At 46.2% G+C, this 50,170-nt stretch carries 46 protein-coding genes; 31 read left to right on the forward strand and 15 right to left on the reverse strand.

Going from position 1 to position 50,170, the window contains the following annotated elements; genetic code table 11:
- Positions 1–516: 516 nt before the first annotated feature.
- The 5 genes from ACWB0I_RS05810 to ACWB0I_RS05830 all read right to left on the reverse strand — a co-directional run bounded on the left by ACWB0I_RS05810 (position 517) and on the right by ACWB0I_RS05830 (position 6,448).
- Entirely contained in the window at positions 517–2,490 is a 1,974-nt protein-coding gene (locus ACWB0I_RS05810; protein WP_479387099.1) for an amidohydrolase family protein, read from the reverse strand.
- A gap of 253 nt (positions 2,491–2,743) precedes the next feature.
- The gene (locus tag ACWB0I_RS05815) at positions 2,744–2,965 is read right to left on the reverse strand and encodes a DUF362 domain-containing protein (RefSeq protein WP_479387100.1); all 222 of its coding nucleotides are present in this window, start codon (positions 2,963–2,965) and stop codon (positions 2,744–2,746) included.
- A gap of 4 nt (positions 2,966–2,969) precedes the next feature.
- Positions 2,970–3,593, reverse strand: coding sequence for a hypothetical protein (locus tag ACWB0I_RS05820; RefSeq protein ID WP_479387101.1), 624 nt, complete (start codon positions 3,591–3,593; stop codon positions 2,970–2,972).
- 379 nt (positions 3,594–3,972) lie between these two features.
- Positions 3,973–4,761 carry a choice-of-anchor V domain-containing protein gene (locus ACWB0I_RS05825; RefSeq protein WP_479387144.1) on the reverse strand — a complete coding sequence of 263 codons (789 nt, stop codon included), beginning with the start codon at positions 4,759–4,761 and terminating at the stop codon, positions 3,973–3,975.
- Between the two features lie 67 nt (positions 4,762–4,828).
- On the reverse strand, positions 4,829–6,448 hold the full coding sequence (locus ACWB0I_RS05830) for an AMP-binding protein (RefSeq protein WP_479387102.1): 1,620 nt from the start codon (positions 6,446–6,448) through the stop codon (positions 4,829–4,831).
- A 175-nt stretch (positions 6,449–6,623) separates the two neighbouring features.
- Here ACWB0I_RS05830 and ACWB0I_RS05835 point away from each other — a divergent pair, with 175 nt between their 5' ends.
- The 11 genes from ACWB0I_RS05835 to ACWB0I_RS05885 all read left to right on the forward strand — a co-directional run bounded on the left by ACWB0I_RS05835 (position 6,624) and on the right by ACWB0I_RS05885 (position 18,625).
- Positions 6,624–7,448 carry a DUF4097 family beta strand repeat-containing protein gene (locus ACWB0I_RS05835; RefSeq protein ID WP_479387103.1) on the forward strand — a complete coding sequence of 275 codons (825 nt, stop codon included), beginning with the start codon at positions 6,624–6,626 and terminating at the stop codon, positions 7,446–7,448.
- A 378-nt stretch (positions 7,449–7,826) separates the two neighbouring features.
- Positions 7,827–9,203, forward strand: coding sequence for an MmgE/PrpD family protein (locus ACWB0I_RS05840; RefSeq protein WP_479387104.1), 1,377 nt, complete (start codon positions 7,827–7,829; stop codon positions 9,201–9,203).
- Between the two features lie 1,436 nt (positions 9,204–10,639).
- Positions 10,640–11,908, forward strand: a complete 1,269-nt coding sequence (locus tag ACWB0I_RS05845) for an OmpP1/FadL family transporter (protein ID WP_479387105.1) — start codon at positions 10,640–10,642, stop codon at positions 11,906–11,908.
- A 22-nt stretch (positions 11,909–11,930) separates the two neighbouring features.
- A complete protein-coding gene (locus ACWB0I_RS05850; RefSeq protein ID WP_479387106.1) occupies positions 11,931–13,334 on the forward strand; it encodes an SGNH/GDSL hydrolase family protein in 1,404 nt (467 codons plus the stop codon).
- Positions 13,335–13,511: 177 nt separating this feature from the next.
- A complete protein-coding gene (locus ACWB0I_RS05855; protein ID WP_479387107.1) occupies positions 13,512–13,988 on the forward strand; it encodes a CotH kinase family protein in 477 nt (158 codons plus the stop codon).
- Positions 13,985–14,455: a T9SS type A sorting domain-containing protein gene (locus tag ACWB0I_RS05860; RefSeq protein WP_479387108.1), complete on the forward strand. Its 471-nt coding sequence runs from the start codon at positions 13,985–13,987 to the stop codon at positions 14,453–14,455. Before ACWB0I_RS05855 ends, ACWB0I_RS05860 begins: the two co-directional genes overlap by 4 nt.
- A gap of 112 nt (positions 14,456–14,567) precedes the next feature.
- On the forward strand, positions 14,568–14,966 hold the full coding sequence (locus ACWB0I_RS05865) for a co-chaperone GroES (protein ID WP_479387109.1): 399 nt from the start codon (positions 14,568–14,570) through the stop codon (positions 14,964–14,966).
- 142 nt (positions 14,967–15,108) lie between these two features.
- Positions 15,109–16,302, forward strand: coding sequence for a metallophosphoesterase (locus ACWB0I_RS05870; protein ID WP_479387110.1), 1,194 nt, complete (start codon positions 15,109–15,111; stop codon positions 16,300–16,302).
- A 63-nt stretch (positions 16,303–16,365) separates the two neighbouring features.
- Complete coding sequence (locus tag ACWB0I_RS05875; RefSeq protein ID WP_479387111.1) at positions 16,366–16,971, forward strand: nitroreductase family protein; 606 nt, start codon at positions 16,366–16,368, stop codon at positions 16,969–16,971.
- Complete coding sequence (locus ACWB0I_RS05880) at positions 16,961–17,992, forward strand: potassium channel family protein (protein ID WP_479387112.1); 1,032 nt, start codon at positions 16,961–16,963, stop codon at positions 17,990–17,992. Before ACWB0I_RS05875 ends, ACWB0I_RS05880 begins: the two co-directional genes overlap by 11 nt.
- An 87-nt stretch (positions 17,993–18,079) precedes the next feature.
- Positions 18,080–18,625: a hypothetical protein gene (locus ACWB0I_RS05885; protein WP_479387113.1), complete on the forward strand. Its 546-nt coding sequence runs from the start codon at positions 18,080–18,082 to the stop codon at positions 18,623–18,625.
- Between the two features lie 61 nt (positions 18,626–18,686).
- On the opposite strand, the gene porU is transcribed toward ACWB0I_RS05885, so the two are convergent.
- The gene (gene porU / locus ACWB0I_RS05890) at positions 18,687–22,685 is read right to left on the reverse strand and encodes a type IX secretion system sortase PorU (protein WP_479387114.1); all 3,999 of its coding nucleotides are present in this window, start codon (positions 22,683–22,685) and stop codon (positions 18,687–18,689) included.
- A 489-nt stretch (positions 22,686–23,174) separates the two neighbouring features.
- On the opposite strand from porU, the gene ACWB0I_RS05895 reads away from it, so the two are divergent.
- The gene (locus ACWB0I_RS05895) at positions 23,175–24,323 is read left to right on the forward strand and encodes a GNAT family N-acetyltransferase (protein ID WP_479387115.1); all 1,149 of its coding nucleotides are present in this window, start codon (positions 23,175–23,177) and stop codon (positions 24,321–24,323) included.
- A 48-nt stretch (positions 24,324–24,371) separates the two neighbouring features.
- On the opposite strand, the gene ACWB0I_RS05900 is transcribed toward ACWB0I_RS05895, so the two are convergent.
- From ACWB0I_RS05900 to ACWB0I_RS05925, 6 genes are read right to left on the reverse strand one after another with little or no spacing between them, the layout of a single operon-like run.
- Complete coding sequence (locus ACWB0I_RS05900) at positions 24,372–25,157, reverse strand: SDR family oxidoreductase (RefSeq protein WP_479387116.1); 786 nt, start codon at positions 25,155–25,157, stop codon at positions 24,372–24,374.
- Between the two features lie 23 nt (positions 25,158–25,180).
- Entirely contained in the window at positions 25,181–26,128 is a 948-nt protein-coding gene (locus tag ACWB0I_RS05905; protein WP_479387117.1) for an endonuclease/exonuclease/phosphatase family protein, read from the reverse strand.
- A gap of 10 nt (positions 26,129–26,138) precedes the next feature.
- Complete coding sequence (locus ACWB0I_RS05910) at positions 26,139–26,669, reverse strand: DUF6913 domain-containing protein (RefSeq protein ID WP_479387118.1); 531 nt, start codon at positions 26,667–26,669, stop codon at positions 26,139–26,141.
- Positions 26,666–28,000 carry a replication-associated recombination protein A gene (locus ACWB0I_RS05915; protein WP_479387119.1) on the reverse strand — a complete coding sequence of 445 codons (1,335 nt, stop codon included), beginning with the start codon at positions 27,998–28,000 and terminating at the stop codon, positions 26,666–26,668. The genes ACWB0I_RS05910 and ACWB0I_RS05915 overlap by 4 nt, the downstream gene beginning before the upstream one ends.
- Positions 28,001–28,007: 7 nt before the next feature.
- Positions 28,008–29,366: a DUF4139 domain-containing protein gene (locus ACWB0I_RS05920; protein WP_479387120.1), complete on the reverse strand. Its 1,359-nt coding sequence runs from the start codon at positions 29,364–29,366 to the stop codon at positions 28,008–28,010.
- Entirely contained in the window at positions 29,338–32,028 is a 2,691-nt protein-coding gene (locus ACWB0I_RS05925) for a valine--tRNA ligase (protein ID WP_479387121.1), read from the reverse strand. The genes ACWB0I_RS05920 and ACWB0I_RS05925 overlap by 29 nt, the downstream gene beginning before the upstream one ends.
- Before the next feature lie 217 nt (positions 32,029–32,245).
- Here ACWB0I_RS05925 and ACWB0I_RS05930 point away from each other — a divergent pair, with 217 nt between their 5' ends.
- The 13 genes from ACWB0I_RS05930 (at position 32,246) to ACWB0I_RS05990 (ending at position 40,979) form a co-directional block, all read left to right on the forward strand.
- On the forward strand, positions 32,246–32,407 hold the full coding sequence (locus tag ACWB0I_RS05930; RefSeq protein ID WP_479387122.1) for a hypothetical protein: 162 nt from the start codon (positions 32,246–32,248) through the stop codon (positions 32,405–32,407).
- A 64-nt stretch (positions 32,408–32,471) separates the two neighbouring features.
- Positions 32,472–33,068: a 5'-methylthioadenosine/S-adenosylhomocysteine nucleosidase family protein gene (locus tag ACWB0I_RS05935; protein ID WP_479387123.1), complete on the forward strand. Its 597-nt coding sequence runs from the start codon at positions 32,472–32,474 to the stop codon at positions 33,066–33,068.
- Positions 33,068–33,904: a glycosyltransferase family 2 protein gene (locus tag ACWB0I_RS05940; protein ID WP_479387124.1), complete on the forward strand. Its 837-nt coding sequence runs from the start codon at positions 33,068–33,070 to the stop codon at positions 33,902–33,904. Before ACWB0I_RS05935 ends, ACWB0I_RS05940 begins: the two co-directional genes overlap by 1 nt.
- Positions 33,905–33,973: 69 nt before the next feature.
- Positions 33,974–34,387 (forward strand): J domain-containing protein, encoded by a 414-nt coding sequence (locus tag ACWB0I_RS05945; protein WP_479387125.1) that lies wholly within the window; start codon positions 33,974–33,976, stop codon positions 34,385–34,387.
- A gap of 800 nt (positions 34,388–35,187) precedes the next feature.
- Positions 35,188–35,622: an Hsp20/alpha crystallin family protein gene (locus ACWB0I_RS05950; RefSeq protein WP_479387126.1), complete on the forward strand. Its 435-nt coding sequence runs from the start codon at positions 35,188–35,190 to the stop codon at positions 35,620–35,622.
- A 22-nt stretch (positions 35,623–35,644) separates the two neighbouring features.
- Complete coding sequence (locus tag ACWB0I_RS05955) at positions 35,645–36,046, forward strand: Hsp20/alpha crystallin family protein (RefSeq protein ID WP_479387127.1); 402 nt, start codon at positions 35,645–35,647, stop codon at positions 36,044–36,046.
- A 26-nt stretch (positions 36,047–36,072) separates the two neighbouring features.
- The gene (locus tag ACWB0I_RS05960) at positions 36,073–36,582 is read left to right on the forward strand and encodes an Hsp20/alpha crystallin family protein (RefSeq protein WP_479387128.1); all 510 of its coding nucleotides are present in this window, start codon (positions 36,073–36,075) and stop codon (positions 36,580–36,582) included.
- A gap of 104 nt (positions 36,583–36,686) precedes the next feature.
- Complete coding sequence (locus ACWB0I_RS05965; protein WP_479387129.1) at positions 36,687–37,643, forward strand: DnaJ C-terminal domain-containing protein; 957 nt, start codon at positions 36,687–36,689, stop codon at positions 37,641–37,643.
- Between the two features lie 158 nt (positions 37,644–37,801).
- Entirely contained in the window at positions 37,802–38,974 is a 1,173-nt protein-coding gene (gene sat / locus ACWB0I_RS05970) for a sulfate adenylyltransferase (RefSeq protein WP_479387130.1), read from the forward strand.
- Between the two features lie 19 nt (positions 38,975–38,993).
- The gene (gene cysC, locus ACWB0I_RS05975) at positions 38,994–39,599 is read left to right on the forward strand and encodes an adenylyl-sulfate kinase (protein ID WP_479387131.1); all 606 of its coding nucleotides are present in this window, start codon (positions 38,994–38,996) and stop codon (positions 39,597–39,599) included.
- Between the two features lie 212 nt (positions 39,600–39,811).
- Positions 39,812–40,366 carry an AAA family ATPase gene (locus ACWB0I_RS05980; RefSeq protein WP_479387132.1) on the forward strand — a complete coding sequence of 185 codons (555 nt, stop codon included), beginning with the start codon at positions 39,812–39,814 and terminating at the stop codon, positions 40,364–40,366.
- A complete protein-coding gene (locus tag ACWB0I_RS05985; protein ID WP_479387133.1) occupies positions 40,339–40,770 on the forward strand; it encodes a hypothetical protein in 432 nt (143 codons plus the stop codon). Before ACWB0I_RS05980 ends, ACWB0I_RS05985 begins: the two co-directional genes overlap by 28 nt.
- 5 nt (positions 40,771–40,775) lie before the next feature.
- Positions 40,776–40,979, forward strand: coding sequence for a DUF4143 domain-containing protein (locus tag ACWB0I_RS05990; RefSeq protein ID WP_479387134.1), 204 nt, complete (start codon positions 40,776–40,778; stop codon positions 40,977–40,979).
- Positions 40,980–41,140: 161 nt separating this feature from the next.
- Here ACWB0I_RS05990 and ACWB0I_RS05995 read toward each other — a convergent pair whose 3' ends face one another.
- On the reverse strand, positions 41,141–41,398 hold the full coding sequence (locus tag ACWB0I_RS05995) for a hypothetical protein (protein ID WP_479387135.1): 258 nt from the start codon (positions 41,396–41,398) through the stop codon (positions 41,141–41,143).
- Between the two features lie 259 nt (positions 41,399–41,657).
- On the opposite strand from ACWB0I_RS05995, the gene ACWB0I_RS06000 reads away from it, so the two are divergent.
- Complete coding sequence (locus ACWB0I_RS06000; RefSeq protein ID WP_479387136.1) at positions 41,658–42,095, forward strand: Hsp20/alpha crystallin family protein; 438 nt, start codon at positions 41,658–41,660, stop codon at positions 42,093–42,095.
- Between the two features lie 119 nt (positions 42,096–42,214).
- On the opposite strand, the gene mobB is transcribed toward ACWB0I_RS06000, so the two are convergent.
- Both mobB and mobA read right to left on the reverse strand, forming a co-directional pair.
- A complete protein-coding gene (gene mobB, locus ACWB0I_RS06005; protein WP_479387137.1) occupies positions 42,215–42,709 on the reverse strand; it encodes a molybdopterin-guanine dinucleotide biosynthesis protein B in 495 nt (164 codons plus the stop codon).
- A 5-nt stretch (positions 42,710–42,714) separates the two neighbouring features.
- Positions 42,715–43,302 carry a molybdenum cofactor guanylyltransferase gene (gene mobA, locus ACWB0I_RS06010; protein ID WP_479387138.1) on the reverse strand — a complete coding sequence of 196 codons (588 nt, stop codon included), beginning with the start codon at positions 43,300–43,302 and terminating at the stop codon, positions 42,715–42,717.
- 133 nt (positions 43,303–43,435) lie between these two features.
- On the opposite strand from mobA, the gene ACWB0I_RS06015 reads away from it, so the two are divergent.
- The 5 genes from ACWB0I_RS06015 to mgtE all read left to right on the forward strand — a co-directional run bounded on the left by ACWB0I_RS06015 (position 43,436) and on the right by mgtE (position 49,893).
- Complete coding sequence (locus tag ACWB0I_RS06015) at positions 43,436–44,206, forward strand: DUF72 domain-containing protein (RefSeq protein ID WP_479387139.1); 771 nt, start codon at positions 43,436–43,438, stop codon at positions 44,204–44,206.
- 621 nt (positions 44,207–44,827) lie between these two features.
- Entirely contained in the window at positions 44,828–46,933 is a 2,106-nt protein-coding gene (gene metG, locus ACWB0I_RS06020; protein WP_479387140.1) for a methionine--tRNA ligase, read from the forward strand.
- A gap of 26 nt (positions 46,934–46,959) precedes the next feature.
- On the forward strand, positions 46,960–47,736 hold the full coding sequence (locus ACWB0I_RS06025) for a TatD family hydrolase (RefSeq protein ID WP_479387141.1): 777 nt from the start codon (positions 46,960–46,962) through the stop codon (positions 47,734–47,736).
- Between the two features lie 23 nt (positions 47,737–47,759).
- Positions 47,760–48,548: a 16S rRNA (adenine(1518)-N(6)/adenine(1519)-N(6))-dimethyltransferase RsmA gene (rsmA, locus tag ACWB0I_RS06030; protein ID WP_479387142.1), complete on the forward strand. Its 789-nt coding sequence runs from the start codon at positions 47,760–47,762 to the stop codon at positions 48,546–48,548.
- On the forward strand, positions 48,535–49,893 hold the full coding sequence (mgtE, locus tag ACWB0I_RS06035; protein ID WP_479387143.1) for a magnesium transporter: 1,359 nt from the start codon (positions 48,535–48,537) through the stop codon (positions 49,891–49,893). Before rsmA ends, mgtE begins: the two co-directional genes overlap by 14 nt.
- The last annotated feature ends 277 nt before the right edge of the window (positions 49,894–50,170 follow it).

The raw sequence follows: 50,170 nt of genomic DNA on the forward strand, positions 1-50,170 counted from the left end.
AATTAATTTGCGAAGGGGCAACTTATGCCCAGGCGGTGAGGAACCGTGCCGGCATGTCATTCTGAGAATCCCTTACATTGGCAGACCATTCGAAAGAGCAATGTAACTCGTGCTTCAGTCCGCGACTTTGTAAGGGCTAAGCATTTAAGGTGGGTTTTTATTCTAAAACCCATCCCCCCGCCCCTGTTCCCTTTAAAAAAAGGGAAGGGGGCCGGGGGGTTAGGATCTTCAGCATTAAAAATTTTCGCATCCCGCTAAGCGGGATTATAAGTTTTAAGGGAAGTATTCTAAGGCAGCAAAGCCGCAACCAAAATTAACCGTAGAGAGCACAAAGATTTCGAAAAAAAATGAAATTTATTGACATGAAAGGCTAAAACTCAGCAAAGCGGCACAATTTGCTCCCCCTTCCCTTTATTAAAAAAAGGGAAGGGGGCCGGGGGGTTAGGATCTTCAGCTTAAAAATTTTCGCATCCCGCTAAGCGGGATTATAAGTTTTAAGGGAAGTATTCTAAAAACCTATTCCAATGCCAGATCGGAATAGTCTCTGGCGATAGCCTGGGCCGTTTTTAAACCCAGCAATTTTAACAAGGCCGTGACCAGCACCGCTTTTTCTTCTGCGTCATGGCGGCTCCAGGTTCGGCTTTTTATCTCCAAAAAATCACCCATCTTGGGGATTACCAGCCTATCCAGGTTGATGTAAAATTCGGTCTCCCGGAACAACACCTTCCAGCGAAAACGTTCTTTTTCAATGACCATCTCTTTAACCGGTTTGAAATATTCCCGATAGAAACGCAAACTGTGGGTGGCTTTGGCCAGATAGCGCGAGCGGGAAAGGAGCACGGTGTGTGCAAATTCGCGTTCGTGGGCCGGGCCTAACAATGTTAAACGGTAGCGCGCTTTTTCGATTTGCCCTTTGGGATTGATGATCTCATCTTCCCGGTAGCGTAAGCGGCCCTGATCCACATTTTTAAAGTAGAAATACGTATCGTATTGCAGATAATGGCGCTGATAAACAATTTTAATTTCAGGATTTTTCAGTTTTTCAAAAATCTGGTCAAAGTGCTTCACCGGTACTTTAATCTGAACTTCAAAGCTCTCTTCCTCTGTCGCCGTTTCGATGGCAATCAATTTAGAAAGGACCGATCGTTCCCGTTCCATTAAAAAGTGGTCGATTTTATGGGCAAATTGCTGGGCTTCTTTCAGAAGGATTTCTTCATCCAAGCTTAATATGTTTCGGGCGCGCATTAAGAAGGTACCGTTTACCATCACATCCGTTACATCGAAGGTTTTGGCCGAATAAACAATCTGGGCATAGGCCATCTTAGCATCTCTGCTGTAACGCGGTGAATTGTGAATGGCGCTGGTGTCGATCAGAATCAGATCTGCTTTTTTACCCGGTTCCAGCGAGCCAATCTGCTGTTCCAGATGGATGGCTTTGGCCCCTAAGCTGGTAGCCATGGTTAACACCTGAGGCGCAGGCAAGGCGGTTGGATCCTGAGTTGTGCCTTTGGCAATAAATGAGGCCAGACGCATTTCTTCAAACATATCTAAATCGTTGTTCGAAGCCGGACCATCGGTGCCGATCCCCACATGAATGCCCATGTTCATCATCTGAGCAATTTTGGCAAACCCGGAAGCTAATTTCAGATTGGAAGAAGGGTTGTGTACCACGCCAACATTAAAATTTTTCAATGTGTGCATTTCGCCTTCATCGATGTGTACAAGATGAGCTCCGATTACCTTGGCCTGCAGCATACCGTTTTTTCGAATGTAGGGGATCACCGGAATGCCATGCTCGGCGCGCATGCTATCGACTTCCTGCCTGGTTTCGGCCAGGTGAATTTGGAGCGGGATGTCAAACTCCAGAGCCAGCTCGGTGGCTTCCTGCAATATTTCTGTGGTACAGGTGTAAGGAGCATGCGGCGCTACAGATGGCGTGATCAACGGATGTCCTTTCCAGCGTTTGATGAAATCCCGCGTGTACTCTAACGATTCCTCATAGGACTGGGCGTCCGGAGACGGAAATTTAATGATCGTCTCCCCACAAATGGCTCGTAACCCTGCTTCAGCAGCGGCCTGGGCCACCTGTTCTTCGTAATAATACATGTCGGCAAAGGTTGTAACGCCGGAACGAATGAGCTCGGCTGCGGCCAGCAAGGTGCCCAAGCGGACAAATTCCGGTGAAACGAATTCGCGTTCTACCGGCATCATGTGACCTAAAAGCCACACATCGAGGCGTAGGTCATCAGCAACGCCCCGCAACAGGGTCATGGGCACATGAGTGTGGGCATTGATCAACCCGGGCATGAGCACCTTGTTTTGGCAGTCGATGACCTCGCGGGCTGTGTATTTTTTTAGTATTTTTTGCTGATCGTCCACTTCCAGGATTTGATCGCCTTTAATGGCCAGGGCTCCCGGCTCAAATTGACGCTGAGCCGCATCCATGGTCAAAATCCTGGCGTTCTTAAAGATGAAATCAGCCTGTCGCATACGACCTCCGTTAGGTTACTAAAATAGGGTACTCTGTAAAAGGCCAATGGTTCTTTCATATTGTGGAACCCCACCGCGAAAAATTGTTCTGCGATGGCTAAAAAAATGAACGAGCCAATGCCTCAGAATTCGTAATAACCGCTGTGTGCCTTTTACAGAACACGATTTCTAAAATTGAAGTAATTTAAAGATTTAACAATCCAATTTCAAACTGGCACGGCAGGAAAAGCCAGGTGGTTTGCCAAACATCCCATTAAATATTTTGAGGTTCTTTAGAAGCGCCAATTTCGGCTTTTATTTCAATGGCTCCAAAAGGGCATTGTTCAACACATTCCAGACAATTTGTGCAAAGATGCGGGAAATATTCCGGCACAGGCATTTCAACATCCTGTTCCAGCGCTTCGCTGGAACAAACGTCCGAACAAATGCCGCAGCCCAGGCATTGATCGATCAGAACACGGATGAAGCCCGCCATGATGCTATTCATCCTGATTGTTGTAAAATTGAAGTGCACGGTAAAATCCCCAGATAAAAATCAGGATTAACAGTGGAAAAAATAGGTAAAACGTCCACTGAGCTAACTCCAGGCCATGGGGAGAAGCATTGGAGCGCAGGTACTCCCTGACAAATGTCCAGAACCAGCTTGGGTGTAATTGTAAATACTCGCTACCTGGGGCTTCCATAATTAACGAAAAACCGGTAATATGCAACATATTGGCCAAGAATAGCAACCATAAAACACTTTTGCTCTCTTTGCTGTTAGGGGCATGCGCTCCACAAAAAAGACGTTTAATCAGGGCAATGGAAAATAACAGCGTAGCCAGAGGCACAAAGGGCACGGCGATTTTAATATCAGCCATGATATCGGGATTTAAAACCAGAAAACCAACCAGCACAACGATGGCCAGTAAAAAATCAGTCAGTACTACGCTAACCATTTCCAGCCACTCAATGGAGACACGTAACGTTAAACGGTTTTTTAATTGTTGAAAATAGGGTTGGATTAATAGTAAGCCCATGGCAAACAGGCCCAATAAAATAGAGATGTTCAATAAGGTCTGTAAGGTCCAGACTTCCAGACCTTTGGCAATTTCATGCGCCATAGGTTATTTTCCTTCCAGTTTAGTTCTGTTTTAATCTAATAAAAAAATAGTTAGAATTCATGATAAAAGTTTCATTGAAATGAGAATGTATTCAGATTAAGCGCGTGGCAATTGGCAGGTGTAAGGGCAAAACATTTTCCTGATGATGGTTCCAATTAGCGCAACCTCTTGTGTACAAGCTAAAATCACTCTTGAGAAAGACATTGCAAAAAATGCTTCGCCCTTACCAAAGTCTCGAGCTGAAGCTCGAGTTACGTCTGAAGCGGGACTTAGAATGACACGTCGGCACGGGCCCTCACGCCCTGTCTGCGTCTCGCGCCGGACTTTTTCCCTTTTGTCCCTCTTCAGGGTTAATCCTACACAGCGAATGACATTTGCCCTATTTTAGCAATAGCATTTTTCGTGTGGACTGCCCCTGTCTGGTAAATAGGGTGTAAAAATAAGTTCCGGAAGGTAAGTCATTGGCTTGAAATCGAATGCTATGAGTTCCGGCCGGCATTTGCCCTTGTTTAAGCAAACGAACCAATTGACCGGTTGCATCAAATAGTTGGAGTTTAATAAAATCGGCCTTCGCCAGGTAAAAGGAGATGGTTGTAACTGGATTAAAGTGATTGGGAAAGTTCTGATCTAACCGGAAATAAGCAGGCGCTAAAGCGGGCTTATCCTCAAGCGCAGAAGCTGAGCTCACGTTGACCGTAAAGTTTGGCGCATGATTCCAGGCATCTCCTGAATTGTTTCCATTAAAATTAACACTATTTCCGGTGGCGGCCAGTGTAACAGGCCCTTCGGTTTGAGGAGCGGTAAATTCAAACTGAAAAACGACCTGGTTGTTAGACGGTGATTTGGGGGAAGTGTGGGTAAGCTCTCCATTGAAACTCTGCAAAGAATTGTCAACGGGACTAAGAGTACCAGCCTCGGAAGCAATATTGACCCCTGCTCTATTTAGAGGCCCGCCGCTTATTTTAACCTGAAAGGTGGCTACCGCTCCTGGTTGAACAGTATCTGGCCCGGATATTTGTACCACAACGTTCACCGAGGCCTGAGAGGCGTGGCAGGTACAACCTGGCGTACTGCTTAAAAGCGTTCGTCCGGTAATACCCCCCGATTTGGCCCAGATGAAGCCAAAAGTTAAAAGAACGATGGTTAAAATCGCAGGATTTTTAAAGATGTTTTTGGGATGCGTGACTCTCTCCTGGTTTGTGCATTTTAATGTTTAAACGAGGAGAAAAGCAGGATTATTTCATGGTGGTCAGATATCGTAGCTTTTGCCCAACCAGGTTTTTGGGAAATGGATGTTTTTCAATATGAATTCGGGAAATTTCCAGAGGTAAGGGGAAGTATTCAGAAAAAAAGTGCTGGATGCGGGCCGTTAAGCGAGCTTCCATGTCTGCTCCGTGGGTCAGTAAAAAATCAGGCGCAGGCAGCACTTTTAAAATGAGTTGCCCATTTTGCTGAACGATTAAAACATCTTCAATTTCAGGAAACCGACGCAGCTCTGCCTCAATCACTCTGGCATCAATCAGCTGCCCCGGGCCTGATTTGATCACGGTTGAGTCAAAACCTAAAATTTTTAACCGATGATCCTGCTGTTCTGCCAGCACGGGTAGCGCCGTAAAGCCATCATGGACTTTAGTGTGCTCTGCCCGAAGCACAAAGGGGCCCTTTACCCACAGGCGGCCAGCTTGACCGGCGCCGGCTTCGATTTTAATTTCCAGCCCTTTGATGACTTTTCCTTCAACCCAGCTAAGCGAAGAAACGGGACCGCCAATCATAAGCGCAGAGGTCGTTTCGTAGGTTCCAAAGAGAAGGGAGGCCGGAACGGATTCTTCGCTTAAAAATCGTTTTAGAGAAAGACCTGGCGGCATGAAATTGGTACAAATCAACCATTGGCTTTGTTTTAAAAATTGCCACCGATCGCCCATGATTTTTTTTCGCAGAGCGGAAAGGAATTTTTTGGATTTTTTTAGAAAGGTATTGGCCCGGGTTAAAGGAGGCAGTTGGGCACGCAACAATGTTTCGAGCAGACTGCTTTCAATGAGGACATGCGTAGGAGCGGTATCCTTGAGCAAGCTGCGTAATTCTTCTAACGATTTGGGCAATCGGGCAAAGACGACCTGGTAGTGTTTCAGACTCGGCCCTAATACTGCCAGCGAGATTGTTAAGTTGAAATAAAAGGGAAGTAAAAAGAGCAGTTTACTGCGATCGTCGAAGCCAATGCTTTGTGTGAGGGTTTGGGCGGCAGAGATCAAATTGCGATGTGAGTAACGGTAGGTCTGCCACTCTCCCTTTAAATCGGGCAGTAATAGGCGTTGAATCTCATCATCGGCTTCAATTTTGGGAGGAGTAGGTAGTTCATCGGCTTTGACCAGTTCAATCGCCGCCTTTTTTATTTTGCCGATCTGTTTTTCCATTTTTTTAGAAACCGATTCCTCCTGCAATGATTCAAATCGGAAAGATAAAATATTAATAAAAAACTTAAGATGTGGAAAACGACCCGATTTAAACAGCTTGTCATAAGTGGCACGGGCAAAGACGGCCACAATTTCGTTTTGTTTCATCAAAAATTGCAGTTCATCAGGAGGAGTGGAAGGCAGCAAAGGGATGGTGACTGCGCCGATGCGCGCCAGGGCAAAGTAAATCGTAGGCAAGTTGATGAATTGATCATCAAAAATGGCCACACAATCGCCCTTACCAATGCCATTTCTCAATAAAAACTCACTCAATAATTCAACACGGTTGTAAAAGACAGCAAAGGTAATGTAGGTCTTGTCAGGAAAAGTAAACACAACGCGCGAGGAATTTTTGGAAGGCGTACGTTCCAAAATGGCGGGTAAGGTTGAATTGTTTTCAGCCATGTTGTTCTCCGCGTTAAACGATATTAAGCATCCTTAATCAGAATTTAAAAAGAATCCGGATGCAATCAAAGAAAAAACGATTTTTTTGTACCTTCCATTTTCAACGCCAGGTAACTTTTAAATGCTTTTCACGTAGTTGGTAAATAGCCTTGTTCAATAAACTGAGGACGAAGTCATGAAATTTTTAATTTTTGTCATCGCATTACTATTACCCCTTGCGCTCTGGGCCAAAGACGAAAATCAGCAATTGCTGACATTGGAGGCCCAGGGCATTGAACGGATGGAAATCGACTGTGGCCCGGGCTTTTTAAAGGTAGAAGGCCATCCGGAAGCCACTGAAATTAAGGTGGTTGCCGAAATTGAACCGGAAACCATCCCCTGGCAAAAGGCCAGAAGTTACATTAATCTGGAACTGAAACGCGTGGGCCATAAAGCCGTATTGATCAGCGCTGTAAAAGACCGCAACTTCTGGGACTGGTTGTTCGAACGGCCAGGTCTGAAAATTAATCTGACCGTAACCCTTCCGCCATCGATTGCATTAGATATCGATGATGGTTCGGGCGACATCAAAATCACCAAAATGGACAATGATATTACCCTGGATGACGGTTCCGGAGATCTTGTGATGGAAAACATTGCCGGAGATACTAAAATTGATGATGGCTCAGGCGATTTAGAGATTGATCATCTGGTCGGTGATCTTACCGTTGACGACGGTTCCGGTGAGATTGTTATTACACAGGTACAAGGGCGGATCAATCTGGATGACAGCTCAGGAAATATCAGCCTCACGCAGGTGAAAGGGGATGTTAAAATCGATGATTCGTCTGGCAATATTGCTGTGCAGGATGTTCGCGGTACGGTTATTCTGGATGATGGCAGCGGCAATATGAATTTAAGCAGGATCGATGGCGATGTAATCATTGAGGACGATGGAAGTGGCTCCATCTTCACCAGCGATATTACGGGTAAGGTCATCGATCGCACCGAAGACGAATAATCTTGAAATCATCCCTCAAATTGCGCGTGGACGAGTGACTTCCAATTTTTAGGGAGAAAAATCACCTGAGCCCAGCGCGCGGTTTCGCTCTTTTAAAACCTTTTTGACCAGAACAGAGAAAACCTATTTTTAATCCCGTCCGGAAAAACCGGACGGGATTCCTTTTTGTTATTGGCCCGCTTCGGTTTCTTTTTCCTGCAATACTCTTTTGTCCTTTTTTGCCGTTTATTAAATTTTTTAGGGGATTAAATGACAGGGGAAAAGAGTTGCATTTTGTTTAAACAGGCGACAAAGAATCAGCCATCGTTACCCGTGTTAGTAGATTTTGCCCAAAATCAATGATGCAAAACGTTTAAGAAACAATGAAAGGAGCTTAACATGGACAAGCCATACATTACCTATCGGCTGGCGCGCTTTACCCGAGATTTAACCTACGAAGATCTGGACTCTCAAACCATTGACAATGTCAAACGATTTTTCCTGGACTCCATTGGCTGCGCGTTTGGCGGCAGTCAGACGCACGATGTAAAGATTATGCTCGATTTTTACAACGAAATTGGCGGAAAGGAGCAAAGCACGGTGTTCAATTCTCCCAGGAAACTGCCTATGATCCACCAGGTGCTGCTCAATTCATTAATGATTCGCGCTCTGGATTACAACGATATTTATTGGGAAGAAGACCCTTCCCATCCCAGTGATTTGATTCCGGCAGCCCTGACCCCGGCCGAATATTTACACAAAAGCGGTAAAGACCTGATAACAGCCATTGTCCTGGCCTATGAGTGGGAACAACGGTTGTGTGAATTTGCCCATCCCGGCCTGCGTGAAACCAAGTGGCATCATGCTACATTAACACAATTTGCTTCTCCTCTGGTGGCCGGTAAGGTACTGGGACTGGATGTGGAACAACTGGTGCATGCGATAGGTATTTCAGCCAGTCATAACCATACACTGGGCGTGGTAACGGCCGGCGAATTAACGATGATGAAAAATACCGTTGATCCCATGGCGGTTCAGGCCGGGTTGCACGCCGCCCTTCTGGCTCAGCGCGGTTATGAAGGGCCGGCCCACGTCATTGACGGCAAAGAGGGATTGGTCGATGTGTTTGTCAATAATCAATTCGAGCTGGAGATTTTGACCGATGGTCTGGGCGAATCGTTCCGCATTAATCGCTGCTCCATGAAGGCTTTTCCTACCGAGGCTTTAACCCATACGCCTATGTCTGCGGTGATCAAATTAATACGTGAAAACAACATTAAAAAGGAAGATATTGAAGAGGTGACCATCGGTACGGTTGCTCGCGCCGCAGACATTCTCTCAGACCCATCCAAATACAATCCGCAAACACGCGAGACAGCCGATCATAGCCTGCCCTATTGCATTAGCGCCTGCATTGTAGATGGTACAGTAACGCCTGCCTCTTTTACACAGGAAAAAATATTTGATCCGCAAATTCGTTCTTTATTGCCCAAAATTAAGGTCGTTGCCAGACCGGAGTTTGAAAAAACCTTTCCAGGATTAAAACAGGCCAGTGCAGAGATTCGCACCAAAAACGGCAAAACCTATTCCCTGACGTTGGACTACCCTCTGGGAGATTACCGGGAACCAATGGACGAGCAAACCTTGCTGAAAAAGTTCGATTCGCTGGTGCTGCCCATTACAGGACAAAAACGGCGCGACCAGATTGTAGCAATGATCAACCATCTGGAAGAGTTAGAAGACGTTGCCGAATTGATGGCTCTGCTGGCTGGCTAAACAATACCAGGAGCGGTGAGCCTGCGCTTTTACCACTAAAAAACCGCAAAGGGCACCCGTCTGGACGGCTGTCCAGTCGGGTGGAGCGCAGCGGAAATCCCGATTCTCGGGGACAGGTCTGTCAAGGCGCAGCCTGGCATGCAAAGCATTCACAAAGTGCGCAAAGATTGCAAAATATCTTATCATATTGGAGTAGAACTAAGCAAAGCTGCACAATTTACTCCCCTTCCCTTTATTAAAAGAAGGGATGGGGGCCGGGGGGGGTAGAATACTTTCCTTAAAAGGTCTATCCCGCTAAAGCGGGATGCGAAAATTTTTATGCTGTTTTAAAAACTCATCCCCCAGCCCCTTCTCTTTAAAAAAGAGAAGGGGTGCAATTTTTCCGTCACGATAAATTTTTTACTTACATGTTGAATAATTGGTTTTATTTTTTTCTTTACTTACTTTATGACTTCTTTATGTTCTTTGCGGTTAGTTTTGTTTGCGGCTGTGCTGCCTTAGATTTGGATTCAAACAAATGTCGACGAGATAGCAATTTAAGGAATGTTTAAAACAAACACAGAGGAAATTGAGAAGTGTAAACCGTTGAAACGGTTTCTTATTTCGTCCTTACAGGACGATCCATGTTTTTTGTATTTTTGTTTTACCCACCGCTGACGCGGTGGGCTACAAACATTTCGTCCCTACGGGACTTTAACGTGGGATGCTGAAACATGCACCTATTCGGCTGTGTTAGGCCTGCGTGCTTACGTGTTTTTTTAGGATCTTTAGCACAAAAATTTTTGCATCCCGTAGTCGCATTGGCTGGATAAAGCCAATAAAAATAATGAGAAAGAACGGAATCGTTTTTCCTTAATACACAGATTCTAAAACAGCAAAGCCGCAACCAAAAAACCTCTTTAAGAGATGACAGGACGGTTTCCTGGAACCCTTTAACTCTTACACTCATATACTCTTAACTTTACTCCTCCAACAGCGGAAGTCATTTTACGAATTAGCCCTCACCCCCTCGATCCCCCTCTCCCAGAATAATAGTCTGGGAGAGGGGGAAGACCTGTGTGGGAAATTTTCTCACCTATGTTGGAAATACCATTCATGAACAATGGGAATTCGCTATGTCATCCCAATGCTCATTCAACCGTTCAACAAATCAACAATTCAACAGCTTAACTTACTCACTCTACACAAAAATTTTCGCACCCTAAAGTGATAGATCTTTTAAGGGAAATATTCAAAGTAATAAAATTTGCAGGTCTTCTTGTTTTTAGACAATACACCTGACCGAAGGATGATCCGTAATTGATCCTTGTGATCATTGTCATTTATAAGTTGATAAAAATTAATTGCCTAATTCTTGCCAAATATATTGAATATAATTTGAGAATGTCTTATCTTAATGCTCAATTATGGTCTTTATAATTTACAAAGGAGGTGCTATGCACAAACGTTTAATGGTATTATTGTTGGTCTTGCAGCTTGGAGTTTCTCTGAGCTTTGGGTCAGGGTTTTCCATTTATGAGCAGGGTTCAAAATCCATGTCCATGGCTGGAGCTTTTGTGGCTCAGGCCAATGACGTAACCGCAATCTTTTTCAATCCGGCAGGTATCACCTCTCTGCATGGCTGGAATGTAGCCCTAGGTGGTACGATCATTCAACCACAGGCACAGTTTATTGGTCCAACGGCTAAAGATCCCAATCTTTACAATGCTGCCAAAAAAGAAACCTTCTTTCCACCTCATGTTTATGCCTCTTATTCTTTTAATGAAAAACTAAGTTTTGGTCTGGGTATTTTTGCTCCTTTTGGATTAGCTTCTGATTGGGGAAAAGACTGGCCGGGTAAATATCTAGCCACGCGTTCCTCGGTACAGGCTATTTACATTAATCCGGTTGTGGCTTACAAAGTGATGGAAAACCTGTCGGTGGCTGTTGGTCTGGAATATGCTATTGCTGATGTGGATTTGCAGAAAGTAGTTAACTATCCTGTACGTAATGTGGATGTTTACTCAACTTTAAAGGCTTCAACAACGGGCATGGGCTTCAATCTGGGATTGCAGTTTAAACCGGTAGAAAATCTTTCTATTGGCGCGGCCTTCCGCAGTAACTTGCTGTTAAAGTTCAAGGACGGAGATGCCAAGTTCGATTATCCGACAATTGATCCCACAGATCCTCAGCAACAGTTGATTCTGGGAGAACTGAAAGCGCTGTTTCCTAACACCAAAGGTAGTGCCGATTTGAAGTTACCTACCTTCACGGCTGTTGGCATCGCCTATGATTTTACAGAAAAATTGACGGCCGAATTCGATTATTTTGTAATCGGCTGGAGTTCGTATGATGTCTTAAAAGTGAAGTTTAAAGATCCGGTTGGCGGCCAGACGGAAACGGTCAGCGAAAGAAGGTACCAGAATTCAGCCAGCTATCGTTTAGGAATGGAATATCGTTTAAACGAAAAACTGGCATTGCGCGCTGGTTACATGAGAGATAACCATGCCGTTCCGGATGAACGAGTGGAACCATCTTTACCAGTGGGCGATCGTAATATTTACAATGTTGGTTTTGGCTACAAGTTTGGTCACATGTCGGTTGATTTTGCCTATATGCTGCTGCTGCAGGATGATCGCGAAATTACCAATTCCGTTGACAATTTTAATGGTAAGTATCAGAGTTTGGCCAACCTGTTTGGTTTGACTCTTGGCTATTCGTTCTAAGGAAAAGAGGAGGAGACAATAGATGAAAATTTTAAGAATTTCTCTGGTTTTGGTTCTTCTAAGCTTGTTCATTGGCTGTCAATTAGAAGAGCCCTCGATTAAACAATCCGAACCGGTTCAACTCAATCAGACCACACAGCAGCTTTTTGCCAGTTTTGTAGCTCTGGGAAACAGTTTAACGGCCGGTTACCAATCCGCAGCCTTAACCGCCAAATATCAGGAATACAGTTTTGTGAATCAAATTGCCAAACAAGCCGGCGTAAAAGATTTTCAACAACCTCTGTTGGGCTGGCCTGGCATCGGTTCTTACACAACCCAGGGAGCAGGAGTGCTTGTTTTTAACGGCTTTGATGAAGAAGGCAATCCCCAGATTGCCCCGGTACCCTATGCCGGAACAGGGTTTGATCCTTTTAATCCCTTCTTAAGCGTCGAAGTCGCTACCCTGGGACGACCGTACAACAATTTGGGCGTTCCGGCGGCTGTTTTAGCCGATCTGGACAGTGCCATTTCCTCCGTGCAGAGTTACAGCCATTCTCCCTTTTTTGACATTGTATTACGAAATCCAAACCTGGGCAATACCACCGCTTTGGATCAGGCTTTAATGCTGCAGCCCACGCTGGTTTCGCTCTGGATTGGAAATAACGATGTTTTGGGTTATGCCACCAGCGGCGGCACAAATCCCCAGGCGCCTACCGATAAAGAGGTGTTTGCTTTTTTATTTGATGGGCTGTTAGCCAAATTAACCGGAGCCGGGGCCAAGGTGGTTGTGGCCAACATTCCCGATGTAACTGCCATTCCCTTCTTTACGACCATTTCATACATGGTGCCGGTACAGGGCCAGAATGTAGCCCTGGTCATTCAGGCTTCCGATGGCGTACGTCAGGCTACGGCAGAAGATTTAATCCTGCTCACTGCGCAAAATGTTATCGGCGATGTTTCCGGTGATTACGGCCCGGCCGGCGTTCCCGTGGGATTTGATCCTACCGCTCCTTTACCCTCAGCCTTTGTGCTGGATAAGGACGAGATCGCCATTGCCAAACAGGCCATTAATGATTTTAATGAAACCATTCAGGAACTGGTTGCCAAATATGCCGGTAAAGTGGCTCTTGTAGATATGAATGCGTTTCTCAACGACGCTGCAGATGAAGATGGCTATGTGATTGCAGGTGTGGAATTGACTACTGAGTTTTTAACCGGCCGAATTTTTAGCCTGGATGGCGTCCATCCTACCAATCTGGGTTACGCCCTGGTGGCCAACCAGTTCATTATGGCAATCAATGAAACCTTCGGAACTAATGTGCCAACCATCGATGTACTGCAGTTTATGGAAGAAGAAAAACCTTTGAAATTGAATCTGGCCAAAAAAGGCGCATTACCCGACTTAACACACCTGCCGGAAATTTTTGGCGGAAAAATCGTATTTTAGTGTTTTTTGATCACGGGCAGAGATTTCCTCTCTGCCCGTTTTACAAATAGAACCCCAAAATCTCTACACCCAATCCTTCCGGTACCGATTTATTTTTTTCTTTTCCGGCTTCTTTCAATTATATTTGACTCAATAAACATATTGGGTACACAAACTGGAAGGCATTTAAATATTTTTATGAAACCTTATTGTCGTTTTCTTATTACACTCTTTCTCCTCATCTCAGCCGTTCATTTACGCACTGTTTTGGCCCAGCCCTCGTCGCCCGTCTTTGTTGATTCACAGGTGCCCCATGTTGCGCTTTACATCAATCAGGCCTATTACGGGCTGTACATCATGGTAGAGCATGTGGATGAACAATTCCTCAAAAAGTATTTTGAACATCCGGGCGGTAATCTGTGGAAATGTTTATGGCCGGCGGATCTTACCTACCGCGGAGATGATCCGCAAAACTATTTTCCTTATTATGATTACGAAAGGCCCTACAACCTGAGAACCAATCGGCCAACGATGGATTTTGAACCATTGGCCAGACTGATCCGCATGCTGGGAAAAACAGCGGATGACTATCTGACCGATTCACTGGCCTTGCTCATGGATTTAAACGATGTGCTCAAATATTTATCCACCAATTTACTGGTTGCTGAAAAATGACTAATATCTATTTGTTGATAATGCACAGCAGTCTCTGCACCTGGTTTCTTACGACTATGAACCATTTCTCTGGATTCGTTCTTTTCACTGGCCGTTACCCGGATGGCAGCAATTACTGGACCTTTCTGTTTCCCACACCCAATGCTCCCCATGCCCTTACGTCCCTTCCGGATGTTCAAAAGCCATTGCCAGAAGCATTTAAACTCGTCCTTTTCCCCAATCCTTTTAACCAGCAACTCATGATTCCTTACTATTTACCCCAAAAAGAAGATTTAAGGCTGACTATCTACACCGTTGACGGGCAAAAAATCTGGCAAAAAACATCGTCCCCTGAACAGGCCGGCTGGCATCAAACCATCTGGCGCGGCCGGAATTTTCAGAATAGGGATGTGGCTTCGGGCCTTTACTTCTTACAGGTTCGAAGCAAATCTTTGCGCAATCAGTGGAAACTCCTTTTAATTCTCTGAGTTAAGAGTGAAGGGGCCTGTAAATGGAGAAAAGAGTTGTCATTTACAAAAGGGAATAATACAAATTCATTAAAAACAGGATGTCGATTACAAATCGAATGAGGTGAAATACATGATTGAAAAGAAATTAATCGTGGTGGGCGATCGCGTGTTGATCCGACCGGATGAATCGCGTTCTAAGACTTCCCATGGGCTCTATTTACCGCAGGGTGTGCAGGAAAAGGAAAAGGTGCAGGCCGGTTTTGTGGTAAAAGTGGGTCCGGGCTATCCGCTGGCCGATCCGGCCAATCTTTCGGATGAACCATGGGAAGAACGGCAGAGTGAAACGCGTTACATTCCCTTACAGGCTGAAGAGGGCGACTACGCCATTTTCATGCGTAAGGCAGCCATCGAAGTGGAAATTGATGACCAGAAATACGTGATCGTGCCGCAATCAGCAATTTTGTTGCTGATCAGAGAGGAACTGGTGCCTCCTCCCCTGGAGGAAGACGACGACGAATCCATTGCGTAGAATGCGCCCGGGTAGCAGTTACGAAACACGGATTTTTTTAACAGGAAGCCTTTGGGCGCGCAGGCCATTAAAAAAGCAATCTGGTGAAAAGATTGACATTAAGGGCACTAATCTTTTACGGCTGGTCTGATCAGGAAGCAAAATGCAAAGACTTATTTTCTTTTTAACAATCATCGGCTTTTTTACTTTTATTACCTTTGTAGTTCGTTTTTTGATTCGAACGGCCAATCAAAAAATCTGGCAGCAGCGCTGGCTGGATCGGGCTGCTTACTATTATCCTTACCTCTTTTTGTTGTCGCTGATCTTAATTTTGGCCAGCAGTACGTTGGGCCGGCAACATATCTTCATGGAATTGTCTCTTACTTTGGGGTTTGTGTTCCTTATTTTGAGCGTGGCTCTGCTCCTTACTTCCTTTTTTGTTTTTCTCATTTATTTTACTGGCCGATTGTTAGGAAAAATGAACCCCGGTGCTAAGACGGTTTCTGCGAAAAGGCGTCAGGTGCTCAGATGGACAGCCGCCGTGGCTCCGGCTGTGCTTTTGAGTGCAACGGGCAAAGGGTTTGCCGGCGCCTTTAGCCCTGTTAAAGTTCCGGTGATTCCTTTTGCTTTTAGTTCGTTACCCGAGGCGTTCGATGGCTTTCGAATTTTACACTTAAGTGATTTACATCTTGGGTATTACTTTAATCTGAATGATCTGGAACAATTGGTCGCCCGGTTAAGGCAGCAGCATTTTGACCTGGTGCTGGTTACCGGCGATTGTGCCGATGACGTGGACCAGTTGAGCGCCGCACTACAGTTGATCGATCAAATTCCGGCGCGATTTCCCAAGTTTTTTTCGCTGGGTAATCACGAATACTTCAGAGATTTGCCGCGCACATTAAAAATACTGGATCGCAGTCCGCTCGAGCTGTTGCGCAATGCCTCGGTTGAACTGACATACCGCGGACAGAAGTTGCGTCTTATGGGCATCGACGATCCGGTGTACATGGGGCGGGATATTCATCCCTTACTGCAACAATTTTTAACCGAAGTTAGCAAGAAAAGCAATCCGCAAGCGTTCAATGTACTTATGTCGCACCGACCGCAGGCCCTGGATCTGGCTCCGCAATTTAAGGTAGACCTGGTTCTGGCCGGACACACCCATGGCGGGCAGGTGGGTTTTAACGGGCGTAGCGTTTTCGAAAACTGGGGCATTCACAAATATTTATGGGGCAAATACAAAAAGGGAACAAGTCAACTGTACACTTCCGCCGGTGTGGGACACTGGCTACCCTTTCGCCTGGGCTGCCCACCGGAAGCGCCGATCATTGTTTTACGCCGGGCAGACCAGAAATGATTTTTTTTTCCATATTCGTAAATATTGCTTAATTTTGTTCTGAACAATTACGTGAGATGGATCATGATGAACAAAGCAGCGGTAACCACACTCCCTTTACATCCCTTAATTAAAAAGCGCTGGAGTCCACGGGCTTTTTCTGAAAAAGCGGTGGAAAGAGAGAAATTGGAACGTATTCTGGAAGCAGCCCGCTGGTCGGCTTCCTGCTTTAATGAACAACCCTGGCGCTTTGTGCTGGGCATTAAAGGGCAGGGAGAGACCTATCAAAAAATATTCGACAGTCTGGCCGAAGGTAACCAGACCTGGTGTAAATCGGTCAGTGTTTTAGTCTTAATGTGTGCCAAAACTACTTTTTCTCACAACAACAAACCGAACAAATGGGCGCATTACGATCTGGGGCAGGCCGCGGCTTACATCTCCATGCAGGCTATGGCCGAAGGGCTGTTTGTCCATCAAATGGCCGGGTTTGATCCGCAAAAAGTAAAAAGTGCATTTAACATTCCTGCAGATTTCGATCCCTTTACCGTGATAGCTATTGGCTATTTGGGTGATGCTCAGGCGCTGCCAGAAAATTTGCGGAAGAGCGAACTTGGGCCGCGTACGCGCCGGCCCTTACAGCAGCTTGTTTTTCATGAAACATGGGGTAAATCGTGGCTCGATGAGCAGTAAACTAATCGAAAAAGACAATCTATATCTGAATTTTGTTTTTGTGGCCATCTCTCTGCTGCTTCTTATTTTAGTCGGCATTGCCGGCTATGCCCTTATTGAAGGCTCGAGTTTGATGGATGCTTTCTATCAAACCGTGATCACCTTTTCTACGGTTGGTTTCCATGAGGTTTTTCCCCTGAGTCCGGCCGGACGTCTGTTTACCATCTTCCTGATCTTTTTTGGGCTGGTAACCATTGCTTTGCTTTCCGGTAGCGTCACAACCTGGTTTGTGTCTTCTCAAATATTAGCAAAAAGGAAATTACAAAAAATGAAAAACAAAATAGCAGCATTAAAAGATCATGTGATCATTTGCGGGGGCGGCGAAACGGCCAAAACCGTAATCCGCGAACTGTTGCAGGCTAAAAAGCCGTTCGTGCTCATTGAACATAAACCGGAGATTGTCGCCGAATTGCGTGAGATATTTCCGGAGATCTTAATTATAGAAGGAGATGCTACCAAAGACGAAGTTCTGGAAGAGGCGCGCATCAAAACCGCTTACGGTCTGATTACTACCATGCCTGTTGATGCCGACAACCTGTTTGTGGTGGTTTCGGCCCGCAGCCTTAACCCCAATTTAATCGTCATCTCCAGAGCCGTGGATCCTCACACCGAATCCAAGCTGTACAAGGCCGGAGCCAATTACGTGATCGTGCCCAATGTAGTGGAAGGGCTGCGCATGGCTTCCGTGCTGTTAAGGCCGACTCTGGTGAGTTTTTTAGAGATCATGATGTCCAACAACGACGTGGCCCTGCGACTTGAAGAGATTGCGCTACCCGAAGATTCCAATCTCGTGGAAAAACCGTTAAGTGAAGCAAGAATTCCACAGCGCACCGGTTTAATTGTAATTGCCTTAAAACGGGCCAAAGATTCGCAGTGGATCTTTAATCCCATCTCTTCAACCATTCTGCACAAGAACGATCGCTTAATTGTGCTGGGGGATGAAGAACGGATTGAGAAATTACTCGCCCTGCTAAAGGAGTAATGGTTTTTGACTGAGAACTTTCCTGTCGCGCCAGACCAATTTTGCTTTGAGTGTACACAATGCGCCGATTGTTGCACGGGCGATCAAATGGTGCTGCTCAATTTGTTTGATCTTTACAAACTGGCCAGATTTCTGAAGCTGAAGAACACAGGAAGTCTTTTTACCGATGGCTGGCTGATATTGCAAAAAGACGAAACGCACGGCGTGTACCGACCACAAATTCGCTTTAAAACGGCGCCCTTTAAATTTTGCCCCTTTTTAATCAACGAGCTCAGCGAAGAGGGCAACCTCAGAGGGTGGTGTCAACTCCATCCAGCGCATAAGCCGCTGGTCTGTGCGCTGTCTCCCATAGGGACGCGTTTCGATCCTTCAAACCACCATTTCGATTTTTTATTGGTTTCGCCAACAACAGGCTGCCCGGGATTAAGAGCCCGGCGTTATCACTATCTAAAGGACTATGTGAGGCCCTACCAGGAGGAGCTTGAGATGTTGAAGAGCTATTTTAAGATTCTGGAATCTTGTAAAGCATTTGACTGGAGTGCTGAAGAATTTAAACACAACCTGTACAGTTTTAATGTAGAACAACCGTTTAAACAGATTTTGACGACTCTTAGCCAGCGCTATCTCAGGTAAAAAGAGAGCCATTTCGTAAAACGGTCCGGCCAGAATAATTGTCGTTACAAATCCCATCAGGTCAGCGCATGATGACCAGTTTATCAATGTGCGATTTTTCCTGGTTGCCGTCACGCAAAATGATCTTGTACAGGTAAACGCCATTGGCGATGTCATCGCCATCGCGGTCGCGGCCGTCCCATTGAATATCGTCGTTGTAACCCATGACCGAAGTGCCATGCAATTCCTGGATCAACCGTCCGGTGACAGTGTAAATCTTTACTTTTACTTCAGCGCCGGACACATTGGTCTGAAAGGTAAAACGTGTTTGATCGCGGAAGGGGTTGGGGTAGTTGACCACTTCGCTGAGTAAAATTTCGTTGGTGGCTGCCACCTTAACCTGGACAACGGTGGTGTTGAGATTGTTCAGGTTGTCAAAGGCCTGTACCTTAATGGTGTGTTCTCCCTGTTTTAATTGGGTCAAGGGATATTCGATTCTACCCTGCTGAAAAGAATTTTTTTGGTAGGCAAAGAAGCCAGAAATGTCCCGCGGTGCCTGGTCATCGATTTGCAATGAAATGTTGTGGCCAGTTTCCCCGGTAATGTTAATGCCATTTTCATCCTTGAGTTCAACAATCAGAATGGTGTTGTCCGGAATCAGATCGCCGGAGGTGAAATTTTCCTGATCTTTAAAAAAGACATCGATTTCCGGTCCTTGCTGATCATTGATGTTGCTCTGTGAACCATTAATGACCAGGTGATCGTTGTAGCCCATGGCGTTCAGGTTGGTTTGCGGAGAATAAGCGTAAATGGTCACTCGGCCGGTCGGGCGATTCATGTAACGGATGGATTTGGGAATGATAAAGCGCCCGGTGAGCTTTCCGTTAAGCACATCGACCTGGCCTTTGAACAGGCGCGGCCCGATAATGGTAATGGGAGAAAACCCGTCATCGGTGCGCACATTTTCGTAAGCGGCGTCGTTTACCAATAGTACGGCTTCGCCTTCAAAGTCGGGTTGATTGATAATCTGCGCTTTAACCGTAACTTTACTCAGGGCCTTTAGTGTGTCGGGCGTAACCGAGGTAATCTCAATTTTCTCTTTGGGGTCGGCCAGGTACATGGCCGGATCTGCAAACAGAATGTATTTTTGATCGTTAATGCTGGAGCTGCTGCCAATGGCCTTCAATTTGGCCAGACCGAGTTCAGAAGAGCGCTGGTTGAGAGGAAACAGATTTTTAAAGAAGTTGGATGCCAGGGTGGCGTTTTGTGTGGAATAGGCCAGACGCGTAGAAGCCAGGGCCCCGATAATCCCGCTTTTCTCTTTCCAGATCAGGGCTTCGGTAAAGCTGGGTTCATGTGGATCGTCAAATTTGCCAAAATCGCAGGTGGCGGCCACTAAAAAGCACAAACGCCCTTCGTTAATGATGCGCGGGTAGTCCCGATCCATGCTGAAAACATCTTCATGAGCCCATTTAGTTGGATTACCATGCCCGATGTAATTAACGATTAAGGTGCCCTGATTCAGGTGATTGATCAGGTCTTCATTGGCTTTAGGTTTTACGCGGAAAAAGCCGCCGGGCACGGAAGGATAGGCCGAGAGATAAATTTTGTTTATGATGAATTTACGCATCTCCGGCAAATTGGCAATGGTTTCACTCTGGCTCTGGTGCATGTATTCGCTGCTCACATCATTGCGGTACTGGTCGTCTGCCACCAGGGTAACATTGGTCTGCCAGCCATCCTGGACGGCGTTGAAGTAATAGTCGTGGATTTTTTCAAGAATGCGCTCGCAATCCAGGGTGCTTTCAACTGGAATGCGGCCGGTAGCGATGTCTGGTGTAAAGCTGCGGAAAGAACTGCTTCCCGAGTAATCCAGATCCACAAAATAGTCGTCCGTACAGCGGCTGTCAATCTCTCCGGCGTCGTAAATCTCCCAGGTGGGCACGCGTAAGGTATCGGGTAAATTAATGTTACGGTAATCGTAATGGGCATCGCCAAAAAAGAGCACAAAAGCCGGCGCTGGATCGTTCCAGTAATCGCGGGCATACCGTAAAAAATTACGCAGGGCGGTCGGATCTGGTACGCCAGCATTAAAATAGAAATAGATATCTTCCATGCTGACAACCTTTGTATGAAACCGGTCTTTGTGCAAATCGGCGATTTTTTTTGCGTAGGGCAAAAAGGTTTTATGGGTCACCACCAGATAATCTGCCTGATTATTGGGATTTAATAGATCCTGTTGCGGAGTAAAAGGCTGGACACTGGAAACAAATTTTATCTTGCTGGAACTTAGCGAACTGAGCAGGATCAGGCGTTTTTGTTCCGAAGGCGGTAAGGTAAAAGTCAAGGTTCCAGAGCTGGCCTGCAGGTTGCTGGCCAGAACCAGCGGATTGGCGGCATCGCTAATGTCGAACAGGTAGTAATCATTCTTGTTGGAAAGATTGCTAATGGTGTAATTAAGCGATTGATTGATTTGGTCAATAAATAAGGTCAATTGATTGCTCTCAGCTTTCAGGGCTCTGGGGTAGGTTAACTCAAACCAATCCAGGTACACATTGCAGACATCTTTATTGCCCTGGTAGTTAATTGTCAATTCGTTCGTGCCTGGTTTCAGCCAGTTCAGGTCGGTAATTTCCCGCTTGAAGGCAATGAGCGAGGCGTTGTTAAAGCTGATGCGATTAAACAGCGCATTATTGTTTAAGAGCACGGTAAAATCGTAGCGATAGTTTTCGTAGTCTGTCCACAAAATGCCGGAACCGCCTTTAAACTGAATGCGAAAAGTAGCAACCGCGTCTGCTGCGTCCGTTTTGGAGGCCAGGTCAATTTTGGTGCTCCAGCCCCCGGAAGTGCCAAAAAAGCGGTGTCCGTACCAATCCGGCCCGGAAGAGAGCAGGTTGTACAAATCTTCTTCTTCATGTAGCCGTTCGTAAAAATAGGAAGCGGTGACATTGCCGCTGTTGGGAGACGGCAGGCTTTCGCTGATCATGCGTCTGCCGTTGCTACCTTTAAGGTTTAGCCAGTAAATGTTCTTCCGGGCAAAGGTGTGCATCTGGTAAGAAAAATCGTTTGTGGCCGGATTGAAAAACCAGCCATTAACGTGCTTGCCGTAAAACAGGATGTAATCGGAACCATTGAACTTACCATCCTGGTTCTGATCGAAAACCAGAATGGGAATTTCCTGAGTGGAAGTGGGATTGAAGTATTTGGATTTGATGTTGTAATGCAGTTCATGCCCGCCATTATTGAACATTTGAATCTGGTCTAAGGAGAAGCTGTTCAAATCAATTCCGGCTGTTTCCAGCACAGAAGGCGTAATTTTGTACAGCCCGTCTTCTTTAACTTCAATTTTGTAAAACGGTCCCTGAGGCAGCAACTTCACCTTTTTGAGAGACAATCTTTGCCCTCTACGCCAGGTTCTGGCCTGATCGAAATTGAGAATGATTTGCCGCGTTACATCATCTAGAAGATCGTGTTTGGATGTTGTGCCGCTTACTGTAGCTGGCTGACGAAAACGAATTTGCAGGCGAATCTTTTCGTAAACTACCAGGCGGTGATTGGCCGGGAAATATTGGAGCGGACTGAGATGAATGTTTTGGATGGGCAGGTCTCTGAAATAAGAAGGGGATTCATTTTGTACTATTTGACGCGGAAAAGGTGTAACGCTGTTGTAAAGAGAATCATTCAGCCGGTATTGAACCTCGCTGAGGCCGGTCCGGTCTCTGGCCGGAAAAGGTACGGGCGCCAGATCGGTGTTTTCCAGAGTCCGCGTTTGCACATCCAGAATGGAAATCCGCACGGGCTGTTCATCGGGTAAAGCGATTCCGATTACGCGCCAGGGCACATCGGGCTGGCCAGGCGCAGACAGGGTTTTGCCATTTAAAATAGTGATCTGTTGGAAACGTTTCTGGCCGATGGTGATGGTTTGCGCATTGAGCCGGGCAGGACGCCATTCCAGAATTAAGCCCCGCTCGTTGGATTGGACAATCGTAATGTCTTGATTTTGGGCTAAATTTGAGTTGAGGCCCAAAACAAGTTTAAACAATGTCAATAAAAACAATGGGCCGACAATGAGTCGCTTCATACACAACATCCTCGTTTATTTTTGAATAAGCAATTTAGCCTAACTATGCTATGGAAGCAATAGAAAAAATTAGGTACTAAGGTAGCAGAGCTACCACCAAAAATCTTCTTTAAATAATGACAGGCCGATGCTCATTCAACCCTTCAACAAATCAACAATTCAATAGCTTAACTTACTCACTCAGCACAAAAAATTTCGCATCCCGCCATGGCGGGAATAGATCTTTTAATGGAAGTATTCTAAGGCAGCAGAGCCGCAACCAAAAGTGCAAGAAACTGTTTTAATCACAATTATCTTTCACGCAGATTTCGCAGATATTCGCAAAAATAATTTAAACCAACTCTACAACACGTCCTCCCTAAAACAGTATTAAAATTTTCGCATCCCGCTGTGGCGGGATTAGATCTTTTGAAGGAAGTATTCTAAAAACTTTGCCTCAATTTTCTGCGGTTTACTCCGATAACAAGCACAAACAATGCAGAGGTACCTATGGCTAAATATCCCGGTATGATCAACATCCATGTTCTTACGTCTCCTGATAAACTTGATCAATTAGAAACAGAATGGGATGAATTAATACGTAACATCCCCGCTTACTTGCCAACCATGACCTTCCAATGGCACAAAGCCTGGTTAGAGGTCAATCAATCAAAAATTTTAAAAGTCCACTTTTTTGTTTTCAGAGATAAAAAAGAACGTCTCATCGGCATTGTACCCCTCATTCGCATGGAAGCCCAGCTGTTTTTGAAAAAGCTTCAGGTTTACACCTTTTCCGGGGCGCGCGATCAGATTCAGACACTGATCATCTGCAAGAACGAACACCACGTTCAGATTTTACTGGAACTGCTCTCCCACTTTTACCATAAACATAGCGATTGGCATCTTTTGGCTTTAAGGCGCCTCTCTTCCAGCAAAGCGGATGAAGTGTTTCTGGAACGCATTTTGAACAAATATCACTGGCCCTTTTCGGTGGAATCTCATCTTCAGGTGCCCTACATCCGGCTGGAAGGCGATTTTGAAACGTATCTGAAAAGCCGCAAGCGACATTTCCGTCACGAGATTAAACGTAAGACCAGACAGTTGCGTAACCTGGGGGGTTTAATTTACGATTACAAAACGGCTCCTTTGAGCGACGCCGATTTTGCGCAATTTGTAGCTCTGGAAGATGCCGGCTGGAAAGGACGGAACAGGTCCTCATTAAAACACCGACCGGATCTGTACCGGCTCTTTAAAAAGCTCTCCCAGGTGAACACAGAGGACCTAAAACTGGTGCAATTCAATCTTTCACTGGAAAGTAAGTTAATCTCTTCTTCCCTCTGTTTACAAACGTTAGACGGTTTACACGTTTTTAAAATTGCATTTGACGAACGGTTTAAAAAGCAGTCGCCGGGACTTTTACTGCGTCTGTTTGAAATTGAATACGCATTTAAGCAAGGATTGAAGGTTTACGACTTTTCCGGCAAGGAACAACCCTGGATGCGTGCCTTTACGAATCGCCGCCACCATGTGATGGATTACATCATTTACCGCAAGACCTTGTTATCTTTAATACGCTACCTCGGCTTTACGCGCCTGCGTCCTCTTATTAAACAATCTTCGCTGACAGAACAGATGTTTAAAAAAATGATCCGCGATTAAGATCAAACGGCCCTTTTCGCAACGCCATGCCCCCTGTGGCCCAGGAAATCACAGAGTGCCCGGGTAAAGTCCGCCGTCAACCTGAATGGTAGCGCCGGAGATGTAACCGGCCTGCTCCGATGCCAGAAAGGCAATCAAACTGGCCAGGTCCTGAGGCTGTCCAATACGACGCAGGGGAATTTTGTTCTCCCAGGCGGCCAAAATATCTTCCCTCGCTTCACCGGCTTCCATGCGTTTTTTGACAATTCGTTCCAGGCCGTCGGTCAGATGATAACCAGGCGCCACATTGTTCACCGTAATGTTGAAGGGCCCCAGCTCCATGGAAAGGGTTTTAGCCAGCCCAACAACGGCCAGACGCAGCGCATTGGAATAGATCAGACGTTCCACCGGGGCTTTTACGGAAATGGAGGTGATATTGATGATTCGGCCCCATTTCTGTTTTTTCAGATATGGCAGCACCGCCTGTGTGGCGCGCACAACGGTCATGAAGGTGACATCATACCAGTAGTGCCACTCCTCTTCGTTGGTCTCTTCAAATGATTTAACCGGCGGACCACCGGCATTGGTTATTAAAATATCAACGCCGCCGAGCTGTTCGATGCTTTGTTGCAGAAACGCATTTAAATACCCGGCATCGGCCACGTCCACCGGCCGGGCAAAGACGCGGATTTGGTTTGTTTCCAGTTCGGCGGCCGTCCGTTTTAGTTGCTCTGCGTTCCGGGCGCAAATGGCCAAATCACAACCTTCATGGGCCAGGCTTTGGGCCGCAGCTTTGCCCAGCCCCTTACTGGCCGCCAGTACAATCGCTTTTTTATCTTTTAATCCCAGATCCATTCTTTCTCCTTCTCTTCCTTAACTCAATCGTTGTCTATATCTGCTCTGAAAGAAACAAAAACCGGGCAGTGATCAGAGATTTTTTCGTAATATTCCGGTAGATGGGGGCCGTCGTAAGATTTACGCCCCTCTGCACACACACCGCCCACCTTTACGCTATTGGGCACCATTTCAAACTTAGCGTCCTGAGAAATAAAAATCTGATCGATCAGCGAACCTTCAATGTGTTCTCTGGTGTAATCGGGTTGCCAGTAATTGGAAACCAGAGAATCTTCCAGCAGTTCATGGGTAGCCCAGTAAAAATGCCATTTACTGATGCGCGGCAAAAATTCATTAAAGCCCAGTTTGGAAACATTGTTAAAATCGCCCATGAGAATGATGTCCCCATCGCCGGAATGTTCCTGCAAATCAGTAATGATCTTTTCCAGGGCCTGCCACTGTTTTTTGCGCGTTTTCCAGCCACTGGGCGCTGCCTTCAGATGGACAATCAACGCATGAAAATCGAAACCGGCGGGTTTGTATTTGAAATAACCGCGCAGCGCCGGCCTGAGCCAGGAGTCGGGATTCAGGGCCACGTCCATGTACACCTGGGGCGCTTCCTTCAGCTCCAGAACAGAGGAATCGTACAAAAAGCCCACTTTTTGCGAGCTTTTTGAAGGCGCGTACACAAACTCATATTGCGGGCCTAAATATTCTTTGGCCTTGCTGGCAAAGAGATCGGTGTCCACAATTTCTACAACGCCTAATAATTCAATGTCCAACTGTTTAAGCAGTTTAAAAAGGGCCGGAATATCCGTGGCCGGGCCATGGGGCGGATTGCGCAAATTGATACCGTATTTTTGCATCATCTGGCCGTTCTCTTTGCAAGGAAACCATTCAATATTAAAACTGCCCACTTCAATAATGGCCTGCTTTTGAGCGATTAAAAACACAGGCAATAGGAGTAAAATCAGAAAACGTAGAATACGCATGATCAGATCCTCAATTTGTTTGTTTTTTGGTTACGTTTTTCAAATCTTCAAAATACTTTAAGGCCAGTTGAATCTGGTGCTCCGCAGAGTCTGCCTCTTGCGCCCGGATGTTCAAATTGTAAATGCGATCAAAAGGACGTTCTTTGAGCGTAATCTTTAACGGCGCATTGAGCAATCCACAAATGTAGGCCGAAAACCGATCATCAGCCTCGCTCAAATCAATAATCATGTCAATGGCCTCTGACTGGAACAAATCAAGGTACTGTTTTTTGGGCAGCCCCAGCCAGTTGCTGTCTTCTTTCCGGAAATTCTTCTTTTCAAAGGTTGAAATTTTGATCTGCTCTCCAAATATTTTGTAGAGCGGTTGAATAAACAGCGACTGAAGGGCATCCAGGTCCCAGTATTCAGGCAAAATAATTAAAATGTGTTTCAGGCTGTTTAACAATTGATGGAAGTCGATTTCTGTGGTAGGCTCCTTCCAGTGCTTTAGCCGCCAGTTCAGGTACTTATTAAAAAGAAAACGCTTCAATGGATTAATCAATTTTTGTTCCTCTTACGTTTTTTCCAGAGTCTTTCCAGGTACTGCTTTAGCTTTGCCTCACGGCCCAGGTCTGTGGGTTGATAAAAGATGTGGTCTTCTAAACCTTTGGGCAGGTAAGTTTGCTCGGCAAAATGGTCAGGGAAATCGTGGGGATATTGGTAACCGGTTCCGTAGTTCAGTTTTTTCATCAACCGCGTTGGCGCATTTCGCAGATGGAGCGGCACATTTGCCGGCCCCCGAGCCCGCACCAGTTCCTGAGCTTTATTGATGGCCAGGTAGGCGGCGTTACTTTTGGGCACCGAGGCCAGATAGGTAGTGACCTGCGCCAAAATGATGCGTGCTTCGGGCATGCCGATGTTTTTAACGGCCTCAAAGGCAGCGTTGGCCAGCATCAGGGCGTAAGGCTCGGCATTGCCAATGTCTTCCGATGCCAGGATGATTAAACGCCGGGCAATGAATGTGGGGTCTTCCCCAGCTTCCAGCATAACCGCCAGATAGTAGATGGCTGCATCCGGATCGCTGCCGCGCACGCTTTTAATAAAGGCCGAAATCGTGTCGTAATGGTAATCACCGTGTTTGTCATAATACAGGGGACTCTGCTGCACAGCCTGCTTTACCAGTTGCTCGCTAATGACCACCTTTTTGCCGTCTTTTGGGGCCAGATGAAAGGTCATTTCCAGCAGGTTCAGAGTACGACGGGCATCTCCGGCGCTAAAGGCCAGCAAAGCCTCAAAGCCCTGCAGATCAATTTCGTACTGCTGCAACAGGGCGTCTGTTTCCAGAGCGCGGCGCACAATGGTCTTTAAATCCTCAGCCGAAAGCTCGCCAAGCTGAATCACCTGGCAACGTGAAAGCAGAGGAGCAATCACCTCAAACGAGGGATTTTCGGTGGTGGCGCCCATCAAAATCAATGTTCCGTCCTCTACCGCGTGCAGCAGGGCATCCTGCTGTGCCTTATTGAAACGGTGGATTTCATCAATAAACAGAACGGTGGCCTTGTTGTAATACCGGCGTTGCGAACGAGCTTCTTCAATAATCTGTTTAACGTCCTTTACCCCCGAGGTCACCGCTGAAATGGAAACGAAGCGATAATCCATCTCTCTGGCCAGCAAGCGGGCCAGGGTGGTCTTGCCCACGCCAGGCGGCCCCCAGAAGATAATCGATGGCAAATAACCGGAGGCAATCTGTTTACGTAAGGTGGAATGGGGGCCAATCACGTTCTGGTGCCCGACCACATCTGCAAGCGATTGGGGCCGAACGCGTTCAGCCAGCGGCCGTTGCAACTGATCGTTCGTCTTGCTGTCAAACAGATTGCTAATTTGCTTTTTCATTCACATCTTATTTCATTAAATACTTAAATTCCAGGCGATTTTCACCACCCGCTTTGACGGGAATCTGAAATTTAAAATAATTGGCTCGTATTTCCACGGGTTTAACATTGGAACTCAATAAATCCGTCTGACGGTAGGAGGAAAGGTATTCTATGATTTCCACAACCACATCCTGTTTTTTGTGGTTGCGCAAAACGTACTCGACCGTCAATTTTTCTTTGTCCCTGGAAGGCCGCTCCCTTTTCAGCACATTGCGTTCGCTCACTATGTCAAAGGCTTTGCCTACCGTTAATAAAATTTTTTCGTCACGCGGGGTGTGCTTGATGGCGTCTTCGCCAATGAATTCCAGATCATTCTGATCCGCCTTGTAAAGGCGTACCTTTCCTGCGGGAAAGGGAATGCCCAGGTTATTTTGTTTACTGTTTTCAAATTCGATTTTTACATCCACCTTTTGCGGCGCGTGGGAGGTCACCACAAATTTTTTATTTACCTTAACTGTGCTTTCCGGAAATAGTTGAATTTGCTTGACCTGATTGTTAAGTAAAGTCGTACGGCCCTGCAGGGTGTAAAGATGGTACTCAAAAAACTCTTTTTCCTTGAATTGCGGCGCTTGACTCACAGCTAAATCCATTAGCACGGATTTGGTACTTCTTTTAAACGTTTCACGGTGAATATTCAACTCACCGGCCATCAGCTTGAGCCGCGCATCTTTGTACGCCTTGCCGCTGTTGTTTTTAATGGTAACCCAACAGGCCAGTTGCAACTGTTGATCGTTTGCGCTCAGCTTGCCCACGTAATCGGCGCGCCATTCTAACCCGCCAGTCAGGTAGGTTAAAATGAGTTTGTTCCGGCCGCTTTTAGCGGCCCTGACTTTCCAGACCAGAGTGGGCCGCGTTATGAATTGCTCTTTTTGTTGGGCATAGTCTTTTAGCAACACCTTTTGTTTGTCGTTGCGCGGCAGGATTTGCAATTGCCCCTCCTCGTCCAGCAACATCAGGTATTGGCCATTACTGGCCAGAAGTTTGCCACTAATCTCGCCCAGAGCCGGGTCTTCCACCCAGATATGACGGTCAATGGATTTTGCCAGCACCTTGCTGGCATCGATTAAATCATATTCGTAATTTTGTTCCAGAACCATAAACGATTTTTCCGGACTTTCCACCAGCACGGAAGTGGCGTCGATTTGCTGCGGAATGTCGGTTAAAAGATAGTCGTTCTGGCCTTTTTTAAGATCGATAACACGTTGTTCGTGCACCAATCCTAAATCTTGATTGGTAACGGTGATGGTCAGGTCGCTTTGAGCGGCCAGCCAGCCAACCAGCGCAAACAGCGCCAGGCTAACTTTGAGAGCCAAATAGTTTTTCATAATTTCTCCTGACTTTTTCCAGGTTTTCCTGAATGCTGGCCAGTTTAGCGCGTTCGGCCTGTACGACCTTTTCCGGCGCCTTTTGTAAAAAGTTCTCGTTGTTTAATCTGGCCAGACTCGATTTTTCCAGGCCCTCCAGGCGTTTTATCTCCTTTTGCAGACGTTCTTTCTCTTTGTCCAGGTCCAGAGCTTCGCGCAGTGGAATGAAAAATTCGGTCGATTGCACAACCACCACCCCGGCTTCCGCCCGATCGAATTGTTGCGGCACGGGGCTCAGCGCTTCAATTTTGGCCAGTGCGCCAAAGTGGGACTGACTGGCTTCGATTAGCCGGGCCCGTTCATTGTCCGCTGAATAGTACACCTTGATTTTCTGGGCCGGCGGCACGTGCATCTCGGCACGTAAATTGCGAATGGCGCCGATGGCCTCCTGTACAAAGCGTACCTGTGCTTCAACCTCCTCATCGATCAGTTCCTTGACCACGGTCGGCCAGGGAGAAATGACAATGCTTTCCTCACCCTCTGTGCCTAAATTCTGCCAGATTTCTTCTGTAATGAAAGGAATAAAAGGATGCAGCAGTTCCATGGATGCCTTCATTATGTGTGCCGCCACACTCAAGGCCGTTTGCCGTTCAGTCTCTTTTTCAGATTGGTACAATCGGCGTTTGATCATTTCCAGATACCAGTCGCAGTACTCATCCCAGAAAAAGTGGTAAATGGCGTTTAATGCGTCGTTAACGCGGAAGTTTTCAATGCCCTGGGTCACCCCCTGAACGGCCTTTTGAAAACGGCTCAAAATCCAGCGATCTTCCAGGGTAAAATGCGCCTGGTATTTGCTGAAATCGGTATCCCACTGCTGGCCGGCATTCATGGCCAGAAACCGGAAGGCGTTCCAGATTTTGTTAGAAAAATTGCGTCCTATTTCAAAGCTGCGCTCGCCTAAATTGATGTCCTGCCCTTCCGAACTCAGCATGATGAGCGTAAAGCGTACAGCATCGGCGCTGTACTGCTCAATCATGTCCAGCGGATCGATACCATTGCCCAACGATTTACTCATCTTGCGCCCCTGCTCGTCGCGTACAATGCCATTAAAGTACACGTGCTTAAAGGGGATGTCATGCATGAACTCCAGACCGGCCATAATCATGCGCGCCACCCAAAAAAAGATGATGTCCGGGCCAGTGACCAGCACGTCGGTGGGGTAAAAATATTTTAGCTCCGGCGTGTCATCCGGCCAGCCAAGAGTGGAAAAGGGCCATAATTGCGAAGAGAACCAGGTGTCCAGCACATCCGGGTCCTGAGTCCACTTTTCTTCCGGAGTCGAGGGGTCTTCTTTACACACTTTAACCTCGCCCCTCTCGTTGTACCAGGCCGGGATGCGGTGCCCCCACCATAACTGACGTGAAATACACCAGTCCCGAATGTTCGTCATCCAGTGCTCATAGGTTTTTTCGAAACGTCCTTGCGGATGAAACTTGATTTTCCCTTCCTGCACCACCTTCAAAGCCTTTTCGGCCAGGGGCTTCATCTTAACGAACCATTGTACTGAAAGGTAAGGTTCGATGGGCACTTTAGAACGGTAGCTGTGACCCACAGAATGTACATGGGGTTCAATTTTTTCTAACTGTCCCATTTCTTTCAATTTTTCCACGATGATTTCGCGCGCTTCAAAGCGATCTTTGCCGGACAGAAAGTCAGGGATGGGCAGTTCTTCCACATATTCGCCATCTTTAAACAACAGACACTTTGGAAGAATTTTACCGTCTTTATCCAGCATGAGCACCATGGGCAAGTTGTGGCGTTGACCGATTTCGAAGTCATTGGGATCGTGGGCCGGCGTCACCTTAACAAATCCGGAGCCGAATTCCTTATCCACATGATCATCCACAACCAGTTCCACTTCGCGATTCACAAAGGGAATGATGATCTTTTTGCCCAGCAGAGGATATTTTTCCATGTCGTCGGGTGCAATAGCCACAGCCGTATCGCCCAGCAGGGTTTCCGGACGCGTGGTAGCCACCACGATGTAGTCATCTGAATCTTTGATTTTGTAGCGGATGTGGTACAGTTTGCCCTGAACCTCTTTGTGTTCAACCTCATCATCGGCCAGAGCCGTAGCCGAAGCCGGGTCCCAATTTACAATGCGCAGCCCTTTGTAAATCAGACCTTTGTTGTACAGGCGAATGAACACTTCCTGAACCGCATTGGAAAGCCCCTCATCCAGGGTAAACCGTTCACGCTCCCAATCACAGGAAGCGCCCATCATCTTTAACTGATGAATGATGGTCGAACCGTGTTTTTCTTTCCACTCCCAGACTTTTTCCACAAATTTTTCGCGCCCCAGGTCGTAACGTGTTTTACCTTCTTTGAGCAGTTCGCGCTCTACTACGCTTTGCGTGGCAATACCGGCATGATCCGTACCCGGCAGCCATAAAGTCTCATAACCCAGTTTCCGGTGATAACGAATAAGAATATCCTGAATGGTATTATTAAAGGCATGCCCCATGTGCAAATTCGCAGTCACATTGGGCGGAGGGATGACAATGGTAAACGGTTTTTTACGGGGATTAACTTCCGCATGGAAATAACGTTTTTGCAACCAGCGATCGTACCATTTATGCTCAACCTTTTTCGGATCGTAGACCTTCGGTATTTCCTTGCTCATGAATCGAACTCCTGTTTTTTAGCCTGTTCTCATTATTTAAACGTAAAATATACAGAATTTTCTGCCTAAAATCACCAAAATTCATCCGGCCGCTGTAAAATGTTCATTCTTAAAAACGATCAACTGTAAGGCACTTTTAAACAGTACTCAAAATTTTAAATGCAACTTTCCGGCAAAGGGTTGCGTACATGTCAGATAAAAACAATGGAGGATCCCGATGAAAACTCTCTTTTCGACTCTGGTTTTTGTACTGCTGGCCGTTCCCTTCTTGTACATGGCTTATGATGTGGCCAGAGACCTTTTTCGTCAGCTTAAAGTCGTGATGGCTAAAAAAGGGCGCCCCCTTTTGCAGGGTATTTTGCAGATGTTCTACCAATAAACATCCGCTCACTTTTTGTAATCTGCCTATTGCTTTCCAACTTTTGCCAGCCTAATTTGTTACTATGTTAACCATTGTCAGCGCCTTGCGCACGGAGATCGAACCATTGATCCGCGCCCTGCCGGATGTTGAGTCCAGGCCCTGCGGTCCAGGGGCTTTAAGGCGATATGCCGATTTTGATCTTTTACGCGTGGGAGTGGGAGCCCAACGCGCCATGCAATCTCTGTCCATCTATCTAGAACAAAATCAACCCACGAAGGTCGTGCTAACTGGTTTTGCCGGGGCGCTGAATCCCCATGTAAAGATCGGTGAAATTCTGGCCATTGAAAAAATCACCGACGCAAACAGTGCGCAAATGGTCAGTCTACCGGTTCATGGGGAACTGCAACATCTAAAACGGGCCAGCTTGCTAACCGTAGACCAATCTTTGACAGACGGGAAACAAAAGATCAAACTGTGGCAACAATTCCAGAGTGATCTGGTGGATATGGAGGCCTTTCATCTGGCCCTGATGTGCCAGGAACGCAGCATCGACTGTCTGGCCGTTAAGGCCGTTAGCGATCTGGCGGATGATACGGCCCCAAAACAGTTTAAAAAGAATGTCCGTGAGGTACGTTTAGCTCTGGTCGAAGCGTTAAAATCCTTTTTAAAAGTAGAGTAATGAACATATCGGTGATTATTCCGGTTTACAACCGGCCACAAATGGTCAAACGGGCTATCGAATCGGTTCTGGCTCAAACAGTGGCCACCCATGAAATTCTGGTGATTGACGACGGCTCAACGGACGAAACGCCACAGGTTTTGCAAACCTTTGAGCCGCAGATTAAAATCGTTCGCCAGGCCCATAAAGGCGTGTCCTCTGCCCGCAACACTGGCATTCGCCTGGCAAAAGGCGATTGGATCGCTTTGCTGGACAGCGATGATGAGTGGCTACCGGAAAAACTGGCCATGGCTAGCCAATTTCATGAACGCCATCCCCACTATTTAATTTTTCAGTCAGAAGAGATCTGGGTGCGACGCGGAAAGCGCGTCAATCCCAAAAAGAAACATCGTAAGTATGGCGGGTGGATTTTCAAGCAATCTTTGCCATTGTGCATTGTTTCGCCTTCGGCGGTGGTCATTCATCAATCCGTTTTTGAAAAGGTCGGTTTGTTCGATGAGAATTTTCCTGTTTGCGAAGATTACGATTTGTGGTTGCGTGTGGCGCGCCGTTTCCCCATTGGACTCGATCCGCGCCCTGGCATTGTAAAATACGGGGGCCATGAAGATCAGTTGTCCAGAGCATATTGGGGCATGGACTACTACCGGGTTCTGGCCATCGAAAAGCATTTGCAGAATGACACACTGCCAGCAGACTTGCGTCAGGCCGCTCTGGAAGAAATCTTGAAAAAGCTGCATATCCTGATCTCCGGCCATCAAAAACGGGGAAAGCAAAATCCTCAATTAGAAGAAAAATGGCAGCGCTACAGTGAACAATTAAAAAATCTGAACGGTTAAATTCATTGTAACCTGAAAAGCAAAAAAAAACATCTATATTAGTAAAGGAGCCATTGGCCAGGAGCAGGTATGAAGGACTATTACAAAATATTGGGCGTAAAACGAACGGCTACTTCGAGTGAAATCAAGTCGGCTTATCGCGATCTGGTCAAAAAACATCACCCGGACAAAACCGGAAGATGCGACGAAGATGAACAGATTAAAGACATCAATGAAGCTTACAACACGTTAATAGATCCGGAAAAACGGAAATCGTACAATCAGAATTTGGGTGAAAAAGTACGCGTACATATTGTGTCTTCTAAACCCCGCTCAGAGAGAGGGTTTGGCAACAGGCGCGGCAATCGTCCCGAACCTCTCATTCCGCGAACAGGGTCGACCTTTAATGATTTTGACTCGGCCTTTGAAGAGGAATGGCGTTATTTTGAAAAGCTGCGTCGCTATCTGCTACGTCGATTCTCTGATGATGATTTTTTCTTTTGATAGGGCTTAAACTATTAAAAGGTTGCCCACTCTACCAGGCCAGGCATGATTAGCAGCCTTACTTGGATACACAGTCTGCTGATCTCCAAACTTCCCTTTTACACCAGGAATTGCGTGATTTCAGGATTAACATAATTTGCCGTTTGTGCATTGAAAAGTTCTTTTAAAATAGTGAGAGAACTTCCGCTGGCGCAGAACACACCACAATTCTAAGAATGCACAAAAAATCATTCTTTAATTAAAATTACGAATTATTTTGTGAGAGGGCAATTAGTGCCCTGAAAGGCGAAGGACCGTACCGAGTGTCATTCCGACCCCGCTTCAGCGGGGTCGGAATCCCTTTCACTGGCAAACTATTCCTAAGCAAACGTAACTCAAGCTTCAGCTCGAGCCCCCCTGGTAGTAACAATTTCCCCCTGGCCCCAATTTTTGGGAAGAAGGGACCAGGAGCGAGAATGAACAAGGCGCAAGCTGTTGGAGCGAAGATGAAATCCCGATCTTCAGGGACAGGCAAAAAATCCGCAAGGTACACCGGTAAAAAGTAACGCGTGAGGCATAACAATTACTACTCCCCCCAAACTCTTATCCCCTTACACTCTCTCCCTCTTCGGCTTGTCATATTTACACAACTTTCGTTAATTTTTTCAAAATCTCTGCCACATTGACAAGTGGTAAAAATCCATCAGAATCACCTAAAACGACATAATTTTTTAAAAATAAAAGAGTTAAATAAATTGGCACGAGGTTTGTAAAAACAATAGCGAACAAGTCAATCATGAATAAAATAGGAGGGACCAACAATGACCTTAACAAGATTATGGCAGGTAGATCCATGGCGGGAATTAGACCGCATTCAGGATGAAATGAATCGTTTAATGCGCGACGCATTCGGTCGCACTTTAATCAGCCGTTATCCGGCCATCAATATGTGGGCCAACAATGATGAAGCCATTGTAACCGCGGAGTTACCTGGTTTTGATCCCGATAAACTGGAAATTACCGTTCTAAACGATGAACTGCACATCAAAGGCGAACGCAAACTTCCGGAACCGGAAAAAGAGGTGACCTTTCATCGTAAAGAGATTGAAGTGGATAGTTTCCAGCGAACCATCACTCTGCCCTTTGCTGTGGAAAGCGATAAAATTGATGCCCGATTTGATCGGGGTGTTCTGACCATCGTTTTACCGCGTGCCGAAGCCGACAAACCAAAGAAGATTCAGGTTAAAAGCAAATAAATAATGAAAGGAGGTGAGGGATATGGCAGACAAAAAAACATTGCAGAAACGCGAAGCTGATAAATTAGAAAAAGTCGAAAGAACTCGTGACCGCAAGGTATTTGCTCCGGCGGTTGATATCTACGAAACCAATGAGGCTATTGTCCTGGTAGCTGAAATGCCGGGTGTTGATGAAAAGAACATCGACGTAACATTGGACAACGATGTCTTAACCTTGCGCGGACAGGTTCAATATGAAATTCCTGAAGATCATGAATTGATCTACAACGAATATGCGCTTGGCGACTATGAACGCTCCTTTACTGTAAACGAGGCAATCGATGTGGATAAGATTGAAGCTGAATATCACAACGGCATCCTGACCGTCACCTTGCCTAAAGCCGAGCCAGTCAAAGCTAAAAAAGTTCAGGTTAAAGTAAAATAACCTGAATTGAAAGGAGGTGAGGGATTATGGCAATCCGTGATCTGATTCAGAACAATTTTATTAAGAAATCTGTTCCGGTTCGTCGCGAGCGCGAGGAATGGCTCAGTCCTTTCTACAGCTTGCAAAAGGAGATCAATCGAATCTTTGACAGCTTCTTCAACGAAATTTCATCGGATCGATTCTTATCGGAAACAACGACTTCGTTCATGCCCAACGTGGATATTAAGGAAAAGGACAAGGAACTGGTTGTGACAGCTGAGCTGCCAGGCATGGATGCGGAGGATATCGAAATCAATATTTCAGACGACATGCTGACTCTGCGCGGCGAAAAGAAGGAGGAGAAAGAGGAAAAAGAGGGCAACTTCTATCGACGTGAATGCTCCTTCGGTTCGTTCCATCGCGATATTCCGCTGCCTGTTGAGATCGATCCGGACAAGGTGGAGGCTGAATTCAAACGGGGTGTTTTAAAAGTCCGTTTGCCCAAGAAACCGGAATCGCAACGGAAGGCGAAAAAGATCGAGGTTAAAACCAAATAATCCCAAAAGGCGCATACTCCTCCTCTTAACAAAAGGCCGGCAGCTCAGTCGGCCTTTTGTATATGTAAAGGAAGAAAACTTAGAAAAAAGGAGGTGAATTGGAAATGAAAAAAGATTACTACGAAATTTTAGGGGTAAGTAAAAATGCCAGCGCTGAAGAGATCAAAAAGGCTTACCGCAAGTTGGCAGCAAAGTATCATCCTGATAAGAACCCTGGCGATAAACAGGCTGAAGAGATGTTTAAACAGATCAATGAAGCGCACTCGGTTTTAACAGATCCTGAAAAGAGGAAATTGTACGACCGCTTTGGCAAAAATTGGAAACAATTCGAGCAGATGGATGAAAAGACCCGTCAACAATACGAAAAGTATCAGCAGTACCAACAGTACAGTCATGCCGGGCCACAGAACGGAGAACAGTTCGAATGGGCGTTTGGCGATATTTTTAGTGATGCCTTTGGCTCCGGATTTGGCGACGACTTTTTCAGTACGATTTTTGGCGGGCGCAAAAGATCTCCCTTTGGTCGGGAATACCGTACACGCTATTCCGCCCCCGGCCAGGACATGCACGCCGAACTGGAAATCTCTCTTGAAGAGGCTTTCAACGGAACAACCAAGCTGTTCCGCATCAACGGAGAGACCATTAAACTCAAGATTAAACCCGGCACCAAAGATGGACAGATTCTTAAACTAAAAGGCAAAGGCGCGCCTGGCATTAACGGCGGCCCAAAAGGCGATTTACTGATCACGGTGCGTTTGAAACCGCATCCGGTTTTCACGCGTTCGGGCGATGATTTGCACATGGAGCTGCCGATCGATCTTTACACGGCCGTTTTAGGCGGCAGCGCACAAATTCAAACCCTTAAAGGCAGGGTAAAAGTCAACATCCCGGCCGAGAGCAACAACGGCAAGATCATTCGGCTGCCAGGCCTGGGCATGCCCAAAGACGCCAGCAAAACACGCTTTGGTGATTTGTACATTAAGCTCAATGTGCAAATTCCGCAAAACCTTAGTGAAAAAGAAAAACAACTGTTTCGTGAGTTAGCCCGGCTGCGCAAATAATAAAACAAGATCCAATTCACCTCCGCCGGGCTGACTTTCTTCATTTTTCAATCCCCTCTTCCCCTTTGTGCCAAACTAATCACACATTAATCCAATTTTTTTCTTATATTTGCCCCTTGATCATTTTTAAACTTCAATTAATGAAACAGGAGAGGTCGATGAGTACTAAATTAGTTCCTCCACACGGAGGTGAGTTAAAACCCCTATTGCTTGAAGGTGAAACCCTCAAAGAAGCAAAAGAAAAAGCCCAATCTTTACCCCAGGTGCGTCTCAGTTCACGGGAAACTTCCGATTTAATCATGCTGGGCATGGGCGCCTTCAGTCCGCTGGACGGCTTTATGCGCCAGAAAGATTACAAAACGGTGGTTACCGACATGTTGATGGCAGACGGCACCCTGTGGCCCATCCCCATTACCCTTTCGGCTCCCAAAGAACAAGCCGACTCCTTCAAAGAGGGCGACGAAGTGGCTTTGATTGATGATGAGAGCGGCGAATTGATGGGCTCCATGATCATCGAAGAAAAATACACCTATGATAAGAAACACGAAGCGCTCCACGTCTTTCGCACCGATGAGGAAGCGCATCCGGGCGTGGCCAAGGTTTACGCTCAACACGATGTCTATCTGGCCGGGCCGGTTAAAGTGTTTAGCGAATTGCGCTACCCCGATGAATTTGGCCATTACTATGCCCGCCCCGCTGAAACACGTAAAATATTTGCCGAAAAGGGATGGAAAACCATTGCTGGTTTCCAGACGCGTAACCCCATTCACCGCTCTCACGAGTTCGTCACCAAAATTGCCCTGGAAGTGATCGATGGGTTATTCATCCATCCGCTGGTTGGTAAATTGAAAGCCGGTGATATTCCGGCCGATGTGCGTATGAGATGCTACGAAGTGCTGCTTGACAAATATTACCCGCGCGAACACGTGGTGCTTAAAGTTTACCCCATGGAAATGCGCTACGGCGGCCCGCGCGAAGCCGTGCTCCATGCCATTTTCCGCCAGAACTTCGGCTGCACACATCTGATCATTGGTCGCGACCACGCCGGCGTGGGTAACTACTACGGCCCGTTTGACGCGCAAAAAATCTTTGAAGAAATCCCCGAAGGCAAGCTGCATATTCAACCACTGATGATCGATTGGACCTTCTGGTGCTACAAGTGCGACGGCATGGCTTCCATGAAAACCTGCCCGCACGGCAAGGAAGACCGTCTGTTGATCAGCGGGACTAAACTGCGTGAAATGCTTTCCAACGGCCAACGCCCGCCCAAAGAATTCAGTCGACCAGAGGTGGTTGAAATTCTAATGGACTACTACAAAAACAACGGATAAAAATCAGGGAGAACAATACATGACCATTCAAAAAGCAACCAATATTGTCTGGCACCCTTCTTTGATTACCAAAGAAGATCGGGAAAAACTGTTGAAACAAAAAGGCTGCGTCATCTGGTTTACCGGTCTTTCCGGCTCAGGTAAATCCACCCTGGCCCATGCTGTGGAAGAGATGCTTTACAAGATGGGACATTTAACCTTTGTGCTGGATGGCGACAACATTCGTCACGGCTTAAACAAGAATCTGGGCTTTTCACCGGAAGACCGCGAAGAAAACATCCGGCGCATTGGCGAAGTAGCCAAACTGTTTGCCCAGGCCGGAGTCATCACCATGACGGCTTTCATCTCGCCTTACCGTAAGGACCGCGACAAAGCGCGCGCCCTGTTAAACGACGGCGAATTTATTGAAGTGTTCGTAAAAGTCCCACTAGAAGTCGCCGAACAACGCGACCCCAAAGGTCTTTACAAAAAGGCAAGGGCCGGCGAAATCAAAGAATTTACCGGCATCGATGCGCCTTACGAAGAACCGCTCAATCCGGAGCTGGTCATCGATACCAGCAAATTGTCCCTGGAAGAAAGCGCCCAAAAGGTGATTGATTATTTAAAAGAGAAAAAGATCATCTAAATCGATGCTCACTTGAAAAATAAACCTGGTCCTCCGTAGTTATTACGGAGGACTTATTTGTTGCAAACGCCTTCTCTTTTCACTTTCCTTGCAAAAAGTCTAAAATTTAAGAATTTTTCGTTGTAAAATTTCGGCCAAATAATAAATTTTCCTTGCAAAGTCCATTAAATTTACGAACTTTTACTCAGGTAAGCTTAATTGGTAAAAAATCCATGAAACGTTTATTACTCGAACAACTCATTAAATGGAAAAACGGTAAAGATCGTAAACCGCTAATCCTCAGAGGAGCAAGGCAAGTAGGCAAAACCTGGCTGCTTAAAGAATTTGGTAAGAAACAGTTTAAACAATTTCATCACTTTGATCTTGAACGCGACAAAAACAAATTGTCCCCGATATTTCATGAGGATCTATCGCCCAAAACAATCATCCGCAATTTAGCTTTGTTAACCGATACTGTAATTGATATTGAAAACGACCTGGTTATATTCGATGAAATCCAAAATATTCCGGAAGCTATTACCTCATTAAAATATTTTAATGAAGAAATGCCTCAATTGGCTATTTGTGCTGCAGGTTCACTCCCTGATATTTTGATCTCTGATGTCTCATTTCCGGTTGGGAAGGTTCAATTTTTGACTTTGCGTCCAATGAATTTTGAAGAGTTTTTAATTAACTACAACAATCCGTTATTGTACGGGCTTTTCTCGAAGGATTTACCAGACTCAAGATTTCGGAAGTCGTGCATCAAAAGTTATTACAGGTTTTAAAAGAATACTACGTAACCGGTGGCATGCCTGAGATGGTGCACACTTTTTTGCAGGCAAAAGAACATACGCCAGCTATTTTTCAGGAAATACGCAAAAAGCAAAACGATTTATTGAACACTTTAAAGGCAGATTTTAGCAAGCTTTCTGGCAAGGTTAATGCTTTGCATATCGCTTCTGTTTACGAAAACATTCCCTTACAGCTTTCACAATACGCCGATGCCTCCGTAAAACGTTTTAAATTTAAAAATGTCATAAAGGGGAAAAAAGGCTACAATGAACTTTACGGCCCGATTTCCTGGCTGGAAAACGCACAACTAATTATTAAAGTCTTCATTGCCCATCGCGCCGAATTGCCTTTACGCAGCTTTTGTAAAGAAAGCATGTTTAAGATATTGGTTTGTTAGGCGCCATGTTAGAAATTCCACCTGCTGCCATATTGTTAAGTAACTATGGAACAACCAAAGGTTTTTTTGTTGAAAATTACACAGCCATGGAATTAATTGCTGCAACGGATTCTCAATTATTTGCCTGGAATGAAAGAAATTCAGAGATCGAATTTTTACTTATTAAAGAAGGGAAAATTGTACCGGTTGAGGTAAAATCAGGACGGTGAACCAAAACCAAGAGTCTTCAACAATTTATTCTTAAATACAATCCCGAATACGCTATTGTCCTTTCCGAGAGAACTATTTTTGAAAAAGATCGTGTAAAGAAAAACATCCCGCTCTATTTTGCAGGGAAGCTTCTGGAAATGAATGTAGCTTAAAAGCATTCTTATTTAATTAACAACGACCACACCTCGTAACGCTGGTTGTAGCGTAAAATAAAAACTTCGTTATTTGTCGTTAACACTTTAAAATAGTTGTAATTCGGTCGGCCGGCCACCGGCGCCCCCTCGTACCAGCAATCAATAATCTGTGCCACCTCATGGGTTTTGCCCTGATATTCAAAACGCAACGGGCGTTCCGCTTTTCTCCCGCCATCGTAGGTTTCCACTGTAACAATGGCAAAAATCATCTTTTTTTCTTTCATATAGCCAAATTAGTTCCAGAACATCAGGAATGCAACCGTTCTTTAAAATTGTCACAGCCTGTGTCAAAGGTAAAGAATAAGGTGTGTCATCCTTTCAGTTACATTTTGCCAGAGGGAAAGAGCGCCTGGCAATCCAGAAATTGGAATAATTTTAATATTTTCAACATGTTGTAGCTAATTCAAGATTTTGGCACGCTGTTTGTAATTCTGTTTTCCTGAAAACGTAAAACCAAAACCAAAATGAAAGGAGGTGAGAGCCATGTTAGTCAAATGGGAACCCATGATGGGCTTAAGTCGTGTGAGCGATGTATTTGATCGTATGTTAGACGACTTCTTTAGCATGGACACTCGCCTTGCAGAACCGGTTTCCAGCTTAATTCCTTTAATGAATATTGAAGAATTAAAAGATGCTTATCGCATTACCCTAGAAGTGCCAGGAATGGAAAAGGACGACATCGACATTTCCATTAAAGACGATGTGCTGACCATCAGCGGAGAGAAGAAAGAAGATGTGAAACAGGAAGGTACTCTGTTCCGTCGTGAACGCTGGTTCGGAAAATTCACGCGCAGCGTAACCTTGCCCAATGATGTGGATGTGGACAGGATCGAAGCCGAATACAAGAATGGAGTACTGACCCTGCATCTGCCAAAATCTGAAACGGCCAAAGGTAAAAAGATCGAAGTTAAAACCAAATAAGCCTTAACCTGCCCTTACATTGCCCCTCCCGGAAGACAGGCTCTTTCGGGAGGTTTTTGTTTTACCCACACCACCTCCCCGACAATTTCCCTGCAGCAAGGAACCACAAGCGGCGCTATTCAGGCAGTGAGCTGGAAGTGCTCCATTACAAAGTCGATCAGTCGTTTATCAAATGGTTTAAACAAGGGCAAAGAAATGTTAAGGGGTTGTTGGGAGACAACGGCCAGTACGCGATTGAAGTGCTGCCAGTTTTGTCCATCGGGATCAATGACGATTTTGGGCGCCTCGGCCGCAGCAAACGATTCAATGATCAGCAGATCAACATCCTTAAAAATCCTGCCTAACCATTGAAAGGCCGTCTGTTCTTCGACCTGCGGGTAAAAGACGGCCAGCCCATTGGCGCTCCAGAATGCGGTTGGATTGGCTCCGGCTGACTGCAGCCGAAAAGAATCGCTACCCGGACGATCGATCGCATGGGTATGCCCGCTGTGCTTGAGTGCACCAACCTTAAATCCTTTTTGCCTGAGCGCCGAAATCAGCCACTCCGCGTGCCTGGTCTTTCCCCCATTTTTAGGCCCCACGATCTGCAAAATGTTCAGATCAAAAAATTCCATGAAACTCAGCCCCCTTTGCCGGTGATTGCTTCCAGATTTTGTAGATCTTGCGGAAAATTAATATTGGAAAAGGCGAGATGGTGTTCGGCACCAAAATGGATTTCCTTTGCCCGCAAAGCCTTTAAAACCACATTAATTTTTAACTGTTCCTTCCTGATAAAGTCTTCAATGATTGGGGCCTGGGAACGGTGCCACAGGCTGACCATCGATTCAATACCGTGCGTACTAACCGCCACACAGGGTCGCTGATTTTCTTTATGGCGCCATAAGGTTTGGTAAATTTCCGGCTTCAACAACGGGGAGTCGACCGGAAGGACAAACAGCCAGTCGCTCTGCATCTTTTCCAGAGCCGTTAAAATTCCACCAAGCGGGCCTTTTCCGGCCACGATGTCTGCAAAAACCGGGCATCCGTATGGACCGGACAACGCCTGGTTTCCTGAAATAATCAGAACAGAATCGCTCAATGTACCGGCCAGTTCAAGGCTCCACTCGATGAGCGGCTTGCCCAGAAATTCGGCTTTGTATTTGGGACTGCCAAATCGCCGGCTTTTTCCGCCGGCAATGACGGCCGCCGTTACATTTTCGATCTTCATCGCTTCCCTGTTTTAACTGCTGAACTGGCAATTTAAAATAATCGCCCATTCTGAACAATTTTTTGTGCACTCCGTTTTTTAAACTGTAAATTTAGTTAAAACGGTTTCCATTTCACCAATGAGGGAAGAGGTAATGGCCTTTAAGGCGTTTGTGGGGTGTTGCGGCTATCCCTGCTCCAAACAAAAATACTATGCCCATTTTAAACTGATCGAGCTACAGATCACCTTTTACAGTTTACCTAAAACCGAAACCGCTTTTAAATGGAAAGAAGAAGCGCCTGACGATTTTATCTTTACCATGAAAGCCTGGCAGGGCATTACGCATCCCGGGCACATGCCCACCTATCGCCGTTCCAGAATGAAGGAGTTTGATCGCACAAAATTAGGACTCTTTCAAAATACCGACGAAGTGTTCAAAGCCTGGCAAAAGACGCGAGAAATTGCTGAAATTATTGCGGCCCGAATCATCGTTTTTCAGTGCCCGCCGCTTTTTAAACAAAGCGAGGAATCCATTCGCAATTTGACGCATTTTTTCTCGACTATCGACCGCGAGCCCTTTCTTTGCGCCCTGGAACTCAGAGCGCCATGGGAAGCCAATGTGGTACAAACGCTGTGTCGCAACCTGAATCTCATCCACTGCGTCGATCCTTTTAAAGAACAGAGTACCACCGGTACACGCTACTATTTCCGCTTGCACGGTAAACCGCCAGGCAAAAAAATGTACCGTTACAAGTACACTGATCAGGACCTGCACTGGCTAAAAACCTGTGTCCGAAATCTGTCCGACGCGCAGGAGGTGTTTTTTCTGTTCAATAACCAGAGCAGTTTTGAAGACGCCCTTCGTTTTAAACAACAACTGCAAGAAAGTTCAGACCAGGAGCGCAACCCTACCCTCATTTTGTAAAACCGGCTTTTTTTTTAGAATACATTCCTCAAAAGATGTAATGCATTAGGGTGCGAATATTTTTGTGCTGTGTGAGGAAGTAAAAAAAAGGTTGAGTTGTTGAATTGTTTAATTGTTGAATGGCCTGTCCGTCTGGACAGCCGTCCAGACGGGCCTGTCCGGCTGGCCAGACGGGCCTGTCAGGCTGGTGCTGCCAGACTGGCCTGTCCCCGAAGATCGGGATTTCCGCTTCGCTTCAACCGGCTGTGCATTGCCAGACTGGCGGGCCTGTCTCCGAAAATCGGGGAGAGGGGGAATTCAGACTACCATTGGAGATATCGAGCTGAAGCTCGAGTTACGTTTGCTTAGGAATTGTTTGCCAGTGAAAGGGATTCCGACCCCGCTGAAGCGGGGTCGGAATGACACTCGGTACGGTCCTTCGCCTTTCAGGGCACTACTTGCCCTTTCACAAAATAATTCGTATTTCGTAATTTTTAATTAAAAGTGCTTTTTTGTGCCCTTTGCGGTTTTTTTAAAAGTTGCGGCTTTGCTGCCTTAGTTTTACAGAATTATTGTCCTGGTAGATTTAAGCCTTTGTAATTCCCTGGCCAGTAAGAATTTTTTGGGCGGTATTTGCAAAAAATGGAACACTGTTTTAAATTGCAGCCTACTATTGTGTTGAAAAAGAAAGTCGAGGGAAAAAACTTGAAGCAGCGAATCTTAGTCACCAGCGCCTTACCCTATGCTAACGGGCCCATTCATTTAGGGCATCTGGCCGGGGCCTATTTACCGGCCGATATTTTTGTCCGCTTCCACCGGTTGAAAGGATCGGATGTCATTTACATTTGCGGTTCCGATGAACACGGCGTGCCCATCATGTTGCGCGCCCGCGCCGAAGGGGTTTCCCCCCAGGATATTGTCGATCGTTATCACGCATTGAATAAAAAGAGCTTTGAACAATTTGGCATGAGCTTTGATTACTATGGCCGGACTTCCTCGCCGGTTCACCATCAGACCAGTCAGGATTTTTTCCGCGTTCTGGCCGAAAAAGATGTTTTTGTGCTTAAAACCGAAAAACAACTGTACGATCCCGAAGCCAAAATGTTTTTGGCTGATCGTTTTGTCATTGGTACCTGTCCCTCCTGCGGTTTTGAAAATGCCTATGGCGACCAATGTGAAAAGTGTGGAAAATCGCTTAGTCCTGCGGAATTAATCAATCCCCGCTCGGCCATTACCAACGCCAAACCGGTGCTCAAGGAAACTACGCACTGGTACCTGCCACTGGCCCGCTTTCAAAAATCATTGGAGGAATGGATTGCCACCCATCCGGAATGGAAAGCCAATGTGCTGGGCCAGATCAAAAGCTGGTTTACAGAAGGGCTCACCGACCGGGCCGTTACACGCGATTTACCCTGGGGCGTGCCCGTCCCGCCTGATGTAGCCCAAAAATACGGCGTAGATTCCACCGGTAAAGTACTCTACGTCTGGTTCGATGCGCCCATCGGGTACATTTCCGCCACAAAAGAGTGGGCCAAAAACAAGGGCCAACCAGAGCTGTGGAAGGAATACTGGCAAAACGAGGAAACGCGTCTGGTGCATTTTATTGGCAAAGACAACATCGTCTTTCACTGTCTGATCTTCCCCGCCATGCTCATGGCCCACGGCGAATATGTCCTGCCGGACAATGTTCCGGCTAATGAATTTTTAAATCTGGAAGGAAACAAACTTTCCACCAGCCGCAATTACGCCGTTTGGCTGGACGACTATTTGCAAAAATTTGAACCCGATTCTCTACGCTACGTGCTGGCCAGTATTTTGCCGGAAAACCGCGATGCCGATTTTTCCTGGAAAGACTTTCAGGCCCGCCACAACAACGAACTGGCCGACATTTACGGCAATTTTGTGAATCGTACTCTGAGCTTTGCCCACCGCTATTTTGAGGGCAAAGTACCCGCCCGCGGCCCGCTATCAAATCTGGACCAGGAATTGCTAAAGCGTTTGCAACAGGCACCAGACAAACTGGGCCAATTGTTAGACACTTTTCAATTTAAAGCCTACGTGCGGGAATTCATGGACCTGGCCCGTTTTGCCAACAAATATTTCAATGACAAAGAACCCTGGAAAACGCGTAAAAGCAATCCAACGGATTGCGCCACAACTATTCACCTATGCTTGCAAACCGTGGCCGCTCTTTCGGTGCTTAGCGAACCCTTGTTGCCCTTTACGGCGCGCAAAATCTGGAACATCCTGAATATCGGAGAAGAGCACACCTGGGACGAATTCGTAGAACACCATCTGCCGGAAGGCCACGTTTTAAACAAACCGCAAATTCTGTTCAAAAAGATTGAACACAGCGAGATTGAGGCCGAAATCCAAAAGCTACAGGCTGCTCTGGAAAACACGGCTCAACCCCTTCCCGAACAGAAAATCGATTACGAAACCTTTCAAAAAGTCAAGTTAAAACTGGGCGTCGTTTTAGAGGCCAAACCCATACCAAAATCAAAAAAATTATTAAAGCTTAAAGTGGACCTGGGAAATGAACAGCGGCAGATTATTGCCGGCATTGCCGAACACTACCAGGCGCAGGATTTGATTGGCAAAAGGATTGTGGTGGTCGCTAATTTAAAACCGGCTAAACTGTTTGGTCAGGAATCGAATGGCATGTTGCTGGCAGCATCGGCTGATGGTAAATTATCTCTGCTCACGGTTATGGATGAAAGCTTACCCGCGGGCAGCGAAATTCGATAGGCCCATATTACAGGAAAGGATAGAACATGGAACTGTTTGTCGACACGCATGCCCATCTGGATTTTGATCTGTTTGACGAAGACCGGGAGTCGGTGATTCAAAGAGCTATTGAAAACGGCGTGGCTGGCATTATTACCATCGGCGTTGATCTGGAGTCCTCCAAACGGGCCGTTGATCTGGCTGAAAAATACGCCATCGTCTTTGCCGCCGTGGGCATCCATCCCACAGAATGCGCCGATGTGCCCGACCGTGATTTTGATGTCATTGAAGACCTGGCCCATCACGAAAAAGTGGTGGCCATTGGCGAAATAGGACTCGATTACTACCACATGCGGGCGCCAAAAGAGGTTCAGAAAAACGTCTTCCTCTATCAAACATCGATCGCCCAAAAATTGGGCTTACCCATAATCGTCCACAATCGTGAAGCTCAGGCCGACCTAGTGGAGTTTATTGCTGAAAAATCACTGGAATTAACCGAAGGGGTCCTCCATTCCTTCTCAGGGGATGAAGTTTATTTAGATCACATTCTTAAAACCTCTTTCTTTATCTCTTTCACCGGCAACATCACTTTTAAAAACTCAACCGCCGAACCCCTGGTGCAAAGAGTGCCGGTGGAACGCCTTTTACTGGAAACGGACAGTCCCTTTTTAACGCCGGTTCCTTTACGGGGTAAAAGAAATGAACCGGCTTTTATTGTACACACAGCCAAAAAAATTGCTGAAATTAAAGGTCTTGCCCTGGAAGAGCTGGGTCGGATTACAACCGAAAACGCCAAACACCTTTTTAAAAAACTGAACATTTGAGCACTGGCCAAGCAGACCAATTTATGCGCCCCTTAAAACGATTTTCTCAAAACTTTTTGACCAATCCCTATTTTCAGCAAAAAATTGTAGAAGCCCTGCACATGGAAGCCCAGGACATTGTTTTGGAAATTGGCCCGGGCCAGGGCGCCCTGACCCAACACCTGATCAGGCAGCCCTACAAAAGGCTGCTGATTGTAGAGCTCGATCCTCGCATGGTCAACCTGTTGAAGGAGAAATGGAGCCAGCAACTCGAGATTATTGAAGCCGATATTTTGGCGGTTGATTTGTGCACCCTGGGCCAGGGACAACGCCTCAAAATCATCGGCAATGTGCCCTATCACATCACCAGTCCCATTCTTTTTCATTTACTGGATCACTATCATTGCCTGAAGCGTGCCGTACTGATGACCCAGAAAGAAGTGGCCAGGAGAATTTGCGCCCAACCGGGTAGCAAGGACTACGGCATTTTGTCCATTATGACTCAGCTTTTTGCCGAGACGAAATTTTTGTTCGAAATCGGCCGCGGGAATTTTTTCCCGGTCCCCAAAGTGGATTCAGCGGTCTTTACCCTCTCCTTTCGCCAGCAGATCGACCATCTGCAGGACGTGGGCCTGTTCCGTAAAATTGTGCGTTCCGCTTTTAACTACAGACGCAAAACTTTAAAAAACAGTTTAAGTAGAATTTTTGAAAAAAAAGTATTAAATTGTCTAGATCAATCGTTCTTAAAAATGCGACCCGAACAACTGAGTGTAGAAGCATTTAAACAAATCACAAATCAAATAAGCAAGGCCTTAAGCCATGAAACACATTGACGTGGATGACATCCTGGAAGATATTGAAGTCTTAATCGAAAAAAGAAGCACCGGAGCTCTGCAAAATATTCTGATTGATCTCCATCCGGCCGACATTGCCGGGATTTTATCACATTTGAAAAAAGATGAACGCGCCTACCTGTTTTCCATTTTACCTGCAGATATCGCCAGTGATGTCATGTCTGAACTCGATCCTCCGCTCATGGAAGAGCTCACCGAACAATTAGGCGTGGAGAAAATTTCAACCATTGTAGATGAAATGGATTCCGACGATGCAGCCGATTTTGTCTCTTCTCTGCCGGAAGAAGTGGTGCCGGAAATTTTAGAACGCATTCCGGAAGAGGATTCCAATGAAATTAAAGAGCTGCTACACTACGAAGAGGACACGGCCGGCGGCATCATGGCCCTGGAATACGTGGCTTTGCCTATGGAGGCCACTGTAACCCAGGCCATTCAGGAAATCCGCAGACTCAAAGCCCAGGGGAAAATCGAAGATGTCTATTCCATTTACGTGGTCGATGCCCTAAACCATCTGGTCGGCGTTGTGGCGTTGAGCGATCTGGTTCTGGCTGAAGATCACACCACCTTAAAAGAGATCATGAAAACAGATTTACCGCAGATTACGCCGGATATGGATCAGGAAGAAGTGGCCAATATCTTTCGCAAATACGACCTGGTCAGTATGCCTGTTGTCGATCAGCAGGGCCATCTGATCGGACGGATTACCATTGATGATGTTGTGGATGTTCTGGAAGAAGAGGGCTCTGAAGACATGGCCTATATTGCGGGCGCCCCGGACGAAGAGATTACAGAAGATTCCATCTTTAAGCTGGCCAAAGATCGCCTGCCCTGGCTATTGGTCGCTTTCTGTGGTGAATTGCTGGCCGCTTTTATCCTCAATCAGTTTGATGTAACCCTGAAACAGAAGTTGATGGTCGCTTTTTTCATTCCCATTATCATGGCCATGGGCGGTTCCACGGCGCAACAGGCTAGCGTCATCGTTATTCGTGGTTTGGCCACTGGTGACTTAAGTTTAAGAGACACCGGACCACGCTTGCTCAAAGAGTTCAGAATTTCGTTTTTAAACAGCCTTTTTTTTGCCACGGTTTTGTTTACCATTGTGTACCTGTGGGACTCAGCCTTTTTTGCCAGCATCCTGGCCATCTCCATTTTTGTGGTGATCAATAACGCGGCCATCATCGGCGCCCTGGTGCCCCTGACCTTCAAACGGCTGAACATCGATCCCGCCCTGGCTGCCGCTCCTTTCATCTCCACGACCAATGACATTCTGGGCATTTTAATCTATTTATCTATTACCACCCTGGTATTGAGTTACGGCGGGTAAAATTGCGTTGAAGTGCACCCGCGCTTTTGTTATTCTTTCGTACACAAAATCTTAGAATTCTTCCTCCAAAACATCAATCCCGCTTAACGGGATGCCAAAATTTTTTTGCTGAAGATCCTAACCCCCCGCCCCCCTTCCCTTCTTTTAATCAAGGGAAGGGGGAGCAAATTGTGCAGCTTTGCTGAGTTTTACTTTAATTATGTTAAAATATTTTGCCATTTTCTATTTGCAATTATTGCGCACTTCGTGAATGCTTTGTTCGTCCCCGAAGATCGGG

This window comes from Caldithrix sp. (assembly GCF_056497305.1).

Excerpts from the sequence above, each read along its gene's own strand:
- ACWB0I_RS05935 (WP_479387123.1), top strand. The coding sequence starts at position 32,472 with ATGTTAACCATTGTCAGCGCCTTGCGCACGGAGATCGAACCATTGATC.
- porU (WP_479387114.1), bottom strand. The coding sequence starts at position 22,685 with ATGAAGCGACTCATTGTCGGCCCATTGTTTTTATTGACATTGTTTAAA.
- ACWB0I_RS05940 (WP_479387124.1), top strand. The coding sequence starts at position 33,068 with ATGAACATATCGGTGATTATTCCGGTTTACAACCGGCCACAAATGGTC.
- ACWB0I_RS05820 (WP_479387101.1), bottom strand. The coding sequence starts at position 3,593 with ATGGCGCATGAAATTGCCAAAGGTCTGGAAGTCTGGACCTTACAGACC.
- ACWB0I_RS05815 (WP_479387100.1), bottom strand. The coding sequence starts at position 2,965 with ATGGCGGGCTTCATCCGTGTTCTGATCGATCAATGCCTGGGCTGCGGC.
- ACWB0I_RS06015 (WP_479387139.1), top strand. The coding sequence starts at position 43,436 with ATGGCCTTTAAGGCGTTTGTGGGGTGTTGCGGCTATCCCTGCTCCAAA.
- metG (WP_479387140.1), top strand. The coding sequence starts at position 44,828 with ATGGAACACTGTTTTAAATTGCAGCCTACTATTGTGTTGAAAAAGAAA.
- ACWB0I_RS05870 (WP_479387110.1), top strand. The coding sequence starts at position 15,109 with ATGCAAAGACTTATTTTCTTTTTAACAATCATCGGCTTTTTTACTTTT.
- ACWB0I_RS05835 (WP_479387103.1), top strand. The coding sequence starts at position 6,624 with ATGAAATTTTTAATTTTTGTCATCGCATTACTATTACCCCTTGCGCTC.
- ACWB0I_RS06000 (WP_479387136.1), top strand. The coding sequence starts at position 41,658 with ATGTTAGTCAAATGGGAACCCATGATGGGCTTAAGTCGTGTGAGCGAT.
- ACWB0I_RS05840 (WP_479387104.1), top strand. The coding sequence starts at position 7,827 with ATGGACAAGCCATACATTACCTATCGGCTGGCGCGCTTTACCCGAGAT.
- ACWB0I_RS06025 (WP_479387141.1), top strand. The coding sequence starts at position 46,960 with ATGGAACTGTTTGTCGACACGCATGCCCATCTGGATTTTGATCTGTTT.
- sat (WP_479387130.1), top strand. The coding sequence starts at position 37,802 with ATGAGTACTAAATTAGTTCCTCCACACGGAGGTGAGTTAAAACCCCTA.
- ACWB0I_RS05880 (WP_479387112.1), top strand. The coding sequence starts at position 16,961 with ATGAGCAGTAAACTAATCGAAAAAGACAATCTATATCTGAATTTTGTT.
- ACWB0I_RS05885 (WP_479387113.1), top strand. The coding sequence starts at position 18,080 with ATGGTGCTGCTCAATTTGTTTGATCTTTACAAACTGGCCAGATTTCTG.
- ACWB0I_RS05810 (WP_479387099.1), bottom strand. The coding sequence starts at position 2,490 with ATGCGACAGGCTGATTTCATCTTTAAGAACGCCAGGATTTTGACCATG.
- ACWB0I_RS05860 (WP_479387108.1), top strand. The coding sequence starts at position 13,985 with ATGACTAATATCTATTTGTTGATAATGCACAGCAGTCTCTGCACCTGG.
- ACWB0I_RS05955 (WP_479387127.1), top strand. The coding sequence starts at position 35,645 with ATGGCAGACAAAAAAACATTGCAGAAACGCGAAGCTGATAAATTAGAA.
- ACWB0I_RS05895 (WP_479387115.1), top strand. The coding sequence starts at position 23,175 with ATGGCTAAATATCCCGGTATGATCAACATCCATGTTCTTACGTCTCCT.
- ACWB0I_RS05930 (WP_479387122.1), top strand. The coding sequence starts at position 32,246 with ATGAAAACTCTCTTTTCGACTCTGGTTTTTGTACTGCTGGCCGTTCCC.
- mgtE (WP_479387143.1), top strand. The coding sequence starts at position 48,535 with ATGAAACACATTGACGTGGATGACATCCTGGAAGATATTGAAGTCTTA.
- mobB (WP_479387137.1), bottom strand. The coding sequence starts at position 42,709 with ATGGAATTTTTTGATCTGAACATTTTGCAGATCGTGGGGCCTAAAAAT.
- ACWB0I_RS05830 (WP_479387102.1), bottom strand. The coding sequence starts at position 6,448 with ATGGCTGAAAACAATTCAACCTTACCCGCCATTTTGGAACGTACGCCT.
- ACWB0I_RS05965 (WP_479387129.1), top strand. The coding sequence starts at position 36,687 with ATGAAAAAAGATTACTACGAAATTTTAGGGGTAAGTAAAAATGCCAGC.
- ACWB0I_RS05950 (WP_479387126.1), top strand. The coding sequence starts at position 35,188 with ATGACCTTAACAAGATTATGGCAGGTAGATCCATGGCGGGAATTAGAC.
- ACWB0I_RS05850 (WP_479387106.1), top strand. The coding sequence starts at position 11,931 with ATGAAAATTTTAAGAATTTCTCTGGTTTTGGTTCTTCTAAGCTTGTTC.
- ACWB0I_RS05845 (WP_479387105.1), top strand. The coding sequence starts at position 10,640 with ATGCACAAACGTTTAATGGTATTATTGTTGGTCTTGCAGCTTGGAGTT.
- ACWB0I_RS05900 (WP_479387116.1), bottom strand. The coding sequence starts at position 25,157 with ATGGATCTGGGATTAAAAGATAAAAAAGCGATTGTACTGGCGGCCAGT.
- ACWB0I_RS05905 (WP_479387117.1), bottom strand. The coding sequence starts at position 26,128 with ATGCGTATTCTACGTTTTCTGATTTTACTCCTATTGCCTGTGTTTTTA.
- ACWB0I_RS05925 (WP_479387121.1), bottom strand. The coding sequence starts at position 32,028 with ATGAGCAAGGAAATACCGAAGGTCTACGATCCGAAAAAGGTTGAGCAT.
- ACWB0I_RS05875 (WP_479387111.1), top strand. The coding sequence starts at position 16,366 with ATGATGAACAAAGCAGCGGTAACCACACTCCCTTTACATCCCTTAATT.
- ACWB0I_RS05990 (WP_479387134.1), top strand. The coding sequence starts at position 40,776 with ATGTTAGAAATTCCACCTGCTGCCATATTGTTAAGTAACTATGGAACA.
- ACWB0I_RS05865 (WP_479387109.1), top strand. The coding sequence starts at position 14,568 with ATGATTGAAAAGAAATTAATCGTGGTGGGCGATCGCGTGTTGATCCGA.
- ACWB0I_RS05855 (WP_479387107.1), top strand. The coding sequence starts at position 13,512 with ATGAAACCTTATTGTCGTTTTCTTATTACACTCTTTCTCCTCATCTCA.
- ACWB0I_RS05945 (WP_479387125.1), top strand. The coding sequence starts at position 33,974 with ATGAAGGACTATTACAAAATATTGGGCGTAAAACGAACGGCTACTTCG.
- ACWB0I_RS05995 (WP_479387135.1), bottom strand. The coding sequence starts at position 41,398 with ATGAAAGAAAAAAAGATGATTTTTGCCATTGTTACAGTGGAAACCTAC.
- mobA (WP_479387138.1), bottom strand. The coding sequence starts at position 43,302 with ATGAAGATCGAAAATGTAACGGCGGCCGTCATTGCCGGCGGAAAAAGC.
- cysC (WP_479387131.1), top strand. The coding sequence starts at position 38,994 with ATGACCATTCAAAAAGCAACCAATATTGTCTGGCACCCTTCTTTGATT.
- rsmA (WP_479387142.1), top strand. The coding sequence starts at position 47,760 with ATGCGCCCCTTAAAACGATTTTCTCAAAACTTTTTGACCAATCCCTAT.
- ACWB0I_RS05915 (WP_479387119.1), bottom strand. The coding sequence starts at position 28,000 with ATGAAAAAGCAAATTAGCAATCTGTTTGACAGCAAGACGAACGATCAG.
- ACWB0I_RS05920 (WP_479387120.1), bottom strand. The coding sequence starts at position 29,366 with ATGAAAAACTATTTGGCTCTCAAAGTTAGCCTGGCGCTGTTTGCGCTG.
- ACWB0I_RS05960 (WP_479387128.1), top strand. The coding sequence starts at position 36,073 with ATGGCAATCCGTGATCTGATTCAGAACAATTTTATTAAGAAATCTGTT.
- ACWB0I_RS05980 (WP_479387132.1), top strand. The coding sequence starts at position 39,812 with ATGAAACGTTTATTACTCGAACAACTCATTAAATGGAAAAACGGTAAA.